Source organism: Pseudenhygromyxa sp. WMMC2535 (genome assembly GCF_011083025.2).
The window spans coordinates 1-57,671 of record NZ_JABJWV010000001.1 but is presented as its reverse complement, the minus strand read 5'-3'; the positions used below and the strand labels follow the sequence as shown (position 1 = coordinate 57,671).

Below are 57,671 nucleotides of genomic sequence, written 5' to 3'. Positions count from 1 at the left end.
GGCCTCACCGTCGACCGCGTGGCGCAGCTCGAGGGCCGCGCCGACGTGGCCCTCGGCGTCGAGGGGCCACAGGCGGGCGCTGCCGTCCTCGCCCGCGGTGGCCAGCCAGCGGCGATCGGGGCTGAACTCGGCCCACATCACCCGGCCGCCGTGGGCCTGGAAGGCGCTGACGCTGATCGGCCGCGAGAGCACGTTGACGGCGGCAGAGCGCCAGCCCGGGGCCTCCTCGGGCTGCTCGGCGTCGCGCAGCAGGGCCGCGGCGGCGGTCGGGTCGCGCGACAGGCCCTTGGCCGCGAGCACCCGGGCCGTGTCGCGGGCCCGGGTCGCGCTCGCGCGGGCCTCCTCGAGGGCGCGGTCGCGCTCGGCCTGGGCCGCGAGCTCGCTGCGGAGGGCGCGGGCCTCCTCGACGCGGGCCTCGCGGGCGAGGCGGTCGGCCGCGAGGGCGCTGCGCCGCTGGGCGCTGGCGAACCAGCCGGCGCCCACCAAGGTCGCGAGTACGCCGGCGGCGACCAGGCCGCGGCGCCGTCGCCATCGTCGGCGACGCTCGGGATCGTCGCCGAGCGCGTCCAGCAGGCGCGCCATCGTCGGCCAGCGCCGGCCGGGGTCGCGCTGGAGCGCCCGGACGATGCGCTGGCGCAGCCACGCGGGGATCGGGGCGTCGGCGGGCGGATCCCTGAGCTCGCCCGAGAGCACCGCGAACATCAAGGTGCTCGTGCTCGCCCCGCCAAAGGGGCGCTCGCCGTAGAGCGCCTCGTAGAGCGCGACGGCGAAGCTGAATTGATCGCTGCGCGCGTCGAGGGTGCCGGCCTCGAATTGCTCGGGGGACATGTACGCGGGCGTGCCGACCATGGCCCCCGTCCGGGTCAGGGGCGCCAGCCATGGCGTGCGATCGCGGTCCGCCGTATCGCCGCCCATGCTCGGGCTCGAGGCCTGGGTGTCGTCGAGGGCGATCGAGTCGGCGCTGGCGGGCGAGGGATGGGGCAGGGGAGGGGGATGGGTCGCGGCCTGCTCGGCGGGCAGCCCGGCCTCGCGGGCGATGCCGAAGTCGAGCACCCGCGGCCGGCCGTCGTCGCCGACGATCACGTTGTCGGGTTTGAAGTCTCGGTGGACGATCCCCGCGCCGTGGGCCGCCGCGAGCCCGCGCCCCGCGGCCACGAACATGGCGAGGAGCTGTTGCCAGGGCAGCGGCGCCCCCTCGCGCTCGGCCGCTCGCCGCTGCGCGCCGACCCACTCGCCGAGGGTCGGCCCGGTGACGAATTCCATGGCCACGTAGAGCTGCTCGCCGTAGTCGCCGACTTCGTAGATCTGTGACCCCCGGCTGCAAGCAAGCATGATCGCTGCTGAATTTGGGCCCCAACTGGCAGCTGGGGGCTCCCCAGACAAGACAAAGCCTCCCGCTGGCGATGCCGGCGGGAGGCTTTGTCTTGCTGAAAGGGTGGAGAAATCTCGGAGAAGGATCCGAGGCTTCTCCGGCGCGGGATGCTCCGTCCGGTGACCTCCCTGCTTGGGAGAGCCTACTGGCCTGCGTCTGCTCGAGGCGTTGCCTTCATCGCGTTCAAGGACACGAGGAGATGGTGGGTGGTCGAGAGCTCCAGCCAGGTCGAACGAGGGCGGAAGGGGCAGGCCCCGCTCGGACGGGCTGGTGGGACGTAACGGGCTTCAACGGGGCCGCCCTCAAACGAGGGCGGAAGGCTGGACGCTGACGCGGGCATGCCGGTCTATCGCGTGCTTCAACGGGGCCGCCCTCAAACGAGGGCGGAAGGCACGCACGACCGCAACGCCGGTACATCCACCCCATCATTGCTTCAACGGGGCCGCCCTCAAACGAGGGCGGAAGGCTGCCCACCCTGATTCGGTCTCTGCCGGATATTATTGCTTCAACGGGGCCGCCCTCAAACGAGGGCGGAAGGCTGGGGAAGCAGGGCGGCCGCATCGAGTTGCTCGCTTCAACGGGGCCGCCCTCAAACGAGGGCGGAAGGTCAACCGCGGAATCCTGGCCAAGACGCTGAGCGATGGCTTCAACGGGGCCGCCCTCAAACGAGGGCGGAAGGCTGTACGCCCGCGCCCAAGAGGCTCTGGTCCGTGTCCTGCTTCAACGGGGCCGCCCTCAAACGAGGGCGGAAGGGCCGTCACCATCGGCGGCAAGTTCGGGGCTCGCGGCTTCAACGGGGCCGCCCTCAAACGAGGGCGGAAGGGAGAGATCCAGTCCGTGATCCAGGTCCCGGTTAGATGGCTTCAACGGGGCCGCCCTCAAACGAGGGCGGAAGGCTGACGGCCACCCCCGGCACCGAGTGGACCAGGGTCATCCAGCTTCAACGGGGCCGCCCTCAAACGAGGGCGGAAGGAGAGGCTTTGTTCTCCAGCCTCCTCACGCTGCGAAAGCTTCAACGGGGCCGCCCTCAAACGAGGGCGGAAGGCTCCGGCCAGGAGCCGGTGGATTCGATCTTTGCTTCCTTGCTTCAACGGGGCCGCCCTCAAACGAGGGCGGAAGGCCAAGGCCAGATTCACCGCGAGTCGGTGAAGCGAGAAGCTTCAACGGGGCCGCCCTCAAACGAGGGCGGAAGGATGGAGGGGAGCGAGGACTCGCACTCACGGGACCGGCTTCAACGGGGCCGCCCTCAAACGAGGGCGGAAGGAGACACGTCGATGGACCCGGCTGCCTGGGCCGCGTCGCTTCAACGGGGCCGCCCTCAAACGAGGGCGGAAGGCGCTCGTCGCCTGGGCCTCGCTGCGCACCCCCCCCGAGCTTCAACGGGGCCGCCCTCAAACGAGGGCGGAAGGATCGTCAGGACGACGGAAGAGATCGTCAATGATATGCTTCAACGGGGCCGCCCTCAAACGAGGGCGGAAGGGCGGTCGCTCCCTTGGCCCAGCAATGCGGGCCGACGGCGAAGCTTCAACGGGGCCGCCCTCAAACGAGGGCGGAAGGGGCTCTTTTCTAACCCCTCGAAATTACAAGCTTTCTCAGGCCTTTTGCACGCAGGGCGATTTCGCGCTCGGGTGAACTCTGTTCATGTGGTTCTCTTCAATTTTCAAACAGCCCGCCACACCCCTCTCAGAACCCGAATTCGTCATTTTGCACGCAAGACCGGGGTTTCACTGCGTCCAACCCCGCGTGCAACGAACCTACACTTCATACTCCAGACTCAAACCTAGCGTTCGTGATCATACACACTATATGTACATCGATGGAGTGACTAATCAATTCACCTACTCACTGAGCCTGACATCGAGAGACGCGACCGCGGGAGCAAAGCGCAGGCGGGCCCCTCGGCGAGTGCGGCCTACGGCAGCGGGCCCTCGGTCTCGGACGTCCACATGCACCTATACCGCATCGCTGATCACCAGCAGCCGCACCGCGGGATCATCGGCCGCTCCCGGACCGAGACACCAAGCACAGCTTACCCCTTCAGGCAGTCGAGCAACACCTGCAACACCCTGAGCATCTGCCTCACCTCCTGCGTCTCGAGCCCCCTGAGTAAATCCTGGAGCTCCCGACTCGGATCCAGCTCGCCAAACTCGAAGGCCGCGAAGAGCGTGCTGAGGCTGAGCGTCATTCCCTGGGAGAGCTTCCTCAGCGTGTCGAGGCTCGGCGAGAAGTTCCCCTTCTCGAGCCGGCGGATCGTGTCCGCGGACAACCCCGAGCTCTCGGCGAGACCCTCTTGAGTCATGTTCCGAGCCTTGCGCAGAGATCGAACATGACTGCCAAAGTCTTGGCTGAACTTCTTGTCGGTCGTGTTCATCAATCACCGATACCGATTCGATAGAGACCTTCTCGCTCAGGAGGCGAGCTCGCATTTCGGGCGATCACCACAGCGGGCCCAGGCTCAGGGTGCACGAGACAAAAGGATCGGCTCGCACGTAGGCGTTGCCGGAGTGAGTCTGGAGCAGGGTAGGCACGCCATCTCGTGTCTGATAGATCTCCAGCCGCCGTCGGGGCCGGTCGATGAGCCAGACGAAGGCCACTCCGGCTTCGGCGTAGCGCGGCAGCTTGCGCTGGCGGTCGAGTTCCTCGAACGCAGGCGTGAGCAGCTCGCAGACCCAGTCTGGCCGCTTCTGGGCGCAGATGTGCTGCGCCTCGAACTTCGTGGCCTCGCCCTCGTAGCGCCACCCCGCGATGCCGGGCACGAGCAGCTCCTCTCCATCGAGCCGGAGCAGGGGCTCCTCGAGGAGTAGCCATCCCTCGAGCCGCTCCAGCTCGCTGAGCAAGGTCGAGCGCACCACGAGGTCGAAGAAGTGGGGCGCGGGTCGGCTGTAGAGGTCTCCCCCGATCAGCTCCGTCACCCGGTCTTTGCGATCGTGCTGGTTGAAATCACGAAAGGTGGCCCCTCGCTTGATGGGCTTGGGCAGGGCGCGGCTCATCGCAGGCACGCAGGAGGGGCCCAACTAGGAACGCTCTACCAACCCCCAGCGTGTTCCGCTGGTCTGACCGTGACGCCGCACGACCCCCGCAGCCTCGAGACGGTGCATCGACGCTTGCAGCTTCCAGCGAGGGCCCCCGAGGCGAGTTCGCAGGTAGGCCGCCGCGACAGGCCGTCCAGCTGCGGTGAGCACCTCGATGGCGAGCTCATCGAAGTCCTCCCCGGTGGCCTTCTTGGCGCGCCCCAGGCGGGCGTAGTCGATCGCTGACGGGTCGGAGTCGCCGCCCTGCGCAGTGCGGCTCACCTGGAGGAGCTCATCGATCGTCAGGGTTCTGAGGACCGGAGCCAGGGGGTCGTCGCTCATGACGAAGCTGGCGAGCTCGCCGAGGCTGATCTCCGGATGACCATAGATGACGCGGAGCACCGCGCTGCGCTGACCGTCTTCGAAGAGGGCTTCCAGGCTCACGCCCATAAACAGGTGCCCACCGCGAATTGATAGTGAAAGACTGAGAAATAAAAGGGAGAGGTTCCTCACAGTCTTGCGCGAGTCTGAGAGCTCGTGAACCCGGGCCGAGCTCGGCCAGCCACGCCCATGCAATTGAGCCGGTTCTTTCTATGCGGATGTGCATGGTTGCTGACAGTCAGCCCGTACTAGAGAAGACCCATCGTCAGGCGGAGCTGCTGCCCGAGACCCGGGGAAGGCTCTGGGCCTCGCCGAGCACCTTCCGAAGCCGGCGCACCACCTCCCCCATGCGCCATCGAGCCGCGCTCAGGTGGATGGACTCGTCTGCGGCGAGGGCTTCGGGTCGGCCTCCGCTCAGTCGATGTCGAAGCGCGCGCACGAAGATCGAGCCGAGCTCGGCGACCGCGCTCTCCAGCCGGCGAACTTGCTCGCGCCGCTCGAACGCCTGGCTTGGGCTCTCGTCTCGCGCGACCAGCTCGACGTCGAGCTGCTCCCAGGAGCGCCGGGCCTTGCTCGGCCGCGACCAGACCCGCTGGTTCTTCGCAAACACTCGAACCCAGCGCAAAAACGAGTCCTCCTGCCGAGCTTCGAAAGACCCGATCTTGCGCCATAGCGCCTCGAAGGCGTCATGGGTGAGATCTTCCGAACCCAGCATCCGCTCGAACTCCTCGTATAGCGCCCTTCCCAGCGCATCGACGGCACCAGGCTCCTCTGCAATTGCGGCGACTCGCAGTCTCTCCAAATGCCTGGCCAACTCCTCGTCGTTCACCATCAAACGCTATCACTCGCTGCAACCACCACGAAACTGTACCAAAGTTCAAGCGCATTGGTGTAGGGTTGGCCCCCAGGGATCCTCGTGGCGATCGAGTACCAACCCGAAGAGCGACATGTACCGATGTCGCACGAGGAGATCGAGCGTGAGTACGCCAAGTACTTCGGTCCCGATGGGGAAGATCTCGATCCGCCTGCTGAGATCTACGAGTACAAGGACCCCTACGCCCAGGGGCCCTGGCGAGCGCTGCGGCGCGAGGTCGATGTCCACCACCGACGTGCGTTGATCAACGCGGGTCAACGCAAGACCATCGGACGCTTCGAGCTGCTGCGGATGATCGGCTACGGGGGCATGGGCGTGGTGTTTCGGGCCTGGGATCCCACGCTCGGGCGGTTGGTGGCGCTCAAGCTGTGGACCGACGTGATGCCCAGCGGGGACACACGGATCCTCGAGGAGGCCCAGGCCCTGGCTCGTCTCTCGCACCCCAACGTGGTCTCGGTGTTCGACGTCGGCGAGTACGAGGGCCACCTCTACGTGGTGATGGAGTTCATCCGTGGTCAGGACGCCGCGCACTGGGATCCGCGCCACTGGAGGGAGGTGCTCTATGTTTACGGCCAGGCGGCCCGTGGCCTGATCGCCATCCACGAGGCAGGGCTCGTCCACAACGACTTCAAGCCCGAGAACCTGCTGCTCGGGGACGATGAGCGCGTGTGCGTGGCGGATCTTGGCCTGGCGGCGTCGATGCCCCGGGGCAGTGAGTCGGAGCAGAGGCCCGGGGGTACGACCGGCTACATGGCGCCCGAGCGCGTGATCGGGGGTCCTGGGGATGCACAGTCCGATCAGTTCTCGTTTTGTGCGGCGGTCTACGGGGCGCTCTATGGGGCGCTGCCCTTTGGTGGAGGGACACGCATCGCCGTGCTCGAGGCCATGGAGGCCGGGAAGTTGGCGGCCGGAGACAGAGCCCTGCCGGGGATCCCTCCGCGGGTCCGGGCTGCGTTGCTTCGGGGGCTGGCCTGGCGAGCGCAAGACAGGCACCCGAGCATGGAGGCCCTGCTCGCCGAGCTCGAGAGCGCGGAGCGAGAGGCACTGGAGCGGAAGACGCGCAGGCGATCGATGTGGGGGCAGGTGCTCCTGGGGGGTCTGCTCTTGGCCTTCGTGGGAGGATTTGCGGCAACCAAGCTCGGAGATGTGCCTGGTCGTGAGAGCTCCATGGCAGTCCTGCCGTTGCCCTCGGTCCCCAGGTGGTGGGTGGGGTTACATGAGAACCTCGAGGCGTGGAACGCGGCATCCGCGGGGCAATCTCGCGAGGTGTATGAGCACTGGCGAAACAGCCGCGACATCTTGCGACCCGATCACCCCTCTCTTCATGGTTTTTTATCCACTCGCGTTGGAGAGCAGATCATTGCCAAACATGAAATCATTGATGACATCGTTGTTGCGAGCTGGATTTTGGAAGGAGCAGCCGACGCATGGGAAGAAGCGGAAGCCTGGGAGAGGGCATCACACGCTAGGCATCGTGCTGCGTCTCTATTTAGGATGAGTGGAAGTAGCGAAGCTGCCGATGCCCAACTGAAGTGCATTGCAGAAAATATGAACAATAAGAAGTGTCATCCCTCTCCGCAGCCAACGGTGCCGTCGGAGTTCGAGTAGGGTGAGTCACAGTTCAAGAAAAACCCTCCGCAGTATTCTGCAATGCTCAGCTCGTAGCAGGCATCGAGATGCTCAAAGCAGCAAAGCGGAGCGACGTAGACAAGGTCGCTTCCTGAAGGAGCGAGATCATCACAGAACCCTCGATCACAGGCATCGTCGAAGGGCTGGTAGCACACGACCTCCCCGTTGATCTGCTCCCCGTAGTCGCACCACATCTTGATGCCTGTCGTGCATCGCCCGTTTTCGTCGGTGGCCGTACAGCTCGCGCTCGCGCCGATCGAGCAGCACACGTGGTCAGCCCACAGGGGCGCGTCGGGCCCGGTCCACTGGCAGAAGCGGGATAGCCTGGTGCCCTCGCTGTCGGTGACTGGGGCGCCGATCTCATCGAGGTAGACGTCATCGCAAAGGTCCGGGAGCGAGGCCAAGGCCGAGGCCGGCAGCAGTAGTCCCAGGGCAAAGGCGAGTATGAGCGTGGTGTTCTTGATCATGATGGGCTTCCTCGAAGGGCCAAAGGTAGCCCACTTCGACGCTGAAAGGCGCGAGGCGCTCAAATGAGCCTCCGGCCGAAGCTCCAAAGAGCTCAGTACCAGCTGGCTTCGCACCCTGGGTGTTCATGCTCAGACAGTTGCCGTAGTCCTCCATCGCTGGATTCGCGCAGTCGAGGTAGCGCTTGCCCTCTTCCTCGAAGCCCTCGAGCGAGTCCGCGAGACACTCGCGCTCCTCTTCACTGAGAAAGAGAGAGTCTCCGCATGCCTGCATCGTCGGCTATCCCTCCTGCTCTTCGCAGAACGGCTGAGCCTGAGCGTGGCACCAGTAAGTGTGACTGCGCGCCACGCGCAGACGCCCATGGCGACCGCCCGATGCCAACGGCTCCAACCGGCTGTGCCCGTCGGTACGCGGTGCGCTTTAGCCGCGATTTGGTTCGCGCTGGTGAGGATGGGTCGCCCAACGACCTGCGGCCGTCTCTGGGTGGCCGTGGATGACGCGGAGCACCGCGGTGCGGCGGCCGTCTTCGAGGAGGGCTTCGAGTCTCACAACCATGCACGGCCGCAGCTCGAAAATTGATTGTGGAGGCGACGACAATTACGTGAGAGCAAAGTCATGCTCGAGAGCGGAGCCACTTTGATCTCGGGACGCCTGGTAGCACCCCGTCGGGCAGAGTCAGGTACCGCCGGCTTTGAGTCCGCGCTCCGACCGCGTCTCCGACCGCCAAGGTGCTGACGACGCCTCGATGCGGGATGGGAGTGGCCACCCCAGACCTTCGAGCTGGGCTCGATGCTCGAAGGCATCAGCTCGCCGCTGGACGATGGCGCGTGCCAGCTCCTCGATGGACGTCGACGACCCGAGCGAGTTGCAGCTGAGGGGGCGCAGCACCCCTGAGTCTCCGCCGTGAAGGGAGCCGACTCGACGTGGGTCGCCTTCGCGAGATCGAGGTCAGTTCTAGAAAGTAGCGGGCTCCAACACGAAAAGTCTATTTTCCTTCTCAGCTCTCAAATTAGACGACTCAGGCACAAAATTAGACCGGACAATAGACCGGACAATAGAAAATCCAATAGAAAATCCAATAGACCGGAAAGCCCCCCACGCCGAAACTCGAGTCAGGCCACCAGGCTCTTGAAAACAGGAACATCTGCCGGTTTTCGAAGACCCAGGGATTGGCACTCCCAAAGGCATGCATACAACCTGGCCCCCATTTATCTGGACTCATGCAGACCTTCGGGCATGTTGACGGTTTGTGAAAAACAGCCCAGCTTGTTGCTGTGGTAATCAGTCGTCAGCTGGCGATCCAGGTTTCGATGAAAGCCGAGAGTACGAGGATGCAGACATGAGCACGAAGTGGATCGCCTGGCTCGCCGGGGGCGTCGGGGTCGCTGCCGTCATCGGTGGGCTCATCTGGGCCTACAAGCGGCGCCAGAGCGGGCAAGCGATACCCGACGAGGACGAGGGCAACATCGTCCCCAGCGCGCCGCCGCGAACGCCTGGAGGCGCCAAGCAGACCCTGGGGTACGAATTCCTCGGGGACGAGGCGCTCAACAAAGAGGAGTCCGAGACCCTCGATGAGATCCTCGGCGACGGCTGGCCGCCCTCCGAGGAGACGCTCGACCAGCTCGAGACCGGAGACGTGATCGTCTTTGGCGTCGAGAGTCGACCGGTCGGCCCTTATAAGGCCGCACGCGAGTTGATCTCGGCGAGCGTGATCGTGGCCGAGAAGACAGTGATCCGCGCGCGCGTCACCGGTGAGATCCGCTATGCCGAGCACTTCGGAACCAACGCGGGTCACGGCCTGCGCGCAGGGATGGCCGTCGATGTGCCGCGCTCCGTCGTGCTCGGGGCCGGTCGGCCGCAGCCCGCCGAGGGCTACGGCAGCAAGGGGGATCCCGTGGACACCTTCAAGGCCAGCACCGAGACCAAGAAGACCTACAAGATCCACCCGAGCACGCCCTGCGACCTCCAGCTCCCCTATCGCACGAAAGAGTTGGAGTGGTACGTGGATCCCCAGCTGGCGACGATGAAGCACATCGGAGAAGACGGGCTGCTCGAACAGATTTCGTTCACCGAGGGCAGCATGCGCGGGGACGTGACGGTGCGAGCGATCGACAACGACCCGATGCAGGGCAAGGTCCTCGTCGGCCGCTGGGACTTCGTGCTGGACGACTGAGCGTCCGTCCGCGTGGGCAAGCGGGAGCCGCCTTCGTGGCCCATCCGGGTCCAGTCTCGAGATCGTTGCTCATCGACGGATCTGGAGCTGGCGTTGGTTGGCGTGCTCGTCCCTCCCCTTCGGGGCTCACTTGTTGACTGGAAGTGGAGACATTACGATGGCTGACTGAGGAAACTGCCTCAACGATATTCCTGATTCGTATAACCGCTTTGCTCCGGGCGTATACCTGCAGTTTCGATCGACACCCTCCGCCCCATTTTGTTCATGCTTCCCCTTCATTCCAGCCTTGGTGCGCCGCTTGAGGTCGGATGCAATCTTTTTCCAGGTTGGCGTGCTCTCGAGTGTGCTCAGGTGGCTCTCCGACAGCCCGCGAGGACCGAGGCTTCCAAGGTTGAGGATGAGGATGTCAGTGTTGGCATCCATGAATTCAGATTGTTTTTTTGCTGAGCAAGATATCTCATATTCACTAAACACAAACTCATCAGGCCATGCTGAGAGCCCCCCCGCCTCGATTGTCTGAGAAGAGATATTTATGACTGAGAATGGAAAGAAAAAGACCGCAGCACCATTAATGTCGTAGCTGTTCAGCCATGACGAAACCATTTCTGCCAATTCTTCTTCTGTTGCATAAAATTGCGATGATATTGATGGCATTTCTCTACCTGTCGTATGGCGTGAAGTCTGTAGGAGTCTGGCCAGGACCATTCAGGTCTTCGAGGGCCTCTATTTCTCGTTTGACAGGACTTCCATCCGCCCTCGTCCTGCCGACATTTCGACCGCGGAGGTTTCCGTCTGGAGTCCTGTATAGAATGTCAGGCCGGCGTCCAGACTTGTGTCCTCCATAGGTGCGAATGAGTCGTTCCTTTTCCTGTCCTCCACCTGCAACTATGACATTTCCCTCTGTTTCCAATTTTTGGGCCTCCGAGCGAATTTTCGCGTTGTGGGGCGCGTTGGGATCCGTCTTGGGCCCGCGCTTCTTCCCTTTACGCTTAACGGACCCCGCGATCAAGATCTCCCCGCCGTCCTCCGCCAGCTCCCGCACCGCCTTGCGCTGCCCCGCGCGCTGGATCCCCCAGCGCAGCGCGCCGCCCACCATCTCGACGTCTCCCGAGAGGAAAAACATCGCCAGCTCCACCGAGACGACCACGTGCGTCGGTGGGTCTTGCATCGTGGCGATCACGCGTGCGCCTGCCTCCTGTGAGACCTCCAGCCGGCGCCGCTCTTGCGAGGGGTTCTCCGGCCGGACCATCGCGTCGGTGAAGCCCTGGAGCGGCGGGGCGTTGAGTTGGCGCACGATCCCTGCGCCGCGGGCACGGGCGCTGTCGTGGAGCTGCTGGATCTGCGCTGCGCTCGGGCCGATGTCGCCGGCTTGCTGATCCGCCCGCGCGCTCGCGCTGCCGCCTCCGCCGATGTCGCTTTGTTGGGCTTGGCCGCTGCCCGCGACGCCCTCGGCGGTGCGCGTGCCGACCACGGGCACGGTCATCTCGAAGCCGAAGTCTTGGGGCTCGGCGTCGCTGCTGCTGTCGGGATCGGTGGACGCGGCCGTGGGCATGAAGCCCGAGGGATCCGTGCGCGCCAGCGGCTGGTTGAGGACGTAGGCGTAGCGGTTCCAGCCGCTGCTGCTCAGCGGATCCACCACGAAGGGATCTGCCGACGCCATCCGGCCCAGGTGCGGATCGTACATGCGGCCGCGCATGTGCAGCAGGCCGCTGTCGGACTGGGCTTCGTGGCCGGTGTAGCCGCGGTTGATCGGGCTGAGCGCGGCGAATTCTTCGGGCAGGGTCCAGTCTTCGGGGTCGCGGGCCTTGCCCCACAGGTCGTAGGACTGGCGGTGCTCGAGCACGCCCAGCTCGGAGCTCAGGGCGTCCGTGGAGCCGAGGTGATCCACGTGGATGTAGTGGGTGTCGCGCGAGGCTTCGAGATCGCTGTGGGTGTCGACGACGTCGGCGATCAGCCGCTCGGGGCCGGGGATGTAGTAGTGGTGCTCGGTGGTCTCGGGGGTGCGCTGGCGTTGGTAGAGATCCGTGACGTAGATGGTCTCGCGGGGGCCGTCTTGGGCTTCGGCGTAGCGGTAGACCCGGGTCTGATCGGCGTCGTACTCGAGCTCGGTGAGCAGGTTGTTTTCGAGGAGCTGCGCGGGGGCGTCGAAGGCGGTGTAGGTGATCTTCAGGGTCTCGCCGGGGGCTTCGCGGGCGAGGAGGTTGCCCTTTGGGTCCCAGGTGTGGGTGCGGCCGTCGGCGTAGGTCAGGCGTCCGTTGGCGTCGTAGTCGTAGGCGCCGCGATCGCTGGCGAAGGCGAGGTTGCCGAGGGCGTCGTAGGCGAAGTGGCGGACGTGCTCGCTGCCGGACTTGGTGGTGGTGGTCTGGATCGGGCGGTGCAGGTCGTCGTAGCTGAAGACTTCGGATTGAGCGCCGAGCAGGTCTTGGCGGCGCAGTAGCGTGCCGTCGGGGTTCCAGTCGTAGCGCAGATCCTGGAGGTCTCCGCCGAGCAGGGAGTGGGTCTGGATCTGCTCGACGAAGCCGCGCAGGGGGTCGTAGCTGCGGGTGGTCTGGGCGCCGTTGCCGAGGCGTTCTGTGCTGATCCGGCCGGCTTGGGTGAGGGACTCGAGGGTCCATAGCGGGGCGTCGTCGCTGCCTTGGCGGACTTCGACGAGGTCGCCGCTTTGGGCGTGGAGGTTGCGGATCCAAAACGGCTCGCTGATGTCGTTTTCGGGGTAGTGGATCTCGGCGAGGCGGTCGTGCTGGTCGTAGGCGAAGCGCAGCGCGAAGGGTTCGCCGGCGATGACCTTGGTGAGGGCGCTGAGGCGGCCGTGGGGGTCGTAGTCGTAGAGGTCTTCGTGGCCGCTGGGGCTTTGGGTGTGGGCGAGGGCGCCGATGAAGGTGGTGTCCCAGGTCCAGGTGGTCTGGCCGTCGGGGTCGTCGCGGGTGATGAGGCGGCCGAGGCCGTCGTGGGTGAAGGTGGTGAGCTGGTCGTTGGCGTCGAGGATGGCCGCGAGCTCGCCGTGGCCGTTGTAGGCGTAGCTGCGCGGGCCTTCGCTGGGGTCGTGGCTGTGGGTGAGGCGGCCGAGGTCGTCGTAGGCGAAGGACTTGATGGTGGGCGGGGCTTCGCCGGCGGGGAGGTCGAAGCTGGTATGGGGAGTGATGCAGTTGGGGCGGACTTGGGTGAGCTGCTCGAAGCTTTCGTAGTCGAAGCACAGGCGCTCTTCGTCGGGGGAGCCGAGGGCGCGGACGCTCTCGACGAGGCGCAGGGCGCCGTCGTAGCGCAGGCGGGAGGCCGTGCCGCCGAGGTCGTGGTGGAGGACTTCGCGGCCGGCGTAGTCCCAGCGCTCTTCGCTGAGGTCTGGGAGGAGGTGGCGGACGAGGCGGTCGTCGTGGTCGTAGAAAAAACGCTCGTAGCTATCTGGGGGAGTGCCGACGAGGGTGGGGAGAGATTGGGCGATGTGGTGGCCGGCTTGGTCGTAGCGGCTGTGGGTGACGCGTTCGAGGCCGTCGGCGAAGAGGGCTCGCTCGTGGATGATGCGGCCGAGGCGGTCGAGGGCGAGGCTTCGGTGGCCGTGGCCCTTTGTGGTTTGGCGGAGCTCGAGGACGGGGGCGTCGGGGTCTTGGTCTTGGAGGGCGGCGTAGCTGAAGGTGACGTCGTCGCCGCGGGGGTCGTCGCCGGCGAAGTGGCGCAGGGCGGTGACGTGGCCGAGGCCGTCGTAGTCGGCGACGAGGCGGAGGTTGTTTGGGTCGCGGGTCTCGGTGAGTACGCCCAGGCCGGGGTGCCAGCGGAGCTGTGTCTGGTGGCCGAGGGCGTTGGTGGTGGAGATGGGGAAGACGCCGTGGTCGTCGAACTTTGTGGTGTCCGTGCGGAGGATGCCGCCAGTGTCGATGGCGGCGCGGGTGACTTCGTTGCCGTGGGCGTCGTAGGCGGAGCCGGTGACGAGGCGCAGCTCGGCGTCGTTTGGTTGGGTCTCGTGGTGGAGCAGCGCGCCGGTCTCGGGGTCGTAGGCGGCGATGGACTCGCGCGTGCGGATGGGGATGCCCGGCTGCTCGAAGCTCAGGACGGTCTTCGTGGGTAGGCCCAGGAGCCAGGTCTCGGCGTCGTTTTGGTAGCTGGTCTGGGTGCGGTAGGTGAAGGTCTCGCTGCCGGTGGAGGTCGTGCGCGTCCAGTGGGTGGGGTTGCCGAAGTCGTCGAGGTCGAAGACGGTGTGGACCTCGCGGGTGATGCGGTGGTCTTCGTCGAGCTCCGTGAGCGCGCAGAAGTCTTCTTCGCAGGCGTCGAGTTCGTAGCGGCTGGCGAGCGTCTGGGCGGCGTAGGGGAGGTAGCTGCTGGGGCCCGTCGAATGGACCTTCAAGCTGTGACTCGTGACGCGGACGACGTGGCGGCCGGTCTCGGGGTCTCGGCGGTCTTCGGCGACGAGTGAGGGCATGCCTGCGAAGGGGAAGGCGTGCAGGTCGTCGTCGTAGCTGGGGTCGAAGCGGACGAGTCGGCGGTAGACGGGGAGCTCGTCGCGCCACTCGGTGGTCTCGTGGAAGCGAAAGCCCAGGCTGCGCTGGGCCTCGCGGTCTCGCCGGGCGGTGCCGTAGCGGTGGGTGAAGGTCTGGGGGGCATCGCTGATGCCCGAGTCGACGCGGTGGGCCTCGACGAGCAACCGCGGGCTGCGGTCGCAGCGGGCGGGGTAGAGGCAGCTGACGCTGTCGAGCTCCGCGTCGGCGTAGCCCTCAGGGGCGTCGATGTCCGCGCTCGCGCGGTAGTCGACCTCGATGCGCGCGCCCAGGCCGTTGGTGATGGCCTTCAGCTTGTCGGGGACCTCGCCGGCGTGGGTGCGCAGCTGCCAGCTGCTGCCCAGGAACACGCCGGGGTCGTGCAGGCCGTCGCCGTCGAGGTCGAAGGCGCCCACGCTGTGGACGTTGGATGCGAACTCTTGGACGGGGCTGTGAAAGACCTCGGGGTGCTCGTGCAGGACGCCTTCGCTGTCGAGATTGAAGATCGACCAGTTCCAGGTGTCGTCGTTGGGATCGCTGACGGGCGAGAGCAGATCCAGGCGGCCGTCGGCGTCGTAGTCGAGCACGCCCGCGGCCAGGAAGCGGCGAAAGCCGCCCCTGCCGGGCTCGGGGCTGAGCAGCAGCCAGCCGCCGTCGACGAAGCCTGCGCCGGTGTTGCGCCACAGACGGATGCCGCCTTGCTCCGCCCAGGGTGGATCGAAGACGACGATCGTCTGCATGAGCGTGCCGAGGTCTTCGGCCGTGTCGCCGGAGACCAGCTCGTAGCGGAGAATGTCCGAGAGGCCGTCGCCGTCGATGTCGAGGATCTTGTCGAGGCCAAAGCCTTGCTGTGAACGAGGGAAGTCCTCGTCGAGGTAGGCGTCGTTGTAGTGGGCGGTCAGGCTGGGGCGCCAGCGTTGCGCGAGGTCTGGCGGAAGGCCGGTGTCTTCGAGCGAGAGGCTCCAGTCGCCGGGGTTCAGGCGCAGGGCGTGGTAGTTGGACCACTTGGATGAAGGGATCCAGGCGCCGAGCTGCGCGTCCCAGGTGGGGATTACCAGCAGTGAGGCGAGGCCATCGCCGTCGTGGTCGAGGGCGAGGAGCTTGTCGTAGACGGAGCAGGGCTCGCCGGTGTCGACGACCTGCTCCGAGATGAACCCTTCAGTGGGGAGGTTGGGAGTGAAGTGCCAGGTGCCAGTGCCGAGCTCGGGCTCGTCGAGGGCGTTTGGGAGCGGGTCGCCAGCGCAAAAGAGCAGGTCTCCGAGGCCGTCGCCGGTCTGGTCGTGGGCGGTGAACTGCCAGATGGGAGAGACGCCGGGGTCGAACTCGACTTGCTCGATGCCGCCTTCGGGGCGGGCGAGGGCGAGGTAGAAGGCGCTGCCGGCTGGCGGGGCGCCGCCGAAGTCGTTGATGGAGTCGCCGAGGCCGACGGCGTCATCGCGGCCGTCGCCGTCGATGTCGGCCGCAAAGAGCGGCGGCGTGGCCGGGGCGAGGTCGTCGTAGCTGGGGCCGGCGAGCAGGCCGGAGATGGGGTCTTCGTGGACGAGGTAGTGACCCAAGCCGAGGCATTGCGCGAGGTCGTCGTCGCGGGTGCTGCATGGGGCGACGGCCGTGTCGGCCTTGGGCTGGGAAGTCCACAGCTCCCAGCCGCGGCCTTCGGGCGCGGGAGTGTTGGACTGGCCGACGGCGAGCAGGAAGTCGCTGCGGCCGTCGCCGTTGGCGTCGAGGATGGTCTGAGCGAGGACGCGGGGAGCGAGGGTGTTGGGCGTGTCGGACCAGATGCTGGCGAGGTAGGGCCAGGCGTATTCGATGGCGAAGTTCGTCTGCTGGGGGACGGTGTCGAAGTCGAGGGAGCCGGCGGTCCACGCGAAGGTGGTGTCTGGCCGACAGACGCCTTGCGCGTCGCACTGGCGGACGGCGTGAAGGAGGCTGCGGCCCGTGATGGAGGGGGTGTCGTAGTCGAGTTCGTAGCGGTGAACGAGCTCGCCCTCGGCGAAGGTGCTCAGAGCCGCGAGGCGCTTGGTCTGGCGCTGCGGCGCGCCGAGGCGCCAGCCTGCGGCGGGGTCTGGGCGGTCCTCCCACTCGAGGCGGACGTGTCGAGTGAAGGCGTGGAGCGTGGTGTGGCCGCCGTACTCGAGGCTGGTCAGCCAGCGCTCGACGTCGGCCTCGCCGTCTTCGAGGAGCTCCGTCTCGTTCGTGTAGTTGAGGGCGTAGACGTTGCCAAAGCAGTCGCGCCGCTCGGCCAGAGACCAGCTGGCGAGGCCGCGCGGATGCAGGGCGACGGCGTCCCGACGGCAGCCGTAGAGGTCGATGGTGCCGTCACTGCGCCGGACCTCGAAGCCAAGACCGCCGTGACAAGACTGCTTGCTGCCCTCGGTGAAAGCGATGGCGCGGACAGACGAGAGGTCGTCGCGCTTGGGCCGGTAGCGGGCGCCGGGCTGGAGGTGCTCGCCCTCGACGAGGCGCAGGCGCTGACCATCGAGGCAGAGCGCGTCCTCGTCATCGAGCTGAACCCCGCGAAAGTAGCCGTCATCAGCGAGCGTCCGCGGACAGCGGTCGATGGCCGAGGCCCCGGAGAGCGCCCAACCAACGCCGAGCCCACCGTCCCCGCGCTGGCTGTCGTACTCGAGGGATAGCGCGGGCGCGAAGCCGCGAGCAGCCGGCGGAAGCGCGAGCGGAACGCTGTAGCGCGCAGCTCCACGGTCATCGACGACAAAGGTCCCGGGCAGCGTCCCAACAGGCGCGGAAGTGGTGAGCTGGGGCGCGCTCTCAGCCAGGGGCCCCGCGAGGGTCAGGCGTTGGACAAAGCTCCCCGCCAGCGACGTCGCACCAACCCGCGGCGGCAGCACGAGCACCACCAGACCCAGAAGCGCGAGCAGCGAGTTTTGACGGGCTCGACTCGACTTCACGTCCTGCACGGTCCAAGCATCGCCGATCTATCTCAGGAGATCAGTGGCAAACATCTTCAGTCACCCAAGACAACAACACGCTCACGCAGCGGATCAGGCTCCAGTGACTCACCCACCCGACTACCCTCATAGAGTCTGCGCGCGGAGCGCTGCGCCTAGAGGAGGGGGCATGCCCCCGCTTCTCGGCCGTTGAACGCCTGCGATGCGCTGTGTTGAGCTTCTCGGCTCCACCGCGTTCGCGCCGCTGATAACGTGCCTTCGCACAAATTCGGCGGCGGTCACGGAGAGTTCGACATGACCGTCACGATCCGCCCCTACCGGGGCCACAAAGACCACTACGAAGTGGATATCAGCATCACCCTCCCCAACGGACAGGCCTACCGCGAGCGCCGAAAAGCGCCGACCCGCGGGAAGGCAGCTGCCCGCTCCTGGGGGCGTGAGCGGGAGCGGTACCTGCTACAGCATGGGCCGCGTGAGCGCAGGAAGGAAACCGTACCAACAGTCAGGGAATTCGAGAATCGATACATTCAAGAATATCACCAGTCCAAGCACCACAAAGCCAGCACGATCGAGGATGCACGTCAGACGATCCGCACATTGCTCGGACCGATCGTTGGAGACCTTCGGCTCGATCAGATCGACGTGTCGCAGGTCCAGCGTGTGCGCTCGAGGCTGGCAGGGAAACACGCACATACTGTCAACAAGGCGTTGAGCACCTTGAGCACCATGCTCAAGTGCGCGATCTTGCTGGGGCTGATTCCCGCAGGATCGCTTCCAACGATCAAGCGGCTCAAGCCCAAGTCTTCCCCGCGGGATTTTTGGGGCTTCGACGAGTACGCGCGTTTGATCGACGCGACGGCCACGCCGGTCGAGCGCGTGGGCGTACTGCTCGGTGGTGATGCAGGGCTGCGCTGGGGAGAGATCCGCGGGCTGCATTGGGACAGCGTGGACTTCGACCGGGGCGTCCTCATCGTTCGGCGCTCGCTGTGGCGAGGAGTCCTCGATGTCCCCAAGAACGGCAAGTCTCGTGAAGTCCCCATGACAGCGAGGTTGTGCGAAGCCCTGGAGGCGCTGAGTGGACAAGGGTCTGGACCCTATGTGTTGTGCCGAGCGATGGTGAGCACGCACCGAGCTGCGCCCGAGCACCCCGTGGGGCAACAGTGGCTGCTACAGCGACTCCGCAGGCTGTGCTCCGCGGCCAAGGTGAAGCGCCGTGGACCTCACACTCTGCGGCACACCTTCTGCTCGCACCTGGCCATGCGCGGTATACCTGCCCGAGTCATCCAAGAACTCGCGGGGCATGCCAGCTTGATGACCACGGAGTGCTACATGCACCTGGCCCCGGGACTGACCCACGCTGCGATCGCTTCGCTCGAAGCTCCCCCACCGGTGGGGCTCCCTCACCCCTAGGGTGGGTGGGCGCCGGTGGAGAAACTTAGGAGACGCGCGGAGAGGAGAACGAGAAATCCCAGTGATCTCAGCTGACTGACGCTACTGATCAGAAATTTCGTAGATCTGCACGACGTTGGGGTGGGAGAGCCGCGCCATGGCCTGGGCCTCGCGGCGGACTCGGGCGCGGACGTCGGGGCCGGCCCGCTCGGCGCGGACGAGCTTGATCGCCAGCTTGCGATCGAGCTCGTTGTCGTAGGCGGCATAGACCACGCCCATGCCCCCGGCGCCGAGGCGGCGCAGGACCACGAAGCGCCCGATCTGTGCAGGATCTGGGGCCGGCTCCGGGGCACCCTCGAGCGCGTCGTCTTCGCCCTCGAGGCCAGCTTCGAGGTCGTCGAAGGAGCCGGCGAGGGTCTCGCCCTGGCTCTCGAGGCCGCCCGCGACCGAGCTCCCCGTCGTGCCGTCGTTGATCACAGCCGCGCGAACACCTCGGTCCATCGTGACCGAAGCGCCGCGGAAAACAAAGTCCGGGAGCGTGGGGCGCCGAGAGTTGGCGCGAGCAGCTGGGGCTAGCGACCGACGCCGCGGCTTTGCAGGGCCGCGAGCTGGAGCAGGCCGCCGCGATCGCCGACGCGCGAGCAGACCTTGTAGGGGGGCGTGAGCCTGTTGCCGGCCTCGTCGACGAGCGGGTTGCCGTCGTAGCTCATGATCTTGTCGACGCTCTTCTCGTTGATGCGCAGCTGGGTGCGGGCCTTGCCGAGCAGGCACTGCCGCTTGGTGAAGCCGCTGACGACCCCGTTCGCGCGCAAGCGCGCGGCGTTGTCGTAGAGCTCCTCGCGGGCGGCCGCGAAGCCCTCGCGGTCGGCGGTCTGCTTGTCGACGAGCTCGGCGACGAGGTAGCCACCAGCGACTTCGAAGACCTCGTCGAGCAGGGGCGAGTCGAGGTCGCCGGCCCAGGCCTTGTCGCTCAGCTCCGGGTTGGCCCCGAGGCCGGGGATCGGGCGGCCATGGGTGAACAGCCCCGTCTCCTCGACCTGGTGCTTGGGCCGGCTCGCGGGGCTCTCGCTCACGCCATAGTCCTCGATGGTCTCGTCGCTGGCGTCGAAGAGCTTGGCCATGTCCTTGCCGTTTTTGACGGCGAGCAGGGCCTCCTCGGCGGCCTGGCGAGCGAGCTCGCGGCCACGAGCGGTGCGCACGGCCTCCTCGGCGAGCTCGCGCTTGGCGTCTTCCTCGGGGACGTCGCCCTCGCGGTGGCCGGCGACGGTGACCAGGAAGAAGGACTCCTCGCCCTCGATGATCTCGGACACCTCGTTGTCGGCGAGGCCCTCGGCCGCCTTGTCGACGGCGCGATCGAGGCCGCTGCCGGTGCCCGCGACCTGGGTCCAGCCGTAGCGGCCGCCGGAGCGGGCGGTGTCGGGGTCCTCGGACAGGCGGCGCGCGACGGCGGCGAAGGGCTCACCGGAGTCGACGATCGACGTGCGGGCGCCCTCGATCTTGGCCCTGGCGCGGGCGAGGTTGTCGGCGTGCAGCGCGAGCAGCTCGGCCTCGGCGCCCTCGGGCGGCGCCGTGGGCTTGGCGATCTCGATCAGGCGCAGGTCGACCTCGGCGGGCAGCTTGAGGAAGCGCGCGGCCTCGCGCTCGTAGATCTCGGCGAGCTCGTCACCGTGCTCGGCGATCCAGCCCTCGACCTCGGCGTCGGTGGGATCGACGAGCTCGGCGTAGTCGTTGTAGGGCAGGCGCACGTAGCGGATCGAGAGCTGGTTGTTCTCTTCCTCGTAGCGCTCCCACAGCTCGGCCTCGGGCACGACGGCGGCCGAGGACAGCAGGTCGCGGACCTGGCGGGCGAGCATCTCCTGGCGCTGGGTCTCGAGGTAGCGCTGCTCCGAGACCAGGAAGTAGCCGCTCAAGAACTGATTCTTGAATTGTTTGTAGTCGAACTTGCCGTCGAAGGCCCAGGGGTAGGAGCGCTCGAGGTCGAGGACCATGAAGTAGCCGTCGCGGGTCATCACCTCGGCGTCGTGAGTCTCGACGGTGAGGCCGAGCTCCTCGCCGGTGTGGACGAGGACGAGGCGCTCGATGACGGCCTCGAAGACCTCCTCGCGCACGCCCCATTTTTGGGCCATCTCACCTTCGGGCAGCGTGTTCATCACCGTGGTGAGCGCCCGCTGCTGATAGGCGAAGTCTTCTTTGGTCACGTTGGTGCCGAAGACCCGGGCCAGCCCGGCCTCGCCCAGCGAGAGCTGATCCGAGGGCAGGCCAAAGGTCAGGCCAAAGGCCAGGGCGAGCACGCCCAGGATCAACCAGGTGATCAGGTTGCCGCCTTTTCCGCGTTCGCTGCCGAGCATGGGGCGGGCACCTTACTGCCATCGCGCGGCCTTGCGTAGGGGGCCCCCTCGGGGATCGCGCGAGCTGTGGCGGACCAGAGGCCGCTGTGAGCAAACACCTGCGCAGATACACAGCCACCCACTCTGGCGGGCTGTTCACGCTGCGCTCCGGTGTCTGTGGCGTCCCCGCTGTGGCCACTTGCTCGCGGGGGTCTGCCCGTGTATCCCACAGCGGTTGCGAGCGCGCCCCCGGGCCGACCGCAGCCTGCACGTCGCATGCTCTTCGACTGGGTATACGGCCTCTTCTCCAACGACATGGCCATCGACCTCGGGACGGCCACGACGCTGACCTATGTCAAGGGCAAGGGCATCGTCGCGCACGAGCCCAGCGTGGTCGCGGTTCAAAAGCAGGGCGGCGTCGTCAAGCGCGTGCTCGCGGTCGGTAAGGAGGCCAAGGAGATGCTCGGCCGCACGCCTGGCAACATCGTCGCCATTCGCCCGATGAAAGACGGGGTGATCGCCGACTTCGAGGTCACCGAGGCGATGATGCGGCACTTCATCAACCGCGCGCACAACCGCCAGACCCTGGTCAAGCCGCGGATCATCATCTGCGTGCCCTCGGGGATCACCGAGGTCGAGAAGCGGGCCGTGCGTGACTCGGCCCTGGCCGCTGGCGCGCGCGAGGTGTTCTTGATCGAAGAGCCGATGGCCGCGGCGATCGGCGCGGGCCTGCCGATCACCGAGCCCGGCGGCAACATGGTCGTCGACATCGGCGGTGGCACCGCCGAGGTCGCGGTGATCTCCCTGGCCGGGATCGTCGCCTGCAAGAGCGTGCGCGTCGGCGGCGACAAGATGGACGAGGCGATCGTCCAGCACATCAAGCGCAAGTACAACCTGCTGATCGGCGAGCGCACCGCCGAGAAGGTCAAGATCGAGATCGGCACGGCGGCGCCCACGGACGTGGTCATGACCATGGAGGTCAAGGGGCGAGATCTCGTCGCCGGGATCCCCAAGACCGTGCTGATCGACTCCGACGAGATCCGCGAGGCGCTCTCGGAGCCCGTCTCGGCCATCGTCGACGCCGTGCGCGTGGTCCTCGAGCGCGCGCCTCCGGAGCTGTGCGCCGACATCGTCGACAAGGGCATCGTGCTCACCGGCGGGGCCGCGCAGCTGCGCAACCTCGACGTGCTCCTGTCCGAGGAGACCGGCCTGCCGGTGTTCCTGTGCGACGAGCCCGACTTCGCCGTCGTGCTCGGTTCGGGCGCGGCCCTCGACGAGATCGACATCCTGCGCGAGGTCGCCATTGAGTAGCGGCGAGTGTAGCGGCGGCTAGCCGCGGGAGAGCGGGCGCATGGCAGTCTCTCTTCGCGACGTCCGCAGCGGCGCGATCGTGGTCTTCTTGCTGGCCATCCCGATCCTCCTGCTGCGCAGCACGATCCAGGACCCCCACCGGATGAACGGCTTCGACCGCGCCGTGCACCGCATCGGCGCGCCGCTCGAGGCGGGGGTCACCTACTCGGCGCGCTGGGTCGGGAGTTTCTTCGAGCGCTGGGTCTTTCAGGCGCGGATGCTCGACGAGAAGGAGCGCCTGGAGGAGCAAAACCGCGAGCACAAGCGCCAGCTCGTCGAGCTCGCCCAGCTGCGCGAAGAGAACCGCCAGCTGCGTCGTGCCCTCCAGATGCGTGACCAGGTGCCAGAGGATCTGCTCTCGGCCGCGGTCACCGGCGTGGAGCAGTCGCCCTTCTTCCGCGTGGTCAAGATCTCCGTCGACCGCGGCGACGACTACGTGCGCCCCGGCATGGCCGTGCTCGCCCCCGACGGCGTCGTGGGCCGGATCAACCGGACCCACGCCGAGCACGCCGACGTCATGCTGATCACCGACCCCGAGAGCAAGATCGCCGTCGAGGTCGCCAGGACGCGCTGCCCCGGCATCCTCGAGGGCCTGGGCGAGGATCAGTGTCGGGTTCGAATCATCTCCTGTGACGAGCCGGTGGTCGAGGGTGATGTCATCCAGACCTCGGGTGTCGACGACCTCTTTCCCAAGGGCCACCCCGTGGGTCGGGTGACAGTCGTGGATCGCAAGGTCGACGCGCAGATCGTCGACGTCGTGCCCAGCGTCCGCTTCGATCGCCTCGATATGGTCTGGATCGTCCTCGCCAACGCGCCAGAGGCAGATCCGCAGGCCGGAAAGCCCAGGCCGCGGCTGCCCGGGCGCGGCCTGTCTCCGCTGCACTGAGCGGCTGTGGTTCTGGCTGCGGTGCTGGGGCCTGAGCCCCCTATGGCTGCACTCGGTAGCGGAATATCAGCGTTCAGGCGGCTCCAAAGTGAGTACCTGGGTATCACGTTGAGGACATTGACACATGTCGACGAGGCCGAGTGTAGTTATTTGTAACTGTCCCAATGGGCCATTGAGGTGCGAATTCGGGCCTATTTGAGGCTTTGTAGAGCACGCTTCAGCGCGCTCTTGCGCTGCTCGCGCCAGGCTTGAAAATTCAGCTAGACTGGAAGAGCGTGACATGCGCCTACTTGTGGGTGCTTCACTCAGCCACCAAATCGGTCTAGTTTCTCATTTATAAACACCTCAGAACTTGTACTCTGAATCACGTTTCTGGGCTTCGAAAGCAGATATCGACGTTTTAGTTGGGTGTTGCGCTCTGAGCGCGAACCACATTCGCCCCCCATCGGAGATGGTCCAGGGTGGTACCATGTACCTAAAAGGGACGAATTCAGCTCCACTGGATTTTTTTGATATACATGTTGAAATCCACGCGCCCACGTTGTACACCAGAATTGTCGAACAGATACGGGATCCAAAGTTGAAACCTTCATTCGATTGATTGAATTCAACACCCTTCTGTCGACTGTTTAGATCGAATCATCGATCGAGCTCTCGCCGACGGCCATGGATGCGCCGGCGTAGAGGCTCCGAGGAGAAGCAGGGAATGCGCTACATCAGGATGTACAAGGGCAGCGAGGATGGAGCCCCGGGTGTGACCCTCTACGAGGTCGACCGCGAGGGCTGGGTGCATCGCCAGCTTCAGGTTCACGCCGAGGGCGTGCGCTTCTCTCCCGAGGATATCCTGCTGCGGCGTCCGGTCAGCGTCGGTTACATGGTCAAGCACCCCGACGCCGAAGAGATCAGCGCCGAGGACTTCGAGCTGCACTGGGCGGAGTTCGACCACCGCAGGCGCTTTCGGGAGCGCATCCCCAACCCCTGGCGCGCCTGGTACGGGCAGATGAGCGCCGGTGGTGAGGATCGAGAGCTGCGCTGGGTCCCCTCCGGGGCGCACCCCGGCGAGGGCTGGGCTCGGGTGCCGGGCTTCGTGCGGCTCTACGTCCGCGGGGGCTCCCGCGAGGCCTGGGCGACCCAGCGGGCGCTCTTCCTCGAGGCGGACATCTCCTGGGTCGCCTATCACAGCGACGACGTCGAGCTCCCGACCCGTCAGGTCGTCGAAGGCCCCGGCCTCGCGGCGGCGCTCCACGGGGATCGCTTCATGGCCATGGACATGCTGACCTGAGCTCGCCGGCGCGGGCATGCAAAGAGGGCGGAGCGACCGAGGTCGCTGCCGCCCTTTTTGTTTGCCCGGGGAGTTCAGCGCTCGGGATTCAGAGCACGACCTTGATCAGCAAGAAGGCACCGACCAGCAGGGCCGTGAACGCCAGCGTGACCAGGTTGAAGTAGCGGTCGATGAAGTCGCGGGCGGCGTCGCCGTAGCGGCGGACGACGGCGGCGACCAAAAAGAAGCGGGCGCCCCGGCCGACCACGCTGGTCGCAATGAAGGCCGGGAGGTTGATCTTGGCGACGCCGGCGGCGATCGTGAACACCTTGTAGGGGATCGGCGAGAACCCGGCAGCGAACACGATCGCAACGCCGTATTCGTGATAGTAGTTGGTGGCGTGTTCGAATTTATCCGCGGAGAAGAGCCGCGGGATGATCATCGGCTCCACGCTCGACCAGACCGCGTAGCCGATGTAGTAGCCAATCACGCCGCCGATCACCGAGCCGATCGTGCACCACAGGGCGAAGCGAAACGCCCGGGTGGGGGCCGCGATGCCAAGGGCGATCAGCAGCACGTCCGGCGGGATGGGGAAGAAGCTCGACTCGGCGAGGGCGAGGACGAAGAGGGCCGGGAGCCCGTAGCGGCTGTCCGCCCAGCCCAGCACCCAGTCGTAGAGCCGACGGAGCACGTTGGGCTTGCTGGGCGCCTGCGCGGGCTCGGAGGTGGGCGTCTGGGCGTCTTCGGCGGTCACGGGCCGGGAAGCTAGCAGTCTGGCCGAAGGTCCGCACGAAGCGGCCAAATGCGCCAGGTGCGCTGAGGTGCACCGAGGGAGCGTGGGGGGATGAAGGTGCGCTAATACCGCTTGCACGCGATGCGTGAAGATGGCACAGGAGGAAGATGAAGCGACTTTCTTTGTGTTCTGGGAGCGCTGCGTTGTGTCTCGTGATCGCGTCGAGCCTGGGCTGCGGCGACGACATCGTGGAGGCGAGCGCCGACAGTGACGACGAGATCGGCGACAGCGGGGAGAGCCAGGGGAGCGAGGAGAGCGGGGAGAGCGAGAGCGGGGAAGGCGAGAGCGCCGAGGGCAGCGGGGAGAGCGAGAGCGCCGAGACGGAGACGACGGACGCCAGCGATCCCGACGCGGACATGGACGGCGTGCCGGCGAGCCTCGACTGCGACGACGACGATCCAGAGGTCTATCCAGGCGCGGAGGAGATCTGCGACGAGAAGGACAACGATTGCGACGAGCTCGTGGACAACGACGCCGTCGATGCGCCGCTTTGGTACACCGACGCGGACATGGACGGCTACGGTGACGAGAGCTCGTCGACCGCGTCCTGCCTCCAGCCCCCGGACTCGATCGGTCAGGGCGGGGACTGTAACGACAACGACCCCGAGGCCTACCCCGACGCCAACGACGTCTGCGCCCTGGGCCGGACCTGCAAGGCGATCTACGACTCTGGCGCGGGGATCGAGGACGGGGTCTACCTGATCGATCCCGAGGGCGTCGACGAGGGCGGCGAGCCCGTGGAGGTGTGGTGCGACATGACCGAAGAGGGCATGACCGCCGCGCTGATCATCAACTCGGTCAACGAGGGGTCTGACGTCGGTGACTTTGGCGACGGCTACGTCGAGAACCAGCAGCTCGCGGTCGGTCCGAGCCTGGCCTCGAGCGAGGTCTCGGACGGGGTCCAGGCCTGGCTCGACCTCAACGACTTCGAGTACACGCAGCTGCGCCTGGCGGCCTACGCAGGCGGCGACGAGGGCTATCTCAGCGAGTGGATCTCGCGTGACGACCTGCGCATCGACTTTGGTCAAAACGGATACCTGCTCTACAACGACCCCAACGGCTACTACTGGTGCGGGGGCGCCAAGTCCTACGCCGACGAGGGGGAGGGGCAGGTCAACAAGCCGGCTGGCGCCTACGACGACTGCAAGACCCACAACAACTTGGGCTCGGGCTGGGACTTCTCCGAGTCGACGGAGCGCAACATGGGGATGACCGCCTGCGGGACCGACGGCGCGGGGTGGATGTTTCGCAACTACGAGGACGGGTTCAAGATCAACTACCCCGACGGCGGAGTGGCCTACGTCGTCTGGGTGCGCTGAGCGGCATGCGGCGCGAGCCTGGAGCGCAGCGCTCCAGACTCGCGGCCGCGCCGACCTCACTGCTGGGGGATGTCGACGAAGTCCCCGCCAGAGTCGAAGTCGCACAGGTCTCCGCAACAGATCTCCTTGCCGGTCTGGCTGAGCAGCGGGCTGAGGGCGTTGACGTCCCAGTCGCCGTTGGCGTCGACGTTGATGCCGTGGATGTACAGGCGCACCGGCAGCCCGGTCTTGAGCGAGGCCGGGGTGGGGATCGAGAAGCCGTGGTTTTTGTCGGCGAAGTCGAGGTCGGCGCGGTAGAGGTTGGCCTGGACCACGGCGACCTCCTGGCCGTTGGGCCAGGCGGCGTCGCGGTGGATCGTCACCCAAGTCGGGGCGGTCGTGTCGCCGTCCTTGACCCAGCCGGCGATGGTGTCGCAGTTGGCGACGTCGTGGGTGCCGACGGGGATGTAGTAGTTGGCCGCTCGGAATTCGTCGCCGCCGAACTCGCCGTCCGAGAGCTCGAGCATGTCGGTCGTCTCGATCTCCTCGCTGTCGCAGGCCGCGAGCGGGGCGCAGACGAGGGCGATGAACAAGGCGGTGGTCGAGGGGCGGTGAAGGGGTCGAGTGTTGTCTCGCATCTCACCGGCGGCCATCGCCGGCGGCGGTGCATCCGTCAGTGCTTTTTTGGGGTCGCGGCGCGCTCGGGTTGGGGGCGGGCAGAGCCGCCGAGTGTCACGCGCTGGCGAGCACCCGCGCGAGCGCCCCGCCGAGCTCGTCGAGGGTGTAGGGCTTGCGCAGCACGTCGTGGACGCCGAGGGTGGCGAGCTCGTCGAGGTGCTCGGGGTCGGCGTAGCCCGAGGCCATGACCACGGGCAGCTCGGGGTTGAGCTCGCGCAGGCGCCGGAGGGTCTCGACGCCGTTCATGCCGGGCATGCGCACGTCGAGGACCGCGCCGCGCAGCTCGTCGCTGCGGGCGCGGAGCAGGTCGAGGGCGGTCGGCCCATCGGGGGCGGCCATGACCTCGAAGCCGAGGCGAGAGAGCAGGCGCGAGGCGACCTGGCGCGGGCCCGCGCTGTCGTCCACGAGCAGCACCAGGCCGGGAGCGGCGAAGCGCGGGCCGAGGTTCGCCAGGTCGCGCTCGGGCTTGCAGGGCGCGGCGAGCTCGGGCAGGCGGACCTCGAAGGTGGTGCCGAGCCCCGGGCTGCTGTGCGTGCTGATCTCGCCGCCGTGGCTGCGCACGACGCCATAGGCGGCGGCGAGCCCCAGGCCCGAGCCCTTGCCGAGCTCCTTGGTGGTGAAGAAGGGCTCGAAGGCGCGCTCGGCCACCTCGGGGGTCATGCCCTCGCCGGTGTCGCTGACGCGCAAGACCAGCTGAGGCTCGCCGCTGGCCGGCGCAGCTTCGGCGCGGGTCGAGATCGTCAAGCTGCCGCCCTCGGGCATGGCGTCGCGGGCGTTGAAGGCCAGGTCGAGGACGAGCTCGCGCAGCGAGGCCGGCACGCCGCGGACGCAGCGGGCGTCGAGCTCGAGGTCGAGGACCAGCTCGATCCCCGAGTCGGGCCGGTGGCGGAGCAGCTCGACGGCCTCGCGGACCACGGCGTCGAGCTCGACGGGCTCGGCCCTGGCCTGCTTGGTGCGCGCGAAGGTCAGCAGCTGCTTGGTCAGCGCCGCGGCGCGCTCGCCATCGGTGGTGATCTGATCGAGGTCGGCCTGGAGCGCGGGGTCCTCGGCGTCGAGGCGCATGAGCTCGACGGTGCCGAGGATGCTCATCAGCAGGTTGTTGAAGTCGTGGGCGATGCCGCCGGCGAGGCGGCTGACGGCCTCGAGCTTGCGGGCTTCCTGCAGCCGGGCCTGCATGCGCCGGGCCTCTTGCTCGGCGCGCTCGCGCTCGGCGATCTCGAGCACCAGGTGGCTGTGGGTCAAGCAGCGATCGATGGCCGCGGCGAAGTGGCGGATCACCGTGTCGAGCTGGGCGAGCTCGACGGGGCCGAGGGGGAGGTCGCGGTGGCCGTGGACCTCGAGCATGCCGAGGCCGCAGAGGGGGAAGAAGGCGCGGGTGTTCGTCGGGGCCCTGGGCTCGTGCTCGTGCTCGTGAGAGTCGGGCGCGAGCGAGAACGGCCCGGCGCAGACGCGGCGCCACAGCGGGTCCGCGCCGCTGATGCGCCGCGCGTGGATCTTGGAGCGCGGGGCCGCGTGGAAGAGGGTCAAGGTCTCGGGGACCGCGTCGAGCTCGGTCAGCGTCAGGGCGTCGTCGCGCAGCCACACCGCCACGTAGGAGAAGCCCTTGCGCGCGGCCAGGGTCGAGACGAAGCCGCGGCAGGTCTCGCGCAGATCGAGGGAGCTCCCGCTCGCGAGCGCGAGCTCGTAGAGCACGCAGATGTCCGCGAAGGTCTGGTCTGGGCTGTCCACGGCCTCGAAGCGCTGGCGGGCAGGGGGAAAGGGAGAGGGGGGGAAGGGGGGAAAGGGAGAGACGGGGGAGGGAAAAGGGGGAGACGTCGTGGGAAGGATCAGAGGCGCTCGTGGGCTCAGGGCTGGTGGAGCGTGGCGATGACGCAGGTCTTGTTGAAGAGCTCGATGTAGCCGTCTCCGCGCGACGAGATCTCGCCGAGGGTCGCCACGCCGAGCGGCGGGCAGCGCTGGGCGAGCGGCCCGAGCCCGCGGGTGATCGCCTCGAGCTCGGCCGCGAAGCGCTCGCCGAGGAAGAACACGCGCGAGATGCAGTCGGCGATCAGGCAGTAGCAGGTGTCCGCGCTCGGGTCGGCGCGGGCGGCCTCGCGGGCGGCCTGCTCGGCGGCGGCGATCAGGCTGTCGGGGTCGCCGTGGAGGATCGAGAGCACCGCGTTTTGGGGCACGTCGCCGACGCAGCGCAGCGCGCCGGACTCTCGGGTGGCCACGGGATCGCGGACCACGAATTCCCGACCCTGGCGCTGGAGGCCCAGGGGATAGCTGCGCGTGACCTCGAACACCTCGTCGGGGGTGACGGTGCGCCCGAGGTGCTCACCCACGTGCTCGGCGTAGACCGAAAAGGCCGGGCGCCAGTTGAGCTGGAGGACCTCGTTGCCCTGGGCTCGGGTTGCGACCAATGGGCCGCGGAAGGCGTGCCAGCCGTGGCGGACGCCCAAGCTGGCGTGCAGGCTGCTCATGCACAGCACGGCGCCGCCTTGGAACACGCCCGCGCGCGTGAACAGGCAAGGGCGCGCCGCGAAGTCGCTGGTCCCGGCGCCGCCGCCCCAGTAGCGCACGCGATCGCCGAATTCGTCGTAGGTCGCCTCGAGCAGGCGCGAGAGCCCGGGGGCGAGGCCGTCGACGAGCACGAAGAGCGTGGCCGGAGGCTCGCCGGCGGCGGGCAAGACCGCGGCCAAGCTGGCGAGGGCGGCCTCGGGCGCGTCGAAGTCGGCGACGGCCAGGGGCGCGGCGAGGCTGGGGACGCGCAGGAGCAGCGCGCCCTCGCGGTGCCGGGCGCCGGCGATCAACAGCTCGGGGAAGAGCCCGCCAAAGAAGGGACAGGGCGCCTCGGACAGGGCGGCGACGATGGCCTCGAGATCCGGGTCGCCGCCCTCGGCGACGAGCGCGAGCAGGCAGTCGTCCGCGCGCAGGTCGAGGCGCTGGGCGGCCCTAGCGATGGCCCCCGCGGTGGCCTGGGGGCAGTGGTGCTTCCATGCCGCCGCCGGCATTGTTCGAGCATAGCGCGTTTGCACCGCGGGGGGCCTTGACCCGCGGGCGCGCCCGGACATCAATTGCTCGGTGCGCCGCTCCCTGCTCGCTCTCGCCCCGGTCCTGACTGTGCTCGCCTCGTCGAGCTGCGCAAAAGATGAAGGGGCGGCGTCGGTCGAGCAGGTCGAGCCGCGCGTGGCCGAGGCCGCGCCGAGCCCCACCGCCGAGGCTGGCGAAGGTTCGCCCGCGCTCGAGGAGCTGCCGCCTACGGCCGCTCAGGAGCGCGCGCGCGTGGCCGCGACGATCGAGGGGGAGCAGGCGGTCGAGGGGGCGGCCACGGCTGGGGGTGTAGTCACTGATACGCCCGATACGCCTGATACTTCTGACGCGAGCGAGGCCGAAGAGGGTGACGGATCGGTCGAGGTCGCGGCGGCGGGCGAGGCAGATTCCAGGTCGGATCCGCTGGCACCCGAGCTGCCCTCGGGCCCCGCGCCCGGGACGCCCGAGGCCGACGCCGAATTGCTCGCCCTGCTCGACGAGTCGACCCTCACCCAAGACGAGTTCGACGCCGGGTTCAAGGCCGGCGTGGGGGTCGATGGGGACGCCCTGAGCTTTGGCGCGGGTGATCGCACGCGCAAGCGTCCCAAGGTCAGCGTGGGCACGCCGGAGATCCGCGGCGCCAAGGCGGCGACGGCCGTGGCCCTGCGCGAGCTCGCCGAGGCCGACCTGCGCGGGCTCGAGACCTGCCACGCCATGGCTCTGAGCAAGGACGCCAGCCAGCTCGGGCGCGCGACCTTGGGGTTGCGCTTCGACGCCTCCGGGAAGGTCACCGAGGTCGACGTTGGCGGCGCCGAGGTCCTGGGCGAGGCGCTGCGTGCATGCCTGGCCTCCGTCGCCGAGGGCTGGACGCTGGCGGCGGCCGCCGGCGCGACCGCGCAGCTGCCCTTGAGCCTGTCTGCCCAGTGAGTCACCATCGCGGGTGCGGGATCCATGGAGCACCTGTCCAAAGATCAAGTCGCGCGGCTGCGTGCCGCCCTCGAGGACGAGGCGGAGCAGCTGCGTGGGCGCGTGAGCACGGGCGGCCAGGAGGTCGCCGAGAACACCAACGTCGACCCCGGTGACGTCGAGGATGCCGCCGCCCACGAGGCGGGCCGCTACCGAGCGCGCCAGCTCCTGACCCGCGACCGGGCCCGCCTCACCGAGGTCGAGGCCGCGCTCGCGCGCATGGACGAGGGCAGCTACGGGATCTGCGAGGAGACCGACGAGCCGATCCCCTTCCGCCGCCTCGAGCTGCGCCCGACCACGCGCTACACCGCCGCGGCCCAGGAGGCCCTCGAGGGTGAGGGCGGGGTCGAGGACCCGCACGGCGACGAGCCCATCGCCTACTGAATCGAGTCACCATGCGCGCCCGCCCCCAGGCTCGAGCCCTCTTCCGTGCTTCCTTTGTCGTGCTGAGCGCGGTGTCGAGCTTGGCGCTCGCCTGCACCAAGCCGCCGGCGGCCCACGAGCTCGACGCGCAGCGTGACGCCAGCGCGGTGCGGAAGGTCTCCATCGAGGACGCGCCGGGGCCGTCTTTGGCCGGCAAGGGCGAAGGCGAGGGCGCTGGGGGAGCAGCGGCCGCTGGCGCCGCGGCCGAGGGCGTGGGCAGCCAGGCCGCCGAGATCCTCCCGGGCGAGCTGCCCGCGGCCAAGAGCCGCTACGACGCGCCCGCGCGCCTGGTCGCGATTGGCGACGTCCACGGTGACCTCGAGGCCACGCGTCGGGCCCTTCGCCTGGCCGGAGCCATCGACGGAGAGGACCACTGGATCGGCGGCGAGCTGGTCTTGGTCCAGACCGGCGACCAGCTCGACCGCGGCGACGGTGAGCAGGCCATCCTCGAGCTCCTCGCGCGGCTCCAGCACGAGGCCGAGGCGGCCGGCGGCGCCGTGCACCTGCTCAACGGCAACCACGAGTACATGAACGCCCTCGGGGATCTGCGCTACGTGACCCCCGGCGGCTTCGAGGACTTCGAGGACGCCCCCGGGGTCGACCCCGAGGATCCGCGCCTGGCCGCGGTCATGGCGCGCGTGCCCGAGGAGGCCCGAGCCCGCGTCGCCGCCTTCATGCCGGGCATGCCCTGGGCCCTCGAGCTCGCCAAGCGCAACACGATCTTGGTCGTCGGCGACAGCGCCTTCGTCCACGGCGGGGTGCTGCCCGACTACGCCCGGCGCTTCGAGGCGGTCAACGCCGACGGCCAGGCCTTCTTGCGCGGCGAGCTGCGCGAGCCGCCCAAGGCGATCATCGATCCCGACGGGCCGGTGTGGAGTCGCCACTACTCCGACCAGCCCGACGAGGCAGACTGCGCCCTGCTCGACGAGGCCCTCGACGCGCTCGGCGTCGCGCGGATGATCGTCGGCCACACCGTCCACAAGGAGGGCATCGGCTCGGCCTGCGACGGCAAGGTGTGGATGATCGACGTGGGCATGGCGGCCTACTACGGCGGGCCGCTGCAGGTGCTCGAGCTGCGCGGGGGCGAGCTCGAGGTCCTGCGCGAGGGCTGAGCGGGCCGAGAACGATCGGGCTGACTCGGGTGTCGCCGAGCCGGGCGACCGTGATCCGAGCCAGGTCACGCGCAGCCGGCGCTGGCCGCTTCCCCTGCTGAAAGTTTGACCCGGATCTCCAAACGTGTACCCTCGGCACCAAGTATCCCGAGGGGCGCTCCAAGCCCCCGGAATCAAACCACTTTCCGCGATCGATGCCCCAGCTCGAGCTCATCCCCGTCCCGCCAGATCAGCCCCCGGAAGCCCGCCGAAAGCCCAAGGGTGAGGAGGCGGCCCCTGCCGGACAAGGCTCCGGCGGCAGCGCTGGCGTCGTCGAGGGTGACCTCGCCGAGCACGCCCGCCGCAAGTACCTCAACTACGCGCTGAGCGTGATCACGGCGCGGGCCATCCCCGACGTCCGCGACGGCCTCAAGCCGGTCCAGCGGCGGATCTTGTTCACGATGTTCAACGATCTGCGGCTGACCCACGACGCGCGCCACCGCAAGAGCGCCAAGGTCGTCGGTGACGTGATCGGTAAGTATCACCCGCACGGCGACACGGCGGTCTACGACGCCATGGTGCGCATGGCTCAGGCCTTCAACATGCGCATGCCGCTGGTCGACGGTCAGGGCAACTTCGGCTCGATCGACGGCGACTCGGCGGCCGCCTACCGCTACACCGAGGCCAAGCTGACGGCGCTGTCGAGCGAGCTGCTCGAGGAGCTCAAGCGCGACACCGTCCACTTTCGGCCGACCTTCGACGGCACGGGCAACGAGCCGATCGTGCTCCCGGCCCGCTTCCCCAACATCCTGGTCAACGGGGCCACGGGCATCGCCGTGGGCATGGCGACCGCGATCCCGCCGCACAACCTCGGCGAGGTCGTGCGCGCGAGCTTGATGCTGATCGACGACCCCGAGGCCACGGTCGCCAAGCTGATGGGCAAGCTCAAGGGCCCGGACTTCCCGACCGGCGGCCAGCTGGTCGCCTCGCGCACGGAGCTGCGCCAGGCCTACGAGCAGGGCAAGTCCACCTTCAAGCTGCGCGGGAGCTGGACCTTCGAGGAGGGCAAGCCGGCCGACGGCCGTGGGTCCAAGAAGAAGGCCGGGCGCAACCCGATGATCGTGATCACCGAGGTGCCCTGGGGCGTGGAGAAGAGCGCCCTGGTCGAGGAGATCGGCCAGATCATCCTGGGCAAGAAGCTGCCCATGGTCATCGGGGTCCAGGACCTGAGCACCGAGGACATCCGCGTGGAGATCGAGCTCGACCCCAAGGTCGAGGTCGACCCCGAGCTGGTCATGGCCTACCTGTTCAAGCACACGCGCTTGCAGACCACGGTCAAGCTCGACCTCACGGTGCTCGTGCCCACGGCGAACCCCGAGGTCTCGGCCCCGGCGCGCCTCGACCTCAAGTCGATCCTGCGCGAGTTCCTCGACTTCCGCCTGCTCACGGTCCGCCGGCGCTTCGAGTACGACCTGCGCAAGCTCGAGGAGCGCATCCACATCCTCGAGGGCTTCGAGAAGATCTTCGACGCCCTCGACCGCGCGATCAAGCTGATCCGCGGCAGCGACGGGCGCCAGGACGCGGCCAAGAAGCTGATCAAGGCCTTCGACTTGGACCAGATCCAGGCCGACGCGATCCTCGAGACCCGGCTCTACAAGCTCGCCAAGCTCGAGATCCTCAAGATCCGCGAGGAGCTCGAGGACAAGCGCAAGCAGGCCAAGAAGATCCGCGCGATCCTCAAGAGCGAGGCGAAGCTGTGGAAGGTGGTCAAGGACGAGCTCGAGGCCCTGGTCGCCGAGTTTGGTGACCGCCGGCGCACGCGGATCGACGCCGAGGACCTGACCGAGGAGTTCTCGGCCGAGTCCTTCATCATCGAGGAGGACGCCATGGTCCTCGTGACCCGCGACGGCTGGATCAAGCGCCAGCGCAGCGTGAACCTCGAGAGCACGCGGATGCGCGACGGCGACGCGCCCCTGGCCCTGCTCGGGGGCAGCACCCGCGAGAGCGTGGTGTTGTTCTCCAACCGCGGCTCGGCCTACGTGCTGCGCATCAACGACGTGCCGGCCTCCTCGGGCCACGGCACGCCGATCCAGCAGCTGTTCAAGTTCAAGGACGGCGAGAAGGTGATCGGCGCGGCGACCACGGACTCGCGCTTCATGCCGGAGTTCGCCGCGGCCGAGAAGCCCGACCTGGGCGAGGAGTACGAGGAGCCCTACCCGCACTTCCTGGCCGTGTCCAAGGGCGGCCTGGCCCTGCGCTTCACGCTGTGGCCGCACCGCGAGCCGAGCACCCGCAACGGCCGACTCTTCGGCAAGCTCAAGTCCGGCGACGAGTTCGTCGACGTGTTCCAGGTCTACGCCGAAGACGACGTCTGCGCGCTGAGCCGCAAGGGCAAGCTGCTGTGCTGCAACGTCATGGACATCAACTTGCTGGCCGGCCCCGGGCGCGGGGTCACGATGATCAAGCTCGAGGCCAAGGACGAGGTCCTGGCCTGCTGGAAGGCCAAGACCACCGTCGAGATCCAAAAGTCCTCCGGCGGGACGATCAAGATCAGCGCGGCCAAGGCCACGGTCACCAACCGCGGCGGCAAGGGCCGCCCGATCATGAAGCGCGGCTCGGTCGAGGCCGTGAGCGCGCCTTTGCCCGAGACCCCCGACTTCGAAGCCGGCGCGGCACGCCTCGTCGAGCTCGGCCTCGTGGAGAGTGAATGATGGCCAAGACCAAGACCACCAAGACCAAGACGGGCAAGCGCAAGACCGGTGGCGGGGGCTACGGCGCCGAGTCGATCCAGATCCTCCAGAACATCGACCACGTCCGCGCCCGCCCGGGCATGTACATCGGCGGGGTCAACAAGGACGGCCTGCACCACATCGTGTGGGAGATCCTCGACAACTCGGTGGACGAGGTCATCAACGGCCACGCGAGCAAGATCGAGGTCGTGCTCGAGGCCGACCACCGCGGGATCACGATCATCGACGACGGCCGCGGCATCCCGGTCGACAAGCACCCCGAGCTCAAGATGCCGGCGGTGGTCGCCGTGTTCACCCAGCTGGGCGCCGGCGGGAAGTTCGACGGCGAGAGCTACAAGCACTCCGGCGGTCTGCACGGCGTGGGCGCGGCCGTGGCCAACGCCCTCGCCGAGCGCCTCGAGGTCCGGGTCAAGCGCAGCGGCAAGATCCACGAGGTGGTCTTCGACCGCGGCGTGCTCCAGGGGAAGATGCGCAAGTCGGGCAGCGCGCGCGGGACCGGGACCGAGGTGTTCCTGCGCCCGGACCCCGAGATCTTCGGGGCCAAGGCGACCCTCGACCCCGACGTGCTCCGCCAGCGCATCGAGGCCAAGAGCTACCTGCACAAGGGCCTGAAGATCAGCTTCACGGACCAGGCCACGGGCAAGACCGAGACCTTCCACCACGCCGAGGGCATCGCCGAGTACCTCGACAAGCTCGTCGCCGTGCGCGGCAAGCGAGCCGTGCACAGCGGCCAGTTCTATCTCGAGCGCAACGAGGAGCCGCGCCTCGAGCTCGCCCTGGCGTGGACCGAGGCCACCGACACCACGATCAATTCCTACGTCAACGGCGTGCCCACGCCCGACGGCGGGACGCACGAGAAGGGCCTGCGCAGCGGCCTGGGCAAGGCGATCCGCGCCTACGTGGCCGCGCACAAGCTCGAGCCCAAGGGCGTGAGCATCGGCCTCGAGGACATCCGCGAGGGCCTGCTCGCGCTGATCTCCGTCTACGTGCTCGAGCCGCAGTTCCAGAGCCAGACCAAAAACCGGCTCAACAACCCCGAGGTCGCCAATCAAGTCGAGAGCGCCGTCGCCCCGGCCCTCGAGCAGTGGCTGCACGAGAACCGCAGCGTCGGCGACGCGATCGTCGCGCGGATCATCCTGGCCTCGCGGGCGCGGGCGGCCTCGCGGGCCGCGGTCTCCTCGGTCACGCGCAAGGCCGCCGGCCAGGCGCGGGTCAACCTCCCGGGCAAGCTGGCCGACTGCGCGAGCAGTGACCCGCGCAAGTCCGAGCTGTTCATCGTCGAGGGTGACTCCGCCGGCGGCTCGGCCAAGATGGGCCGCGACCGCAACACCCAGGCGATCTTGCCCCTGCGCGGCAAGGTGCTCAACGCCGCCCAGGCGAGCCTGGCCAAGGTCGCCAAGAACGAGGAGCTCGGCAACATCGTCAAGGCCCTCGGCTGCGGGATCGGCAAGGACTTCGACGTCAGCCGGCTGCGCTACGATCGCGTGATCCTGCTGATGGACGCCGACTCCGACGGCCACCACATCGCGACCTTGCTGCTGACCTTCTTCTACAAGTACATGCCGGAGCTGATCCGCACCGGCCACGTCTACCTGGCCCAGCCGCCGCTGTTTCGCGTGGACGTGGGCAAGGAGACGCACTGGGCGGCCGACGACGCCCACCTCCAGCGCATCCTCGCGGGCATCAAGCGCGGCAAGCCGGAGATCCAGCGCTTCAAGGGTCTTGGCGAGATGATGCCCAAGACCCTGCGCGACACGACCTTGGATCCCAAGAAGCGCCAGCTGATCCGCGTGGGCATCGAGGACGAGCTGGCCACGGATCGCACGATCCACGACCTCATGGGCAAGGACGCGTCGATGCGCTACCAGTTCATCATGGAGCGCGCGTCCGAGGCCGACGAGCTCGACATCTGATCGCCCCGGGCTCGCCCGGTCTCGAACACAGCGTCTGCGGGCGGCCCGATTGGGTCGCCCGCTGTGTTTTGGGTGGGGGGATGAAACTAAAAAGCCAAGGAAGGGTTTTTGTGAATCTCGCTGCGCCGCGATGTTGCCGTGAATACGCAACTGGCAGTGCAATGGGCGTTTCCTGCAATTGAGCTATAGAGGCGAGCCATGTCGATGAATTCGAATATCCAGGGTCTTCGCGGGCGCGCCCGCCTGCTCTTGCCCGTGCTCTGCCTTTGCCTCCCCGTCCTGAGCGGCTGCACGGATGACGGCGGGGATGGGGGCGACGACGGCGAGGAGAGCTCCTCCGAGGAGAGCGCGGGAGACACGACCACGGGCGAGGACTCGGACACGGAGACCGAGACGGACACGACCACGGGCGAGGAGCTGCCCGAGAGCTGCTCGTGCATCATCGACGAGCCCTACACGGACGACAACATGCCCTCGGGCCCCGAGGATCCGAACCTGCCGACCTGCGGGGAGCAGCTGTGCGACACCGTGATCGCCACCCTCGCCGACGACGCGACCTTCACGGTGGAAAATCCGGACGCCCTGACCTGCGCGCTCGAGGCCCTGCGGGATCGGACCCCGGGCTACTTGCACTGGGACTACGACGCCTACTCCGGGATGGAGCGGGTCGAGGGTTACACGCTGATCCTCGACGACGGATCGGCGATCTCCCGGGTCTGGGGAGTCTACGACCTCAGCCAGGACGTCAGCGAGGCGGAGCTCGGCGCGCTCGAGGACGCGACCTACTTCGAAGCCTGCCTGGCGGAGGAGGACGACCAGGCGCGCTTCGACTGCTTGCGCACGCAGCTCGTGAGCGTCGAGGCGTCCTGCGACGAGGGCTGGTGGTGGACCTCGATCTGAGCGAGCAGGTCTGCGTCGCTCGCGGCGTGCGCTGACACGCCCTCCCGCGGGCTCGTCCGCGGCCTTCTGCGCGCTCGGGGGAGGGAGTACCATCCGCGGGTGCTGCCCACCCGACAAGAGCAGGGCTTCCTCGAGCGCGTCTTGGCCCTGCCCAGGCTCGGCCTGGGGGTGAGCACCGAGTACGGGGCCAGCCAGGCCGAGGGCGCCCTGGATCCAGCGCAGCTGCGCCGGGAGCACCCGGCCTTCGCGGGCTTCTTGGAGGTCGGCGTCGAGGTCGTCAAGGGTCTCGACGCCGACGCCCAGGCCTGGGCGTCGCGCGGCTGGCCGACCACCTATCACTTCCTGGACGTCAACCTCGACGAGCCCGAGGACTACGCGGACGGGCCGTGGCTGGCCGCCGTGCGCGACTGCGTCGAGACCCTGCGCCCGGCGTGGATGTGCGGCGACGCGGGGCTGTGGCACTTCGGGGCCCGGGAGCGCGGGCAGATGCTGCTGCTCCCGCCGGTGCTCACGGCCGAGGCCGTCGCGCCCATGGCGGCGGGCATCGTCGCGCTGCGCGAGGCGACCGGCCTGGAGGTCCTGCCCGAGAACCCGCCGGGGGCGATCTTCCTGGGCGAGCTGCACCTGCTCGAGTTCTTCGCCGCGCTGGCCGAGCGCGCCGACACCGGGCTGCTGATCGACTGCGCGCACCTGGCCATGTTTCAGCGCGCGCGCGGCCTCGATCCCCTCGATGGCTTCGACCTGCTGCCCTGGGATCGCGTCGTCGAGCTCCACGTCGCGGGCGGGCGCGAGCGCGAGGTCGAGGGTCTGGCCTGGGTCGACGACGACCACGGGATCGAGGTCCTCGCCGAGACCTGGGCGATCACCGAGGCGGCGCTCGAGCGCGCGAGCAACCTGCGGGCGGTGGTCGTCGAGTGCGAGCGCAACGCGATCGCCGAGGTCGCCCCGCTCTTCACCCAGGTCCGCGAGCGCCTGCCCGCGGCGCTGGCCGAAGTCGCCGCAGTCGCCGGCTGTGGGGAGGTCGGCTCGTGAGCGTGCAGCCGGAGCAGTCACAGGGGTCGGGCGTCGATCCCCGCCGGGTCCAGCAGGGGCTGGTCTGCATGCTCTTCGACCCCAGCTACGCCAAGGCCGTCCGCGCTCGCGGCCCGCTGCCCGAGCTGAGCGAGGGCGAGCGCGCGCTCTTGCGCGAGGTCGATCCCCGCGCCCTGGCCACCGACGCCATGCGCCGGGCTCGGGCCCTCCAGGTGATCCTCGACGAGTACCCGACGAGCGCCGCCGCGCTGGGCGTCGACGCCGTCGATCGCTTCTTCTCCTCGCCGGTGTTCCGCGCCTGCGTCTTCGAGCGCGGCTCGATGGTCGTGGCCTTCGGCGAGTTTCTGGGCAGCCGGGCCAAGGGGGCCGGGGCGATCGAGGCCGCCGTCGCTCGGGCTCGGCGCGCGGCGGCGGACTCGACGGTATCGGTATCGGCGGTCCCCGGGGGCGCGGGAGAGCGCCTGGTCTGCGCCCGGGGCATCGTCGCCCTCGAGGTCCCCGCGGGCAGCCTGGCCTGGATCGAGGGCGTGCGCGCCAAGCTGGGCGACGAGCCGCTGCGCGCCCTGGCGCGGCGGCGAAAGCCCTGGCCCAAGCCGCCGCCGCGGCGCGGGCGAGAGCAGCTGCTCGTCGAGGCCAAGGCCGACGGTAGCGTGGACATCGGCGGGGCCTCGGCGTCCCTGGTCGGCCTGCTGCGCGCCGCCGAGCAGCCCCTGAGCCGAGCCGAGCTGTGCGCCGTCGCGGTCCGCCTCGGCGCGGACGCGAGCGAGGCGGGCGAGCTCCTCGATGATCTATGCGGTGAGGGGCTGCTCGAGCGCAGGACCTGAGCGCGGCCCGGAGCCCGGGGGGAGCTCACTCGGCCGCGGACACGTCGTCGGCGATGCTGACGAAGCCCACGTGCACGGTCTTGTCGTCGATCAGGTCGACGCGCTCGATGTCGTCGTCGAAGTAGCGGCCGAGGGCGCGGACCAGGGCCGTCATCATCAAGATCAGCTCGCGCTCGGAGTTGTAGGTGAGCTCGACGGTGTCCTCGTCGAGCCAGCGCATCTCGATGTTCGGGGGCGTGGCCCCTCGCATGCGGCGTCGCGCTCGCCCGTGGATGTCGTCGAGCATCGTCAGGAACTCGCGGCTGTTGGTCGCCTCGTCGTAGTGGCGCGGGGAGAGCCGGGGGCCGTAGATGCAGATCCAGTAGTCGGCGAAGGCGTCGTAAAACTGGTTTTTGGACATGCGGAGGATCTTGCGAGCCTCCTTCATCACGCCGAAGAGTTGCTCGTCGGGGACGGTGGCCGTCGCCATGATCGGCTTGTTCGAGGGATAGCTCGAAGTCGCGAGGATCTTGGTCCACTGGTCCTCACCGTGTTGGGTGATGACCAGCTCCTTGATGCACTTCAAAAACGCGCCCTTCATGTCGACCCCGAGCCTCTCGCAACCACGGTGAGCGTGCTAGCGAAGACTGTGCTTTGCAAGGTGATACTGGCGTAGCGACGACTCCGGTAGTGGAGGAATCGACATATCGTTCAAATGGGGCAGGGGTCACGCCACAATTGCGTCACGCGTCGGGAGCCAGGCTTGCGACCAGGCCATCGCCCAGGTCAGCGAGCTTGGTTGGTGCGTGCGGAGATCGATCTCGAGTTTGGGGAGGTCGGCGTGCACCTGTGGCGATCGCGCCCTGGCCGCAGCGTTGTTCTCGCGTGGCCCCCCCGCGCGACTTGGTGACGCTCGAGATCCGGCGTCGGCGCGGCGCGGGGGAGGGGAGATCGCCCCGGGCGAAGGCGGGACGTCACCGAGGGTTCACGGACGTGATCGCGCACGCGATGTGCGGACTGTGGGCCTCTCGTCCGCCAAAATGGTCTGGAGGGGCGAAGATGGGCAACGCGGTGAGCCCGCCTGGTGGCTGGCTCGTCGTGTCTTGGAGCCCCTAAAATCGCCGGGCTTGCCGTCTTCGACCCCAGCCCTCGGTCGAGCCTCCCGCGCGCTCGGCCTCGCCGCGCTCTTGCCTCTGGCCTGCGTCCGCGAGCCCCTGCCGGAGATCTGTCCGGTGGTCGAGGAGGGCGACCTGGTCATCTCCGAGCTGCGCGGGGTCTCGGCCAACGCCAGCGACACCTTTGGCCAGTACATCGAGGTCTACAACGCCGGGGATCACAGCGTTGATCTCCAGGGCATGGTCATTCGCCTGCGCAGCAGCGGCGGCGACGAGCTCGAGGTCTTCGTGCGCGAGTCGGTGCCCCTGGCGGCCGGCGGCTACGCGGTGCTCGGCCCCGGTGACCCCGACGACCCGCCGACGTGGATGGACTACGCGCTGGGTTGGGACATCTCCGGCGGGGATCCGGCCCCGGAGGATGGCGGGGATCCGGTCTTCCCCAAGGACCTGCTGCGCTACGACGCGGCCTTCATCGAGCTCGAGGCCTGCGAAGATCTGATCGACTCGGTCTACTACGCCGCCGACGATCTCCCGGCCGACGGGACCTTGGCCTGCGGAAACGCCGAGGCTCCGCCGAGCGCCGCGAGCAACGACGCCGTCGAGGACGGGGCGTGCTGGTGCGTGGACGATCTCGAGGCCGACCCGGACTACCCGCTCTTCGGCCTCGGCCTGCCGGGCACACCTGGGAGGGCGAACCGATGCGAGTGAGCCCGATGCGAGTGAGCCCGAAGCTGGGCCTGCGCGCCTGGCTGCGCGCCGCGGCCCTGAGCTCGGCCTGCGCCGGCGGCCTCGCGCTGACGGCCTGCGCGGCCTCGGACTCGCGCTTCGATCGCAGCGAGCTCGAGCTCTCCGACGCCGGCCTGGTGCTCGGGGAGTTCCCGCTCCAGCCCGGCGCGGTCGTCGACGGCGACACCATCAAGGTCGACGGCCTCGACGCGAGCTTGCGCCTGCTGGCCATCGACACCGAGGAGACCTTCAAGTCCGAGAAGGCCTGGCGCGAGTTCGAGGTCGGCTGGGAGGCCTACCTGGCGGCCAAGCAGGGCGAGACCTCGCGGCCGATCAAGGTGCCCACGCCCCTGGGCATGGACGCCAAGCACTGGGCCGAGGACTTCTTCTCCGGCGTGACCCGGGTCCGGCTCGAGCGCGACGACCCCAAGAAGATCCGCGGCCGCTTCAACCGCTACCTCGCCTACGTGTTCGTCGAGGACGAGGACGGCGAGTGGATCAACTACAACGTCGAGGTCGTGCGCGCGGGCATGAGCCCCTACTTCGCCAAGTACGGGTTCTCGCGCCGCTTCCACGCCGAGTTCGTGGCCGCGCAAGACGAGGCGCGGGCGGCCAAGCGCGGAATCTGGGCCGAGGGCGCCCAGTGCTACACCGACTACGACCTGCGTCTGGCCTGGTGGGACGCGCGCGGGCGCTTCGTGGCCGGCTTCGACGAGCTCGCCGCCGAAGACCCGAGCTACATCGCCCTCGACGACTGGGACGCCAAGCAGCGCCTGGCCGCGGCCCTCGGCGAGGAGGTCGAGGTGCTCGCGACCGTGGGCGACATCCGCCAGGGCGAGCGCGGGCCCAAGCGCGTGCTGCTCAGCCGGCGGATGTTCGACGACTTCCCGCTGATCTTCTGGGACGAGGACGTGTTCGTCGACTCGCAGATCGATCACTACCGCGGGGAGTACGTGCGCGTGCGCGGCGTGGTCACGGCCTACACCGACCGCCGCAGCGGCGAGCGTCAGCTGCAGATCGAGGTCCAGGTGCCCGAGCAGGTGATCTTGCCGGACTACGTGCCCCCGGGGCGGCCCGAGGACACGGACCCCGACATGGTCTACGAGGGCCAGGCCATCGACGCGCAGGCGGTGGAGGAGCCGGCGTCGGCCAAGCCGGCGGCGGGCTCGCCCGATGCTTCCGGTTCGCCCGAGCCATCCGACTCCGCTGAATCCGCGGGCTCACCTGATTCACCTGATTCACATGATTCCCCCGACTCGGGTACCTCGGCCGACGCCGCGGGCGAGGTCGGGAGCGCGGATGCCGATGCCGACGCGGATGCCGATGCCGATGCTCCGGGTGCGCCGGCGGACGAGGGCGAGGGCGCGGCCGACTGAGATTCTTCGAGAGCTTGGACTTGATCATGCGCGACCTACGAAAGACCCCGCTCGGCCTCCGCACTGGCGCCGCCTTTGGGCTGTTTGCCCTCGCGGCCCTCGGCCCCCTCGGCTGCCCCTCCGACGACGGCGAGTCCGCCGACGAGGCGGGCGGCGACTGCTCGCTGCTCGCTGGCGACCTCGTGATCACCGAGGTCATGGCCGACCCCGAGGGCAGCGACGACGGTCAGGAGTGGCTCGAGGTCTACAACGCCAGCGGCGCGGCGATCGAGCTCGAGGGCGTGACCTTGGTCTACGCCAAGGCCGACGGCTCGGGGACCAAGACGCACACGATCGCGCGCAGCATGAGCCTGGGGGCCGGGGAGTACGTGGTCTTCGGCGGGGTGCTCGACGAACTCGCCGGCGGGGAGTCGATCGTCGACTACGGCTACGCCGACGAGCTCGGCGACTTTGGCAACGGCGGCGGCTACCTGGCGGTGCGCTGCGAGGACGGCTCGACCGTCGACGAGATCTATTACGACGAGGCCAGCTCGGGCGCCTCGCGGGCCTTCGACGGCGCGCTGAGCCCCGACGCGGCGGCCAACGACAGCCTGGGCAGCTGGTGCGACTCGACCAGCGAGTTCGACGGGCCCGAGGCCCTGGGCACGCCCGGCGCGGCCAACGACCCCTGCGGGACCTCGGACACCTGCATGCTCGACGGCGAACTCGTGGCCGTGGATCGCCCGGCGCCCGGGGAGCTGGTGATCACCGAGGTCATGGCCAGCCCCAGCGCCGTGTCCGACGACTATGGCGAGTGGTTCGAGTTCTACGCCGACGGCGACTTTCACCTCAACGGCGTGACCATGGGCCGCGACGTCGAGGACCAGGAGGCCGAGGACATCGTCGCGTCCGTGGACTGCATCCCGATCTCCGCGGGCAGCTACAACGTGATCGCCAAGTCGACCCAGAGCGACCCGACGGCCGATGACTACAACGGCGGGCTGCCCGAGGAGGCGATCGTCTGGCAGACCTCGATGGCGCTGACCGGCGACGGCGCGCTGTGGCTGGGCGCTCAGGGCGAGCTCCTCGATCTCTTCGACTGGGAGGGGGCCGGGGACGGCGAGTCTCTCCAGCTCGATCCGGACGCGATCGACACCACGGCCAACGACGACCAGGCCAACTGGTGCGACGCCGCGCTGCCCTACTCGGGCGAAGCGGACGACGAGGGCGACCTCGGCTCACCGGGGGCGGCCAACGCCCAGTGCATGGGCGTCGGCCCCGAGGGCCAGTGCTACGACGGCGAGCTCGGCGAGTGGCGAGACATCGAGCCGCTCGCCGTCGGCGACCTGGTGATCACCGAGCACCTCGCCAACCCGGCGGGCGAGGACGCGACCGGCGAGTGGTTCGAGCTGCTCACCTCGGGCTCCGGCGACCTCAACGGCCTCCAGGTCGGCAAGATCGCCAGCGACACCGCCGACGAGGACGTGGTCGCCGACGACTTCGAGGACGTGATCGTTCAGGGCGACGACTGCGTGCACGTGGGCGCGGGCAGCTACCTGCTGATCGCGCGCAGCGCAGATCCAGAGGTCAACGGCGGGCTGCCCGAGGTCGACTACGAATTCGGCGTGTCGCTCAACAACAGCGGCACGGACCTGCTGATCGGCTACGCCCTCGACGGTCAGGAGGCCGCGATCTGGGACCGCGCGCCGCTCTCACCGGTGGTCGAGGGGGTCAGCGGCAGCCTCGACCCGGCGCTGCTCAACACCGTCGACAACGACGACCCGGACAACTGGTGCGAGGGCGACCCCAGCACCCCGGGCGCGGCCAACAGCGAGTGCGCGGGCTCGAACTCCGGCCAGTGCCTCGACCCCGACACCCAGCTGATGCGCATGCTCGACGTGCCCGAGGCCGGCGAGGTCACGATCACCGAGTACATGGCCAACCCCGACGCGGCCTCCGACACCAACGGCGAGTGGTTCGAGCTCCACGCGAGCGGGAGCTTCGACCTCAACGGGCTGCAGATCGGCAAGGGCGGGGTGTTCTCGACCACGATCACCAGCGAGGACTGCATCGAGATCGCGGCCGACAGCTACGTGGTCATCGCCCGCGAAGAAGTGCTCGAGACCAGCTGCCTCGAGGAGGCGCCGACGGCCGTGGCCAACTTCTCGCTGAGCAACAGCAACTCCAACCTCGAGATCGGCCACGGCGACGTGCTCCTCGACGAGGTCAGCTGGGTCAGCACGGCGACCGGGGCGGCCTCGAGTCAGGACCCCGACACCCTCGAGTGGTGCACGGCCGTCGACCCCTACGGCTGCGGCGACCTCGGGACCCCTGGCTACGTCAACCCCAGCTGCGAGGGCGGCGGGGGCATGGACGGGCAGTGCCTCGACGGCGACGCGTGGCGCGACATCGTGGCGCCGATCGCCGGGGACGTGGTGATCTCCGAGTTCATGGCCAACCCCGCGGCGGTCGGTGACTCCGCTGGCGAGTGGTTCGAGCTGCGCGCCCTGGCCAGCTTCGATCTCAACGGCCTCGAGCTCGGGCGGGTGTTCGCCGACGGCCCGCTGGCCACGGTCGACGTCGCCGACTGCGTCCCGCTCGCCGCCGGCGAGACCGCGCTGCTCGCCCGCGACGACGACGCGGCGACCAACGGCGGCCTCCCGGCCGTCGACGCGACCTTCAGCTTCGGGCTGACCAACAGCAACAGCAGCCTGTTCGTGTCGAGCGAGGGCGTGCTCCTCGACGAGATCGCGTGGACCAGCGTGGGCACGGGCAAGAGCACCAGCTTGGATCCGAGCAGCTACGACCCGGACGTCAACGACACGGCCGACAACGCCGACGCGGCCTGGTGCTACGCGGTCGCCGAGTACGGCGACGGCGACCTCGGCACGCCGGCGGCCGACAACGAGCAGTGCCAGTGATGCGCGCGGTCGGCCAGCAGGTGACGAGCGCTGCGGCGCGGCTGGGGTCTCGGACCTTGGCGAGGGTCGCGTGCGCGGCCGGCCTGATTGGGCTGGCTGGGCTGGCTGGGCTGGGCTGCGCGGCCGAGGAGGGCGACGAAGGGGACGGCGGCTCGAGCTGCGGCCCGAGCGAGGCCGTGGTCGCCCGGGTCATCGACGGCGACACCGTCGAGCTCGAGGGCGGCGAGCGCGTGCGCTACCTGATGATCGACGCCCCCGAGAGCACCGATCCCGCGGCCGTCGAGTGCTGGGGTCCCGAGGCCGCCCAGGCCAACACGGACCTCGTCGAGGGCCAGACCGTGAGCCTGCGCTACGACGTCGAGTGCGAGGACACCTACGGGCGCCTGCTCGCCTACGTCGAGCTCAAGGGCCGGGTGATCAACGAGCTGCTCGTCGAGCGCGGCCACGCCTGCGTGCTGCACATCCCCCCCAACGGCGAGGACGAGCTCGAGCGCTACGAGGACCTCGAGTACGCGGCCGAGCAGCTCGACAAGGGCCTGTGGGCCGTCTGCGAGCCCAGGCCCTGCTAGGGCGCGAGACCACGAGGAAGCGAGCGAGCACGTGCACAGTCGACGACCCAGGATCACGAGGATCACCGTCGCGGGCCTGCTGCTGGCTGCGCTGTGCCTGCTCGCGCCCACGCGGGCCTGGGCCATCGAGTATGAGATCTTCATCGACGTCGATGACGAGGAGCAGCTCTACGAGCTCTACATCAGCGACCAGATCTCCGAGGACACCTTCAACACCCTGGTCGAGCTGCGCCGCCGGGGCGTCGACCTCAACGAGGCGACCCGCGAAGAGCTCTACTCCCTGCCCAACCTGACCTACGACGAGGTCGACGCGATCTTGGCCTACCGCGCCGAGGCCGGGGTCATCCACCGCCCGGCCGACCTCGCCGCCGCCGGGGCGCTGAGCGAGCGCAAGCTCGCGGCGATCTTGACCTTCATCGTGGCCAACGACCCGCGCAGCCGGCTCACGGCCACCCACGGCTGGGTCCGCTATCAGACCGCGTGGACGGCCGGCGACACCAAGGTCCCGCCCATGGCTCTCCAGGCCCGGGTCACGACCTTGCGCCACCTGACCGTGGGCGTGGCCGCGTTCTTGACCCGCCAGCGCCCGGGCAACCCGGTGTGGGATCCGACCCGCGACGCGCTGATGGCCGAGGTCGCGCGCCCGCGGGTCGCCGTGCCCAAGGCCTTCGCCCAGTGGGACACCTCGCGCTGGGGCGTGATCGTCGGCTCCTACCGCGCGGGCTTCGGCCAGCGCCTGGTCTTCGACACCAGCGATCGCTACACGCCCAACGGCTTTTACTTCGACGACGCGGTCTACCGTGACAACGACCTGGGCATCGCCTGCCGCGAGAGCGCCGGCGAGCTCGCGGTCTCGCCCTGCGCCGGGGCGGCGCGCTACAGCTACGAGACCAAGGACTTCAAGTGGCGCGACGGCCAGCGCGGCCTGGCGATCGGGGCCAAGCACCTCGACGTGCCCGTGGGCTGGCTGCAGCTCTACGGCTTCGGCTCGTGGCAGCGCCGGCAGATCTACCAGTACGAGCTCTACGACGCCGACGCCTGCTCGGACCCGCGCTCGAGCGAGGACGCCTGCTCGGCGCCGGCCTTCCTGGTCCTCGACGAGGACCAGGACGCGCTCGCGCCGACCTCGGCGCACAAGAGCCAGACCCTGCCCAACGTCTACGACGAGGTCCTCGGCGGGGCGAACTTCACCTGGTTCTACGACCGCCGCACCCACGTGGGCGTGACCGGCTACGGAGCCTCGGCGCTGTGGAACGTCGAGGGCGCCACGCTCGACTTTCAGGACTGGTCGTCGACGCCCTTCGGCGGGGCCTGGGGGGCCGTCGGCGTCGACATGGCCTGGGGCCGGCGGTGGTCGGACCTCGCCGTCGAGCTCGCGCGCAGCTTCGACTCGATGCAGCGCGTGGTCGGCAGCGACGCGGACTATGGCGGCGGCGGCTTCGCGGGCGTCGCTCGTCACACCAGCACCTTCGGCAAGCACGAGCTCGAGCTCAGCGCGCGCTACTACGACATCGACTACGCCAACCCCTACGCCGGCTCGATCGCCCAGGCCGACGAGTTCAACGGCAACCGCGCCCGCGACGAGGCCGGCGGGCGGGTGCGCTACATCGGGCGGATCGCCGACCGCCTCGACCTGCGCAGCGCCGTCGACTTTTGGGTCACGCCGAGCCGCAAGATCCCCAAGTTCCTCGGCTACGTGCGCAGCGACATCGACGTCAATTCCTGGTTCCGCCCGGGGCTTTGGCTTCAGTACCGCAGCTCGGACCTGCGCCCCGGCAAGACCGAGGGCTGCGCCGCGAGCGGGGGCCTGTTCGTGGTCATCGACGGCGAGGTCGTCTATCGCCCGAGCTTCGACTACGACGACCCCAACTACCGCTCGCGCTGCCTGGCCGAGAGCGGCCAGATCACCGCGCGCCTGGCCTTCAAGCCGATCAAGCGGCTGTCGATCACCGCCCAGTATCAGCACGAGGTCCTCGACGACGTGACCATCGACGGGCGCTCGCGCCAGGACGCGGCCGCCTACCTGATCGTGCGCACCAATCCCTGGCGGAGCCTGCGGATCGTCGGCCGCATGCGCTACCTCCACGAGGACATCAACCGGACCAAGTACTACGACGAGCCCGACTCCGACGACGCGCCGCGCGACGCGGATCGCTACGAGCAGTCGCTGTGGACCTACGTCGATCTGTCCTATGTGTTCAAGAAGGTGTTCCTGGCCCGGCTGCGCTACGACAACGTGCTGTGGCTCGACAACCGCACGAGCACCGAGCTGCGCACGCCCTCGCCGGAGCACCGCCTGCGCCTGGAGCTCGAGGTTCGCTTCTAGAGCGGCGATCAGCTTGAAGGCGCGCCGTCAGGTGCGTCTTGGCGGTTCCGTGGCTAGGAGCGAGGCCGAAGCTGTGGTGGACCCACTGCGAGCGCCGAGCGACAACGACCACGGGTCCGCCCAGATGTGCCTGGCGGTGCGAATTCAAACCGATCGCCGCTCTAGTGTGCGCGGCAGAGGACTTGAAGGGCCCCAGGCTTGGAGCACCGGCCGCTGACTTCGTTGCTCGTCAGTCATTTGTGCCCGACAAACTCCCTCCTCGCGCCTCGTCAGCAACCGGCGATCCGGCGCCTGGGACCCTTCAAGTCCTCTGCCGCGCACACTAGACCGCTTTGGGGTTGGGCTCACGCGCTCGACAGTCCGTCGAGGCCGAGCGCCTCGCCGGTCTCGAGCCAGGTCTTGAGCCCGCACAGCACCATGGGCCAGGCCTCGCGGACTCGGTCCAGCGTGGCCGCGCAGCCCTCGGGCAGCTCGTGCTCGAGGTCCAGGCGGACGACCTTGGTCGCGCCCTCGGGCACGCTCAGGCGCCAGCGCAGCTCGCTGCTCGGCTCGTCGAGGTCACAAAAGGCGAAGCTGTGCGCGAGCGCGGCCTCGGGCTCGCAGGCGCGGATCTCTCCGCGGATCGCCAGCACCCGGGACTCCGGCGAGTCGGGGTCGGGATCGGGGGAGTCGTCGTCTTCGCTGCGCGCGGGGTCGCCGAACATCTGCAGGGGCGCGCCGACCTCGAGTGTCGACTCGGCGCGGGCGCCCATGTAGTAGCGGCGAGTCTGCTCGCCCTCGGTGAGCGCGGCCCACAGCTCTTCGGGGCGGGCGGCGACGTAGAGGGTGTGGCGCAGGCTGATCATCGCGGCGGACTCTAGCAGCCCGTGGTGAAACCCAACACGACCCCCTCGCTTGGTCTTGCAGTACGCCTGGTGCAGCAGCGTTTTGGCTGTGCGCTGAATCCAGGCTCGGGTCATGGTGTGTCAGTGATCCAGGCCATGGGTCGGGCCGCTTCGTCTCGTCAGCGCAAAAAACATCGCTATTTTTTGTTGCGATGCAAGACAACGAGGACGCCCCGGTCACCCATGCCAAGGTCGTCGTCGTCGGTGCGGGCCCGGCGGGCTCGGCCACGGCGCTCCACCTCGCCCAGCTGGGCATCGACGACGTTGTGATCGTCGATTTACACGACTTCCCGCGCGACAAGACCTGCGGGAGCGGGCTCTCGCCCCGGGCGATCACCACGCTCCAGGAGCTGAAGATCTGGGACTCGATCGAGCCACTGACTTACCCGATCACGGATCTGCGCATCGTCACCCGCGACGGCCACGAAGCCCTGGTGTCGGCGGGCGAGAAGGCCGCGGCGGCGATCTGTCTGCGCCGTGATCTGGACTTCGAGATTCACGAGCGCTCGCTCGAGGCGGGCGTGAAATTTTTGCCGGGCTTCGCCGCCAGCGAGCCGATCGTCCGCGGAGATCGCTGGATCGGGATCAAGGCCCGCGATGGCCGCGAGGTTCGGGCCGAGTGGGTGGTGGTCGCCAACGGGGCGCACTCGACCCTGTCGACGGCCACGGGGCCCAAGCGGATGATCCACGCGATCATGGGCTGGTGGGAGGGCGTCGACTACCGCCCGCACACCGTCGAGATGATCTGGGATGACCTGACGCTGCCCTACTACGGCTGGCTCTTCCCCGAGACCGAGACCCGGGTCAACATCGGCATCACCTACCAAGACGATCACAAGCTCAAGAACGCCCGGCGGATCTTTCGCGCCTTCTTGGCCAAGCACTACCGCGACCGCCTCGAGGGCGCGACGCAGCTCGGCAAGTGGAAGGGCCACCCGATCGTCTACTCCTATCGCCTGGGCCACCTGTGGACCCCGGGCGGGTGGTGGTCGGCGAGGCTGGACGCATGACGCACCCTGCGACGGGGGAGGGCATCTACCAGGGCATGCGCTCCGGCATGTTCGCCGCCGAGGCGATCCACGACGTCTTGGCGGGTCGGGCGCGGGAGCGGGAGGCCCTCGAGCGCTACGCCCGGCGCTGCGCCGCGACCTTCCTGCCCTCGTTTTGGGCGGGCGGTCTGGCCCGGGGCATGCTGCGCACGCCCTTCCTGGACATGATGGTCCAGGCCGGGAGCATGCCGCGGCTGCGCGACGCGACGGCGCGGATGCTCGCGCACCTGTGAGTCTGCGCAAATGTTCCGCTCCGAGCGCTCTACACCGCGGACAAAAAAGTCTATAAGTGCGCCCGCGATGAGGAAGCTCGACATCCGCCTTGTGGCCCTCGCTGGGGCCCTGCTGACCACCGCTTGCTTCACCCCGGCCGAGATCGAGGCTCAGCTCGCCGAGGCCCACGAGGGTGATGCCCACGAGGGCGAGGCCCACGAGGGCGAGGCTCACGAGGGTGAGGCCGAAGCTCCCGTTCCCGAGGGGATCGTGAACGCCCAGGGCAAGCAGCTCGGCGTCGAGGTCCCGGAGATCAAGTTCGAGGCGCCCTTCGACGGCGAGCCGCTGAGCAGCAAGACCGTCGCCGACAAGGTCGTGGTCGAGGAGTACCTCGTTGGTGACGGCGAGGTCGTGGTCGAGGGCAAGCAGGTCGAGTTCAGCTACACTGGCTACAGCACCGCCCACGCCCGCGCGATCATGGGCTCGCAGCTCAAGCCCGCGAAGCTGGTCCTCAACGACGCGGCCCGCGAGCAGAGCCCGATCTCCAAGGCCCTGGCCGACGGCATGTCGGGCATGAAGGTCGGCGGCAAGCGCAAGATCACCATCCCCGCCGCGCTGATCGAGAAGGACGCGCCCCCCAACCGTCCGCCCATGGGCGACATCGTGGTGACGATCGAGGCCATGGGCGTGTCCGAGCCCTTCGTGCCCCAGCCGGCCGCCGCCTACGAGGGCTCGCCGGTCCGCACGCAGAAGCTCGACAACGGCCTGGAGATCTACGACATCGTCGCTGGTGAGGGCCGTGAGGCGGCCGAGGGCGACATGGTCGAGGCCCACTACATCGGCATGCTCAGCGACGGCAAGGAGTTCGACTCGTCGCATGGCCGCGCCGAGGGGATGTCGGCGATGGCCGGCGGCGGCGGCGTGATCGCGGGCTTCTCTCAGGGCCTGGTCGGCGTCCGCGAGGGCATGCTGCGCAAGCTCGTGGTTCCGCCGGAGCTCGGCTACGGCGCGGCCGCCAAGGGCGACCGGATCCCCGCGAACTCCACGCTGGTCTTCCTGCTCGAGATCACCTCGGTGACCGAGGGCAAGCCGCTGCCGCCCGGCATGGGCGCGGGTGGCCCTCCCGGTGCGCGTCCGGGCGGCAGGCCTGGCGCAGGTGGTCCCGGCGCTGGCGCAGGTGGTCCCGGCAAGGGCGCTGGCGCAGGTGGTCCCGGCAAGGGCCCCGGAGCAGGTGGTCCCGGCAAGGGTGGCAAGGGCCCCGGCGCGGGCGGCAAGGGCCCCGGCAAGGGCGGCCCCGAGGGTGGCGAGAGGCCGCCCAAGCCCAAGGCGCCCGAGGGCGACGCCGGCTGAGGCCGGCAGCGTCGCTCGCCATCGAGCCCGCCCCGGCGACGCCGGCGGCGGGCTCTGTCGTTGTCGAGCGGCTCAGCCCAAGCTCGCGTCGAGGATCGCGGCGGTCACCCGGCGCTCGGCCGCGGACGCCAGCGCGGCCGCGCCCATGGCGTGGATCTGACCCATGCTCGGCGAGGCGTTGACCTCGAGGACCACGGCCTCGGCGGGGTCGCCGGCCAGTGGATCGTCGGACAGGGGCACGCGCAGGTCGATGCCGCAGTGGCGCAGGCCGATGAGCGCGGCGATCCGCCGGCACAGCGCGATCCATTTGGCGGGCAGCTCGCCATGGACCTCGGCGGTGCAGCAGCGGTTCAAGTTGAGGATCGTCGCCGGGAAGTCGAGGCGCAGGTCGGCCGCGGGGATCGAGGCGTCGTCGAGGGCGGCCGCGGCCAGGGTCGCGCGCCACAGCGGATCCTTGCGCAGGCGCTCGCAAAACTCCGGGGCGCTGGCGCGGGCGTCGGCGGCGGTGAGCAGCTCGAGGACCGTGGAGCGGCCGTCGCCGACGAGGCGCAGCGGCCGGCGCAGGTAGGCCAAGAGCAGCTCACCGTCGAGCAGGTCGACGCGCAGGTCGAGGCCAGGGAGGGCGCGCTGGACCAGGGCGAGCTCGTCCTGGGCCCAGACCTGCTCGAGGGCCGTCGGCAGCTGCTCGAGGCGCTCGACGAGGATCACGTCGCGGCCACGCGAGCCGCGGTTTGGTTTGACGACCACGGGCAGGCCCTCGCGCTCGGCGAAGGCCAGGCCCGGGGCGAGGCCGCGCTGCGCGGAGAAGCGATCGTGGCCGTCGGGCAGCAGGTGGACGCCGGGGGCGAGGCAGCGGGCGCTGGTCGGGGCCGAAAAGCCGTTGGCGCGCAGGACCGTGGCGGTGAAGAACTTGTCGGAGGCCAGGCGCGCGGCGGCGGCGTCGTTGACCGCGGACACGCCGGCGACCAGCACCCGCGTGCGCCCGCCCTTGCGCAGCTGCCACAGCCAGCGGGTCTCGGGATCGAGGCAGGTCGCCGTCCAGCCGAGCTCCGCGGCCGCGCGCAGGCGCATCTGGAGGATCGACGAGCGCGCGGCGTCGGGGGAGGGGGCGGTGTCGGGGGGCGACGAGGTGTCCACGGCGCGGGAGTCTGCCCGGACCACGCCCCTTCTGCTACCGTCGATCGTCCATGGCCCTCGCCCGCCAGCGCGCCCGCGTCCACGAATTGCTCGGGGCGGACCTGGTCCACAGCCCCTGGCTGCGCCGCCTGGGTCGGATCAGCTTCCTGGGCACCCTCGACGAGCACCCCCGCAGCCGCCGGGCTTCGACGCGCCTCGAGCACTCGCTGGGCGTGGCGGCCCTGGCAGCCGACGCCGCCGAGGCCCTCGCGCTGCCCACGGCCAAGGCGCGGGTGTTCGTCGCCGCCTGCCTGCTCCACGACGTCGGCCACTACCCGCTCTCGCACGCGGCCGAGCCGGCCTTCGCCAAGGTCCTGGGCGCGGGCCACCACGAGGTCGGGCGGTGGATCATCTTGGGCGCCGGCCCGATCCCCCGCGTCCAGTCCCTGGCCCCGCAGCTCGAGCAGCTCGACATCGATCCGGCCGTGGTCTGGGGGATCATCGATCGCAGCCCCGAGCTCCCCGCCGACTTCGCGCCCCTCGCCGAGCTGCTCAAGGCGCCGATCAACCTCGACACCCTCGAGGGCATCCAGCGCGCGGCCCGGGACTTTCGCGTCCGCAGCGTGCGGCTGCCCGAGCGCGTGTTCACCTGGGTCGGCGACGAGCTCGGCATCAGCCGCGCGGCCCTGCCCGCGGTCGATCGCTTCTGGGGCCTCAAGGACCGGGTCTACGATCAGGTGATCAACCTGCCCTCCAACATCCTGGCCGAGGCGCGGCTGTGCGAGCTCGTCGCCCAGGACATCGACGCCACGGTGCTCCACGGCCTCGAGGCCTTCGACGACTCGGCCCTGCGCCGGCGCCTGGGCGCCGAGGGCCTCGAGCGCGCGGCCCTGGTCGATCGTGACGACCGCGACTACGAGCTGTGGGTCCGGGCCGACTACGGCGAGCGCGTGGCCAAGGAGGAGCGCGAGCCGCTGATGGTCCGGGTTCGCAAGCGCTACTACGTCGACCTGGCGATCGAGCCCGAGGCCGGCCAGGAGGGCCTCGGCCTGTCGCGCTGGATCGAGCGCTACCGCCACGAGAAGACCCGCGCGTGGCTGGTCTCGCGCCGCCGGGATCAGCTGCGCCTGCCCTTGCCCTCGGCGGTCTTCGCCGAGCCGCCGGCCTCGGAGGCCCCGGAGATCTGATGGCCGAGGAGAGCTCCGCCGGCGCATCCGCGTCCCCGCCCTCGGCCTTCGCCGAGCTGCTCCCGCGCCTGGGCCTGGGCGTCGACGAGGTCCCGGCGATCCTCGCGGCCGAGCGCTACTCGAGGCTGCGCCAGGACGAGGCCCGCGCGCGCCTGGCCGGGCTGGACCTGCCCGACAGCGACGCTGGCGGGGCGGCGGCGGTCTTCGCCCTCGGCTCGCTCGGGCGCCTCGAGGCCTCGCCGGTCTCCGACCTCGACCTCGCCTTCATCTACGACGGCGATCGCCTCGCCAGCGCGCAGGCCGAGGACCTGCGCGCTCGGGTCATCGCGCGGCTCAGCGGCGCGGACGCTGGCGACTTCGACGTCCCGCAAAAGACCTTCGACCAGGCCGTGAACCTGCGGACCTTGACCCGCAACATCGGCGGCAAGAACGACAGCAACCTCAGCTTGACCTACCGGGCGCTGCTGCTCACCGAGGGCGCGTGGCTGGGCGGGGCCGGGCGAGCCACCAAGCACGCGATCTTTCGCGCTTACGCCGACGCGACGATCTCCCGCGGGCGCTTCTTGACCTCGCTGGGCAACGATCTGCACCGCTACTACCGGACCTTGTGCGTGGACTATCGCCACAAGGTCGAGGAGCTCGACAAGGGCTGGGGGATCCGCGTGCTCAAGCTCCGCCACAGCCGCAAGCTCTGGCACCTCGCCAACCTCGCCTTGCAGTGCTGGGCCTTCGACAGCATCGACGACGACGGCGACCGCGACGTGGCCCTGGGCGCGCACATCGGCTGGCCGTCGCTGCTGCGCCTGGCCGGCGCCCTCGAGCACTTTGGCGCCCCCGAGCTGGCCCGCGAGCCCTTCGCCTGCTTCGATCGCTTCTTGGCCGCGATCGCCCAGCCGCAGGTGCGCGAGGCGCTGGCGGGGCTGCGCTACGAGCAGCGCGAGCGCTCGCCCGTGTGGCGCGAGCTCGACGACAACGCCGACCGCCTCGACGCGGCCACGGCCGACGTGGTCGAGCTGCTCTTGCGCAGGTGTCGGCGCTTCTTCGTGCGTTTTTGCGTGCTGTGATGGAGCAGGGCAGGCGCGGCTCGGGCTGGTTGGTCGTGCTCGCGGCGCTGCTCTTGGTGAGCTCGGCGGGGCTGGGCCTGGGGTGGTGGCGGCTGGGCGCGCGCGAGGACGGCGGCCAGCGGGGAGGCGGCGAGCACAGCCGCGCCGAGCGGGGCCGCGTGCGCTCGGATTGGGGGCGGCGCTTCGGGCCGAGGGGGGCGCGCGCTCGGGTCAGCGGGCGGATCTTGGATCCGCGCGGGCAGGGCCTGGCCTTCGCGGAGGTCTGCGCCTTCGCCGAGACTTACCCGCTGCGCGGCCTCGATGATGGCGCGCCTCGCTGCGTCCGCGCCGACGCCAGCGGCCGCTATCACCTCGAAGACCTGTGGCCGGTGGAGACCCACATCCACGCCAGCGCGCGCGGCTTCATCGCTCAGCGGCGCAGGGATCCCGAGCACCCGCGCGCGCGCATCGGCCTCGACCTCGCCCCGGGCGAGCAGCGCGAGGACGTCGACATCCGCCTTCGTCGCGGCGGAGTTGCGATCCGCGGGCGGGTCCTCGACCTCGCGGGCGCGCCCCTGGCCGACGCCCTGGTCTGGGTCCTGGGCCCCGCCCACAGCACCAGCGCCGGCGTGGCCGTGACCCGCAGCGACGCCCAGGGCGGCTTCGAGCTGTGGGCGGCCCGCGGCCCGCGAACCGTGGTGGCCTGGGCCGGCGGGCAGGTCCACGGGCAGCGCGAGGTGCTCGCCCCCGACGAGGGCGTGGCGCTCGTGCTCGCGCCAGCGTCCGTGCTCGAGGGTCGGGTCGTCGACGCTCGCGACGGCGCCCCGGTGCCCGGCGCTCTGGTCTCGCCGGGCGGACACTTTGGCAGCGGCTACGACGTGCGCAGTGACGCCGAGGGCCGCTTTCGGATCTCCGCGCTCGAGCCCGGCGACTACCGGCCGGCGGCCAAGACCCGGGACCGCCACGGCCACGCCGAGACCCTGGTCGCCCTCGGCCTCGGCGAGCGCGTCACCGAGCTCGAGATCCGCGTGCGCCCAGGGGTCACGGTCCGCGGTCGCGTCGAGCTCGTCGAGAGCGGGCTGCCCTGCACCCACGGGAGCCTGCGCCTGCACAGCCGCGCGCACGGCGAGTACGCCGAGCTCGATCCCCGCGGCCGCGTCGAGCTGATCGGCGTGCCCCCCGGGCGCTACGCCGTGGCGCTCAGCTGCCGCGACGCGATCCCCCGCCCGCGCTACCCCGATCTCCTGGTCCGCGACGACCACGTCGGCGGGCTGCGCTGGGAGGTGATCGAGGGCCTGAAGATCCGCGGGCAGGTGGTCGACGAGCGCGGGCGGGGGATCCCCGGCGTGCCGCTGCGCCTGCGCGCGCGTCTTGGTGGCTCGGTCGCCGAGCTCGCCAGCCGCGAGGACGAGTACAGCGACGAGCGCGGCAACTTCGTGTTCGCCGGCCTCGAGCCGGGGCGCTACGCCATCGCGCTCGGTCCCTCCACCCACCGCCCCGGCCCGGCCGAGCCCGTGGTCGTCGAGCTCGGCGCCCGCGATCTCGACGACCTGCGCGTGGTCCTGCCGGCGGCCGCGAGCTTGCGCGGGCGGACCACGGACGCCGCCGGAGCGGCCTGGCCCGGGGTCGAGGTCGACGTCTGGTCTGGTCGGTGGACGGCGGCTTCGA

General features: G+C 69.0%; 44 protein-coding genes and 1 CRISPR repeat array (1 of these 45 running past the window's edge). Of the genes, 27 read left to right on the top strand and 17 right to left on the bottom strand.

Annotation, left to right across the window (positions count from 1 at the left end; all coding sequences use genetic code 11):
- The 5 genes from G6O69_RS00215 to G6O69_RS00195 form a co-directional block, all read right to left on the bottom strand.
- On the bottom strand, positions 1-1,332 hold the 5' portion of the coding sequence (locus G6O69_RS00215; protein ID WP_172301376.1) for a protein kinase. 2,157 nt of this gene lie to the left of the window's left edge; only the first 1,332 of its 3,489 coding nucleotides appear in the window; the start codon lies at positions 1,330-1,332; its stop codon lies beyond the left edge, outside the window.
- 250 nt (positions 1,333-1,582) lie between these two features.
- Positions 1,583-2,929: a CRISPR direct-repeat array (repeat unit 36 nt; unit sequence GCTTCAACGGGGCCGCCCTCAAACGAGGGCGGAAGG).
- Between the two features lie 472 nt (positions 2,930-3,401).
- A complete protein-coding gene (locus tag G6O69_RS00210; RefSeq protein ID WP_172301374.1) occupies positions 3,402-3,743 on the bottom strand; it encodes a helix-turn-helix transcriptional regulator in 342 nt (113 codons plus the stop codon).
- 64 nt (positions 3,744-3,807) lie between these two features.
- Positions 3,808-4,362: a Uma2 family endonuclease gene (locus G6O69_RS00205; protein WP_172301372.1), complete on the bottom strand. Its 555-nt coding sequence runs from the start codon at positions 4,360-4,362 to the stop codon at positions 3,808-3,810.
- Positions 4,363-4,386: 24 nt separating this feature from the next.
- A complete protein-coding gene (locus tag G6O69_RS00200) occupies positions 4,387-4,827 on the bottom strand; it encodes a hypothetical protein (RefSeq protein WP_172301370.1) in 441 nt (146 codons plus the stop codon).
- A gap of 202 nt (positions 4,828-5,029) precedes the next feature.
- Complete coding sequence (locus G6O69_RS00195; RefSeq protein ID WP_217909730.1) at positions 5,030-5,593, bottom strand: sigma-70 family RNA polymerase sigma factor; 564 nt, start codon at positions 5,591-5,593, stop codon at positions 5,030-5,032.
- Between the two features lie 126 nt (positions 5,594-5,719).
- Between G6O69_RS00195 and G6O69_RS00190 the strand changes: the two genes are divergently transcribed.
- Entirely contained in the window at positions 5,720-7,246 is a 1,527-nt protein-coding gene (locus G6O69_RS00190) for a serine/threonine-protein kinase (protein ID WP_176396531.1), read from the top strand.
- On the opposite strand, the gene G6O69_RS00185 is transcribed toward G6O69_RS00190, so the two are convergent.
- A complete protein-coding gene (locus tag G6O69_RS00185) occupies positions 7,204-7,734 on the bottom strand; it encodes a hypothetical protein (RefSeq protein ID WP_172301364.1) in 531 nt (176 codons plus the stop codon). The two genes, G6O69_RS00190 and G6O69_RS00185, sit on opposite strands and share 43 nt — an antisense overlap.
- A gap of 448 nt (positions 7,735-8,182) precedes the next feature.
- On the opposite strand from G6O69_RS00185, the gene G6O69_RS39595 reads away from it, so the two are divergent.
- Positions 8,183-8,311 (top strand): hypothetical protein, encoded by a 129-nt coding sequence (locus tag G6O69_RS39595; protein WP_255215658.1) that lies wholly within the window; start codon positions 8,183-8,185, stop codon positions 8,309-8,311.
- Between the two features lie 760 nt (positions 8,312-9,071).
- The gene (locus G6O69_RS00180) at positions 9,072-9,905 is read left to right on the top strand and encodes a hypothetical protein (protein ID WP_172301362.1); all 834 of its coding nucleotides are present in this window, start codon (positions 9,072-9,074) and stop codon (positions 9,903-9,905) included.
- Between the two features lie 126 nt (positions 9,906-10,031).
- Here G6O69_RS00180 and G6O69_RS00175 read toward each other — a convergent pair whose 3' ends face one another.
- Entirely contained in the window at positions 10,032-10,559 is a 528-nt protein-coding gene (locus G6O69_RS00175) for a hypothetical protein (RefSeq protein ID WP_172301360.1), read from the bottom strand.
- 4 nt (positions 10,560-10,563) lie between these two features.
- Positions 10,564-17,277, bottom strand: coding sequence for an RHS repeat-associated core domain-containing protein (locus tag G6O69_RS00170; protein ID WP_176396530.1), 6,714 nt, complete (start codon positions 17,275-17,277; stop codon positions 10,564-10,566).
- Positions 17,278-17,874: 597 nt separating this feature from the next.
- Here G6O69_RS00170 and G6O69_RS00165 point away from each other — a divergent pair.
- The gene (locus G6O69_RS00165; protein WP_255215657.1) at positions 17,875-18,687 is read left to right on the top strand and encodes a site-specific integrase; all 813 of its coding nucleotides are present in this window, start codon (positions 17,875-17,877) and stop codon (positions 18,685-18,687) included.
- 81 nt (positions 18,688-18,768) lie between these two features.
- Here the strand turns inward: G6O69_RS00165 and G6O69_RS00160 are convergent, their stop codons facing one another.
- Both G6O69_RS00160 and G6O69_RS00155 read right to left on the bottom strand, forming a co-directional pair.
- The gene (locus G6O69_RS00160; protein WP_172301354.1) at positions 18,769-19,167 is read right to left on the bottom strand and encodes a protein kinase; all 399 of its coding nucleotides are present in this window, start codon (positions 19,165-19,167) and stop codon (positions 18,769-18,771) included.
- A gap of 71 nt (positions 19,168-19,238) precedes the next feature.
- Positions 19,239-21,014, bottom strand: coding sequence for a peptidylprolyl isomerase (locus G6O69_RS00155; RefSeq protein ID WP_172301352.1), 1,776 nt, complete (start codon positions 21,012-21,014; stop codon positions 19,239-19,241).
- 255 nt (positions 21,015-21,269) lie between these two features.
- Here G6O69_RS00155 and G6O69_RS00150 point away from each other — a divergent pair, with 255 nt between their 5' ends.
- From G6O69_RS00150 to G6O69_RS00140, 3 genes are all read left to right on the top strand, one after another.
- Complete coding sequence (locus G6O69_RS00150; RefSeq protein WP_172301350.1) at positions 21,270-22,304, top strand: rod shape-determining protein; 1,035 nt, start codon at positions 21,270-21,272, stop codon at positions 22,302-22,304.
- A 40-nt stretch (positions 22,305-22,344) separates the two neighbouring features.
- Positions 22,345-23,229 carry a rod shape-determining protein MreC gene (gene mreC, locus G6O69_RS00145; RefSeq protein ID WP_172301348.1) on the top strand — a complete coding sequence of 295 codons (885 nt, stop codon included), beginning with the start codon at positions 22,345-22,347 and terminating at the stop codon, positions 23,227-23,229.
- A gap of 670 nt (positions 23,230-23,899) precedes the next feature.
- Positions 23,900-24,511, top strand: coding sequence for a hypothetical protein (locus tag G6O69_RS00140; RefSeq protein WP_176396529.1), 612 nt, complete (start codon positions 23,900-23,902; stop codon positions 24,509-24,511).
- Positions 24,512-24,599: 88 nt separating this feature from the next.
- On the opposite strand, the gene G6O69_RS00135 is transcribed toward G6O69_RS00140, so the two are convergent.
- The gene (locus G6O69_RS00135) at positions 24,600-25,244 is read right to left on the bottom strand and encodes a YqaA family protein (RefSeq protein ID WP_346016983.1); all 645 of its coding nucleotides are present in this window, start codon (positions 25,242-25,244) and stop codon (positions 24,600-24,602) included.
- 191 nt (positions 25,245-25,435) lie between these two features.
- On the opposite strand from G6O69_RS00135, the gene G6O69_RS00130 reads away from it, so the two are divergent.
- Positions 25,436-26,602, top strand: coding sequence for a putative metal-binding motif-containing protein (locus G6O69_RS00130; protein WP_172301344.1), 1,167 nt, complete (start codon positions 25,436-25,438; stop codon positions 26,600-26,602).
- A gap of 56 nt (positions 26,603-26,658) precedes the next feature.
- On the opposite strand, the gene G6O69_RS00125 is transcribed toward G6O69_RS00130, so the two are convergent.
- The 3 genes from G6O69_RS00125 to G6O69_RS00115 all read right to left on the bottom strand — a co-directional run bounded on the left by G6O69_RS00125 (position 26,659) and on the right by G6O69_RS00115 (position 30,252).
- On the bottom strand, positions 26,659-27,234 hold the full coding sequence (locus tag G6O69_RS00125; protein WP_172301342.1) for a hypothetical protein: 576 nt from the start codon (positions 27,232-27,234) through the stop codon (positions 26,659-26,661).
- A 79-nt stretch (positions 27,235-27,313) separates the two neighbouring features.
- Positions 27,314-28,987, bottom strand: a complete 1,674-nt coding sequence (locus tag G6O69_RS00120) for an ATP-binding protein (protein ID WP_172301340.1) — start codon at positions 28,985-28,987, stop codon at positions 27,314-27,316.
- Between the two features lie 116 nt (positions 28,988-29,103).
- Positions 29,104-30,252, bottom strand: coding sequence for an FIST C-terminal domain-containing protein (locus tag G6O69_RS00115; protein WP_172301338.1), 1,149 nt, complete (start codon positions 30,250-30,252; stop codon positions 29,104-29,106).
- Positions 30,253-30,322: 70 nt separating this feature from the next.
- On the opposite strand from G6O69_RS00115, the gene G6O69_RS00110 reads away from it, so the two are divergent.
- The 8 genes from G6O69_RS00110 (at position 30,323) to G6O69_RS00075 (ending at position 40,170) form a co-directional block, all read left to right on the top strand.
- Positions 30,323-31,198 carry a hypothetical protein gene (locus tag G6O69_RS00110; RefSeq protein WP_172301337.1) on the top strand — a complete coding sequence of 292 codons (876 nt, stop codon included), beginning with the start codon at positions 30,323-30,325 and terminating at the stop codon, positions 31,196-31,198.
- 24 nt (positions 31,199-31,222) lie between these two features.
- Positions 31,223-31,621 carry a TraR/DksA family transcriptional regulator gene (locus G6O69_RS00105; protein ID WP_172301335.1) on the top strand — a complete coding sequence of 133 codons (399 nt, stop codon included), beginning with the start codon at positions 31,223-31,225 and terminating at the stop codon, positions 31,619-31,621.
- An 11-nt stretch (positions 31,622-31,632) separates the two neighbouring features.
- Entirely contained in the window at positions 31,633-32,772 is a 1,140-nt protein-coding gene (locus tag G6O69_RS00100; protein WP_172301333.1) for a metallophosphoesterase, read from the top strand.
- A gap of 194 nt (positions 32,773-32,966) precedes the next feature.
- Positions 32,967-35,462 (top strand): DNA topoisomerase IV subunit A, encoded by a 2,496-nt coding sequence (locus G6O69_RS00095; RefSeq protein WP_172301331.1) that lies wholly within the window; start codon positions 32,967-32,969, stop codon positions 35,460-35,462.
- Positions 35,462-37,414 (top strand): DNA topoisomerase IV subunit B, encoded by a 1,953-nt coding sequence (locus G6O69_RS00090; RefSeq protein WP_172301329.1) that lies wholly within the window; start codon positions 35,462-35,464, stop codon positions 37,412-37,414. Before G6O69_RS00095 ends, G6O69_RS00090 begins: the two co-directional genes overlap by 1 nt.
- 198 nt (positions 37,415-37,612) lie before the next feature.
- Positions 37,613-38,314 carry a hypothetical protein gene (locus G6O69_RS00085; RefSeq protein ID WP_172301327.1) on the top strand — a complete coding sequence of 234 codons (702 nt, stop codon included), beginning with the start codon at positions 37,613-37,615 and terminating at the stop codon, positions 38,312-38,314.
- A 99-nt stretch (positions 38,315-38,413) separates the two neighbouring features.
- A complete protein-coding gene (locus G6O69_RS00080; RefSeq protein ID WP_172301325.1) occupies positions 38,414-39,346 on the top strand; it encodes a DUF692 family multinuclear iron-containing protein in 933 nt (310 codons plus the stop codon).
- Positions 39,343-40,170, top strand: coding sequence for a hypothetical protein (locus tag G6O69_RS00075; protein WP_172301323.1), 828 nt, complete (start codon positions 39,343-39,345; stop codon positions 40,168-40,170). Before G6O69_RS00080 ends, G6O69_RS00075 begins: the two co-directional genes overlap by 4 nt.
- 25 nt (positions 40,171-40,195) lie before the next feature.
- Here G6O69_RS00075 and G6O69_RS00070 read toward each other — a convergent pair whose 3' ends face one another.
- Entirely contained in the window at positions 40,196-40,750 is a 555-nt protein-coding gene (locus G6O69_RS00070) for a heme NO-binding domain-containing protein (protein ID WP_172301321.1), read from the bottom strand.
- 526 nt (positions 40,751-41,276) lie between these two features.
- Here G6O69_RS00070 and G6O69_RS00065 point away from each other — a divergent pair.
- The 5 genes from G6O69_RS00065 to G6O69_RS00045 are packed head-to-tail and all read left to right on the top strand — an operon-like array spanning position 41,277 to position 49,161.
- Positions 41,277-41,972 (top strand): lamin tail domain-containing protein, encoded by a 696-nt coding sequence (locus G6O69_RS00065; protein WP_172301319.1) that lies wholly within the window; start codon positions 41,277-41,279, stop codon positions 41,970-41,972.
- A 5-nt stretch (positions 41,973-41,977) separates the two neighbouring features.
- A complete protein-coding gene (locus G6O69_RS00060; protein WP_172301317.1) occupies positions 41,978-43,366 on the top strand; it encodes a thermonuclease family protein in 1,389 nt (462 codons plus the stop codon).
- 26 nt (positions 43,367-43,392) lie between these two features.
- Positions 43,393-46,266 carry a lamin tail domain-containing protein gene (locus G6O69_RS00055; protein ID WP_172301315.1) on the top strand — a complete coding sequence of 958 codons (2,874 nt, stop codon included), beginning with the start codon at positions 43,393-43,395 and terminating at the stop codon, positions 46,264-46,266.
- Positions 46,266-46,835, top strand: coding sequence for a thermonuclease family protein (locus G6O69_RS00050; protein ID WP_172301313.1), 570 nt, complete (start codon positions 46,266-46,268; stop codon positions 46,833-46,835). The genes G6O69_RS00055 and G6O69_RS00050 overlap by 1 nt, the downstream gene beginning before the upstream one ends.
- 31 nt (positions 46,836-46,866) lie before the next feature.
- Positions 46,867-49,161, top strand: a complete 2,295-nt coding sequence (locus G6O69_RS00045) for a hypothetical protein (protein WP_172301311.1) — start codon at positions 46,867-46,869, stop codon at positions 49,159-49,161.
- A gap of 344 nt (positions 49,162-49,505) precedes the next feature.
- On the opposite strand, the gene G6O69_RS00040 is transcribed toward G6O69_RS00045, so the two are convergent.
- On the bottom strand, positions 49,506-50,006 hold the full coding sequence (locus G6O69_RS00040) for an SRPBCC domain-containing protein (protein WP_172301309.1): 501 nt from the start codon (positions 50,004-50,006) through the stop codon (positions 49,506-49,508).
- 191 nt (positions 50,007-50,197) lie between these two features.
- On the opposite strand from G6O69_RS00040, the gene G6O69_RS00035 reads away from it, so the two are divergent.
- From G6O69_RS00035 to G6O69_RS00025, 3 genes are all read left to right on the top strand, one after another.
- Positions 50,198-51,055 carry an NAD(P)/FAD-dependent oxidoreductase gene (locus G6O69_RS00035; RefSeq protein ID WP_172301307.1) on the top strand — a complete coding sequence of 286 codons (858 nt, stop codon included), beginning with the start codon at positions 50,198-50,200 and terminating at the stop codon, positions 51,053-51,055.
- Positions 51,052-51,327 (top strand): hypothetical protein, encoded by a 276-nt coding sequence (locus G6O69_RS00030; RefSeq protein WP_172301305.1) that lies wholly within the window; start codon positions 51,052-51,054, stop codon positions 51,325-51,327. Before G6O69_RS00035 ends, G6O69_RS00030 begins: the two co-directional genes overlap by 4 nt.
- Before the next feature lie 67 nt (positions 51,328-51,394).
- Entirely contained in the window at positions 51,395-52,657 is a 1,263-nt protein-coding gene (locus tag G6O69_RS00025; RefSeq protein ID WP_172301303.1) for an FKBP-type peptidyl-prolyl cis-trans isomerase, read from the top strand.
- A gap of 72 nt (positions 52,658-52,729) precedes the next feature.
- Here the strand turns inward: G6O69_RS00025 and G6O69_RS00020 are convergent, their stop codons facing one another.
- Positions 52,730-53,818, bottom strand: a complete 1,089-nt coding sequence (locus G6O69_RS00020; protein ID WP_172301301.1) for a hypothetical protein — start codon at positions 53,816-53,818, stop codon at positions 52,730-52,732.
- A gap of 26 nt (positions 53,819-53,844) precedes the next feature.
- On the opposite strand from G6O69_RS00020, the gene G6O69_RS00015 reads away from it, so the two are divergent.
- The 3 genes from G6O69_RS00015 to G6O69_RS00005 all read left to right on the top strand — a co-directional run.
- Positions 53,845-54,960 carry an HD domain-containing protein gene (locus G6O69_RS00015; RefSeq protein ID WP_172301299.1) on the top strand — a complete coding sequence of 372 codons (1,116 nt, stop codon included), beginning with the start codon at positions 53,845-53,847 and terminating at the stop codon, positions 54,958-54,960.
- Positions 54,867-56,024 (top strand): DUF294 nucleotidyltransferase-like domain-containing protein, encoded by a 1,158-nt coding sequence (locus G6O69_RS00010; RefSeq protein WP_176396528.1) that lies wholly within the window; start codon positions 54,867-54,869, stop codon positions 56,022-56,024. The genes G6O69_RS00015 and G6O69_RS00010 overlap by 94 nt, the downstream gene beginning before the upstream one ends.
- On the top strand, positions 56,024-57,671 hold a 1,648-nt coding region (locus G6O69_RS00005), incomplete at its 3' end, for a carboxypeptidase-like regulatory domain-containing protein (RefSeq protein WP_172301295.1). The genes G6O69_RS00010 and G6O69_RS00005, both read left to right, overlap by 1 nt.

What these genes read in the sequence shown, in the direction of transcription:
- G6O69_RS00210 (WP_172301374.1), bottom strand. Translation starts at nt 3,743, where the DNA reads ATGAACACGACCGACAAGAAGTTCAGCCAAGACTTTGGCAGTCATGTT.
- G6O69_RS00205 (WP_172301372.1), bottom strand. Translation starts at nt 4,362, where the DNA reads ATGAGCCGCGCCCTGCCCAAGCCCATCAAGCGAGGGGCCACCTTTCGT.
- G6O69_RS00190 (WP_176396531.1), top strand. Translation starts at nt 5,720, where the DNA reads ATGTCGCACGAGGAGATCGAGCGTGAGTACGCCAAGTACTTCGGTCCC.
- G6O69_RS00185 (WP_172301364.1), bottom strand. Translation starts at nt 7,734, where the DNA reads ATGATCAAGAACACCACGCTCATACTCGCCTTTGCCCTGGGACTACTG.
- G6O69_RS39595 (WP_255215658.1), top strand. Translation starts at nt 8,183, where the DNA reads ATGGGTCGCCCAACGACCTGCGGCCGTCTCTGGGTGGCCGTGGATGAC.
- G6O69_RS00180 (WP_172301362.1), top strand. Translation starts at nt 9,072, where the DNA reads ATGAGCACGAAGTGGATCGCCTGGCTCGCCGGGGGCGTCGGGGTCGCT.
- G6O69_RS00175 (WP_172301360.1), bottom strand. Translation starts at nt 10,559, where the DNA reads ATGCCATCAATATCATCGCAATTTTATGCAACAGAAGAAGAATTGGCA.
- G6O69_RS00160 (WP_172301354.1), bottom strand. Translation starts at nt 19,167, where the DNA reads ATGGACCGAGGTGTTCGCGCGGCTGTGATCAACGACGGCACGACGGGG.
- G6O69_RS00155 (WP_172301352.1), bottom strand. Translation starts at nt 21,014, where the DNA reads ATGCTCGGCAGCGAACGCGGAAAAGGCGGCAACCTGATCACCTGGTTG.
- G6O69_RS00150 (WP_172301350.1), top strand. Translation starts at nt 21,270, where the DNA reads ATGCTCTTCGACTGGGTATACGGCCTCTTCTCCAACGACATGGCCATC.
- mreC (WP_172301348.1), top strand. Translation starts at nt 22,345, where the DNA reads ATGGCAGTCTCTCTTCGCGACGTCCGCAGCGGCGCGATCGTGGTCTTC.
- G6O69_RS00140 (WP_176396529.1), top strand. Translation starts at nt 23,900, where the DNA reads ATGCGCCGGCGTAGAGGCTCCGAGGAGAAGCAGGGAATGCGCTACATC.
- G6O69_RS00125 (WP_172301342.1), bottom strand. Translation starts at nt 27,234, where the DNA reads ATGGCCGCCGGTGAGATGCGAGACAACACTCGACCCCTTCACCGCCCC.
- G6O69_RS00115 (WP_172301338.1), bottom strand. Translation starts at nt 30,252, where the DNA reads ATGCCGGCGGCGGCATGGAAGCACCACTGCCCCCAGGCCACCGCGGGG.
- G6O69_RS00105 (WP_172301335.1), top strand. Translation starts at nt 31,223, where the DNA reads ATGGAGCACCTGTCCAAAGATCAAGTCGCGCGGCTGCGTGCCGCCCTC.
- G6O69_RS00100 (WP_172301333.1), top strand. Translation starts at nt 31,633, where the DNA reads ATGCGCGCCCGCCCCCAGGCTCGAGCCCTCTTCCGTGCTTCCTTTGTC.
- G6O69_RS00095 (WP_172301331.1), top strand. Translation starts at nt 32,967, where the DNA reads ATGCCCCAGCTCGAGCTCATCCCCGTCCCGCCAGATCAGCCCCCGGAA.
- G6O69_RS00090 (WP_172301329.1), top strand. Translation starts at nt 35,462, where the DNA reads ATGGCCAAGACCAAGACCACCAAGACCAAGACGGGCAAGCGCAAGACC.
- G6O69_RS00085 (WP_172301327.1), top strand. Translation starts at nt 37,613, where the DNA reads ATGTCGATGAATTCGAATATCCAGGGTCTTCGCGGGCGCGCCCGCCTG.
- G6O69_RS00070 (WP_172301321.1), bottom strand. Translation starts at nt 40,750, where the DNA reads ATGAAGGGCGCGTTTTTGAAGTGCATCAAGGAGCTGGTCATCACCCAA.
- G6O69_RS00060 (WP_172301317.1), top strand. Translation starts at nt 41,978, where the DNA reads ATGCGAGTGAGCCCGAAGCTGGGCCTGCGCGCCTGGCTGCGCGCCGCG.
- G6O69_RS00055 (WP_172301315.1), top strand. Translation starts at nt 43,393, where the DNA reads ATGCGCGACCTACGAAAGACCCCGCTCGGCCTCCGCACTGGCGCCGCC.
- G6O69_RS00050 (WP_172301313.1), top strand. Translation starts at nt 46,266, where the DNA reads ATGCGCGCGGTCGGCCAGCAGGTGACGAGCGCTGCGGCGCGGCTGGGG.
- G6O69_RS00040 (WP_172301309.1), bottom strand. Translation starts at nt 50,006, where the DNA reads ATGATCAGCCTGCGCCACACCCTCTACGTCGCCGCCCGCCCCGAAGAG.
- G6O69_RS00035 (WP_172301307.1), top strand. Translation starts at nt 50,198, where the DNA reads ATGCAAGACAACGAGGACGCCCCGGTCACCCATGCCAAGGTCGTCGTC.
- G6O69_RS00030 (WP_172301305.1), top strand. Translation starts at nt 51,052, where the DNA reads ATGACGCACCCTGCGACGGGGGAGGGCATCTACCAGGGCATGCGCTCC.
- G6O69_RS00025 (WP_172301303.1), top strand. Translation starts at nt 51,395, where the DNA reads ATGAGGAAGCTCGACATCCGCCTTGTGGCCCTCGCTGGGGCCCTGCTG.
- G6O69_RS00015 (WP_172301299.1), top strand. Translation starts at nt 53,845, where the DNA reads ATGGCCCTCGCCCGCCAGCGCGCCCGCGTCCACGAATTGCTCGGGGCG.